Origin of the sequence: Klebsiella sp. LY (assembly GCF_004010915.1) — a bacterium.
Taxonomy (GTDB): domain Bacteria; phylum Pseudomonadota; class Gammaproteobacteria; order Enterobacterales; family Enterobacteriaceae; genus Klebsiella; species Klebsiella quasipneumoniae.
In genome coordinates this window covers 57,672-113,606 of the sequence record NZ_CP022441.1, presented here as the reverse complement: position 1 = coordinate 113,606, position 55,935 = coordinate 57,672, and the positions used below count along the sequence as shown (strand labels likewise).

Sequence of the window (55,935 nt, the reverse complement as noted above, 5' to 3'; positions counted from 1 at the left end):
TATCATCGTCAACGGAAAAAAATACGACTCAAACCATGTGATTCACTGGTGTAGTTAGCCATTCGAATGTGGCCGGTATGTAAGGAAGATGAGAATTATGACCAGTACCAACAGAGTTCGGGACGCTGAAATCTTTCGGGCCAGAACGGGGGAGTATCCGGTTGACATGTACATCAAGTGGCTGAAGGATGGCGCACTGGATTTCGATGCCGACTATCAACGTGACTATGTCTGGGGGCATGAGGAACAACAGGCTTTTTTACAGGGGCTGATATCCGGCTTTCCTCTGGGGTATGTGGCGCTGGCGAGAGCCCCCGACTGGGCGTCCCGGGATGGTGCATATATTGAGGTTGTTGACGGCAAGCAGCGACTGACAACGTTAAGGCTGTTTATCAACAACAAAATTTCACTGGCGCTCGCAGGGGGGCCGGTTTTCTGGCAGGACCTAACTCGTGGTGAGCAACTCGCCTTTGGTGCCCCCACGTTAACCGCCGTGGTGCTTGATGACGCCACGCCACAAGACCGTCTTGACTATTTTATTGCAGTTAACTTCACCGGCATGCCACAAAGCGAGGAGCATAAACACAGGGTTCTCGCACTCAAAGGAAATATTCAGTAACGATCAGTCAACTTGTCAGTTAACGAGAGCATGATGAGTCAGTTGCTGGTTTGCACCAACCCTTTCAGGATGTATATCGGGAGGTCTGTTAAGTGGATCAGAATCAGGTTTTAGACGCAATCAATAATGACGATGTTACAGCACATGAATTGTTGAGCGAAGCAATGCCAAACGCCGCCTCCCGTTTTTACCGGACGGCAAAAAATCTCTCCAGACTCCTGGATGAAATTCACGAGCATTTCCCGGATGCATCGTATTATGCCGCATCCGGCACGTTATGCTTACTGCTGGGGGAGAGCCATAGCAAGTCTGACGTGGCGCAGCAGGAGCTTTTAGCCCATGCAGCTCCTGGCTTGAGGGTTGAAGGGGGGGACTGGTAGTGGAGAATACTTTCGGTAAAGAGTGACTGGTAAACGTCATTGTGGGGGATATTAGTTGGCCGATTATTTTGTCAGTAGCCGTAAATCCTGAATACCGTTACTATCCGTAAATCGGCAGTCTTTCCTTGAACGTTGAGCCGTATATTAGCATTAATACCTAAAACCCCCTCCGGCTATTCGCCGGAAAATCAGATACTGGGAAAGGGAGGAAGAAAGTGATGCTTATGAATTTTTTCCATGAAGGTGGTTAGTATGCGTAAATCCGTTTCATTTGCAGTGGTTACTTTTTTTACTGGTATCAACCTCGTTATAAACCCGTTCCTGGAGGAACCTGCATTATGGGGGGCGCTCCTTGCAGGCATTTTCATTCTGATAAACATTGTGGCGGAAAAAATGCATCTTTGGAGTGGCGTTGCGTGGATTATAGCCGCTGGCATAATTCTCGCCATGATGATTAATGGTTACGTTCTAGGCGATAAATTCAAATATCTTATCTGCGTTTTCTCTTTCTTGTCTTCTGCCTGGTATTCCGTTGTAGAGTTTAGGAAGAAAAAAGCAGCGCAGGCTTCATAATATAAGGGTTTATGCGCGAGCAGATTAATATACTTTTCGCGAAATCTAACCTGATTTTTTGTGTTTAACCAGAAAGTAAAGGCTGAATTATGGTAACTGAAAAGGAACTAATTGCATTTGACCTACTACAGAACTTCGGCGAACGATGGAAATACCGATATTCAGCTGGCGCTAAATATATATTTGCCAGCAGTAAGGCTCGGGCAATTGAAGGTGCTACAGAAGCATTCAGGAAAGCTAGACCGGGTGAGCTTTTAACACGTGAGGAACGCTATGAGAAAGCAAACCAAGATGATATCGAACAGTCGGATAATCGGTGGAAACACCTTAACCTTGACGATCTGCAAGCGCTTTTCTCACGAATGGGAGGTGATATTAAGTCGCTACAGGGGGCCTCTCTACGTGAGTTCACCGGGAACGGCGGTCGGCGTACGTCAAGTGCGGTTGCGGCTCAGGGGGCACGGGATACAGCACTAATGTGTATGCGACTTGAGCGCTACATACAATGGCGGCGGGAAAAATAGACTTTCTTGGCTCCATATCCCTGCATCAGCTGCAATACTGTGATAATTTTACGTCATCAACGTCTCGGAAATTCAGGTAGGCCGTATGAACGCTATTTTTTCTGATCTCCCAGTCAAAGACGGTAAATCCGGCTCGTGGACATTGGATACTTTCACTATCACCGAAAATGACGCAGAACGTCTTGCTATTCGTGCCGACTTTTCAGGCAATCAGGATGAATTTATTCCAGCGGGAGAGTATCGTCGTCTCTCATACAACAGTGATGTCGTGATGTCCAACACACCGATGGAAATACGGACCTGCATGGATTTCATCGAGCGGGCGACAGGCCACGTGCTTATCAATGGACTGGGCCTTGGAATGGTGCTTAATGCAGTATTAATGAAAGCAGACGTCACGCACGTTACTGTTATTGAGAAAGAGCAGGACGTGATCAACCTTGTCGCCGCGAGCTTTGCGGACGATAAACGCGTAGAAATTATCTGTGCAGATGCGATGACTTTCGTTCCACCAGCAGAGGTCACCTATGATGTATGCTGGCACGACATATGGCCTCAGTTCTCAATGGGGAATCTTGATGAAATGGAAATGTTGGAAAGAAAGTACCTTTATCGTTGCCAGTGGCAGGGTTCCTGGGGTAAGGAACAATGCGAGAAAGAGTTAATTAATTTTATCCAGATTGAGGGTGAAATTGAAAAATGGCTGCAAAGGGTTTAATGAAAATAAATCGTCGTATATAACACCGGCATGACCCTGTTTTTACTCAGAAGTTATGGTGTGGTATATTTAGGTGTTATTGTTGTTTTTTCTGGCTTAATTCGAATTAATGGATTTTCTGGTAACCCCCATATAAATCAACCTCCGCCTTTGTTGTTTAAATGGGGTTGCATACGCAATTAAATAATGTATCCTGGAGTTCGGGTTATCTGTGGTTTTCGTACGTAAATTGCGCACCACTACAAGGTAATATATCTGCTCACTTTATTATGGGGTTTATTATGAGCGCACAAGATTCTTTGGAAATACTTCTCGCCTGGCTTGAGGATAATGTTGAAATGGAAACAGATATCATCTTTGCTGATGATATTGACTCCGCAGCCATGATACCCGCAGTCCAGGCTGCTATCGCTGGTTTAAAATTTGATATATTTAACGATGAAGTGAGAAACCTGTTAAAGGTTAAACATAAGCAGGTTGTTAAAGACGCTCTGGACGCAAGCTCAGACTTTCTGGATACGGATTGCGTCATGGACCGACTGGGTATTTCATACAGTGATGCAGAACTCCGGACTTCCGGTGCTCTGGAGCTGCATAACGCTCTTCTCGGATGGGCATCAGAATGACCGAAATAGCCCAATGCCCGGCAGTTAAGCAAATTAACTTTTATATACTGGAGGCCTCACCGGAGTTGCTGGTGGATCGCCGGGTATATCTTGAAGTTGTGCTGCTGAAAATCTGGCGAAGCCGACTTGAGACAATCCGGTCCTGGAATTGTGTTTCTGATGAAGATCGCATTCTGGCTGAAGCATATCAACGTGGCATAGATTTTCTGACGAAAACAGTCAGGCTCGTCACCCTGGATTGATTCTTTAACTCAACTGTGATGCAGAGGACGGAACATGTCTGAGAGCAAAGCCTTCAGGCCCGATGGCGGTGGAATGAGCTTAGGGCGCATTCAGGAAATTGCCGATAACCCGTATTGTGATGAAGAAAAACGGTGGCTGGCTCAAACGTTTCTGGCAAGAGCCAGTCAAAAACCAGCTGCATATGTGGATGCTGTTAATCTGCGCCAACTCCAGAGGGGGGAAGTGGAATCAGCGGTAATTTTTACCAATATGGAATGTACCGCCCTATATCTCAATCCACCTGCCATTCTTAACGGCGTCGATACAGCACAGGTGACGAGAAGTGCAGACCTGCTCGATTTAGAGCTACGCATTGCAGAAGCAAAAAAAATGGGTCTCGACACGACCTCGGTTGAACAGAAGTACCACGAGTTAATTGAAGAGATTCGATCGAACAGGCATCATTCCGGGAACGAACGTTGACCTGCTCAGTATGGTTATGGTTTGCAGTCAGATAAAGTAACTTTTAAATATAAAACACCATAAATAAAACGGTTAAAAAGGTGGTCGAATGAAAACCAACGAACAATTACTCAGTGCACTGATTGCTGCACTGGAATGGATTGATGCAGTTCCTTCGGATACGGTTCTGCCTGCTATGCCAGGATTTGACCGCGACGAAGTGAACGAGTTGATCGCAAACGCCCGCAAAGAGCTGCAATCAAAGGTGAGCTAAACAGATGAGCCGTACCGTGCATAGCAGGAGACTTGTACCTGCTATGTTTCCGGCGACGTGGTACTGAACCTGAAAAGTAACTTTTCCATCGACGTTCGGGGGCCTTTTTTTGAACAGGAATCAACATGACGGGTCAAGCGTCTACGATTTTCACAATCAGATAAAAATGGTTTCTTCCTTCCCCCACAAGCTTTGCCACCATTCCCAGCGCCGCTTTTGTCAAAAAGTTACTTTTGAAAGCACTGACTCAGCACCTAAAAAAGTTACTTTTCTGCCCTTGTAAACGTGTCCGATCGTCTTTTCCACCCTCAAATAAAAGTAACTTTTGACAATTTATGCCAAAAACCAATGAAACACGCATCTTTCCTATGCCCCTTCATTTCTCGTATCTCATTCAAAATGCTCCAGAAATTATGAAATACGGGAAACCACTGCAAAAATTTTCTTCCTCTAAACACTAAAATCCGCCTCCTGGTTCCCTTGTCACAAAGAAATCATGTGTAGAATTTTTGCCGTGAACAAAAAAAAGTAACTTTTTTCACGCCAAAGTGAAAATAGGGGCTTGATGGAGCGTTTTGAAAATGTATCCTGGGTCTAACAACGGCAATGACCGTTAAACCACATACAACAGGAAGAGGAAAATTCAATGACTACTGCAACTCTGGCAACTCCAGCTAAAACCAAAAACGAAAATGTTTCTCTGCGTACCTTCTTAGAAAAAAACGGTATCGGTGGTCGTCTGGGCAATGGTCTTGTTATGGACCCGACGCATCTGAACATCATCCCTGGCTTTAACACCCGTACTGCTGGCCTGGGTGAGGCTTACTGGGAACTCCCGGAAGTTAAGGACCACCTGGCGCGTCTGGCGCAGCAATATGCCGATAGCCCACTGGAAATGGCCGCTATGGTTGTCCAGGTTCGTGATGGCCAGGTTGTCATTCGTCAGGGACACTGCCGTCACCGTGCAATCCCTCTGGCTAATAAAATTCGCGAAGAACGTGGAGAAGGCCCGGTAGATAAAATCCGTGTTGACGAGTTTCGTGGCTCGGATGGTAAAGCAGAGCTCTTTAACCTTAAAGGTAACGATCAACTGCCGGTTTCTATCGTTGCGCAGGCAGAATCACTGTACCGCCTGCACAACGATAGCGAAGAGCCTATGAGCATTGAGGAACTTGCCGAAGCCCGGAAAGTCTCCGTTACCCATGTTCGTAAATTGCTCAAAGTTCACACCGCCCCGGAAGCGTTAAAAGGTCTGGTCGTAAAAGGTGTTGTCGCATATTACGCTGCTCTCGACGTGATGGAAAAACATCCTGATAACTGTGTTGCTATTATTCAGGAAGCGTATGATAAGTTTGGCAAAGCCACTGACAAAACCATTGGGCAGGTCCTTCTTGCTCAGCGTGCAGGTGAAAACGGCACCAGCGGTGAATCTGATGGCAACGTGACAACCATTACAGCGACTGATGCAGGTAACGCATCTAATAGCACTGCTGGCGCTGCTGCTGGTGCAGTTGATGGCTCTGCAGGGAATGAGGCTGGTGTTGCTGGTGGTGGCTCGGAAGAAGGGGCAGGGAGTGACAATACCGAACCGACGCCGACTCCGGCCCCGAAACGCGAACCTAAACAAAATTTCAAAACTCAGCTGTCGGTATTCGACGTGCTGCCGAAAAAAATCTCAAAAGAGATCGTCGATAACTCGCTGGAAGTTATCAACCGTATCGTTGTTGATGCGAAAGAAATTCCGTTTATGGAAGACGGTGCGGAAGTTCTCACTAAAGCTCAATATCAACTGACTCTAACCTATGAAGAGTTCGTGCAACTGACAGCAGCCAAAGACAGCTACGATAAACATCTGGAAAAAATCCAGAAAAAAAACACAGAGCAGTAAGGTAATAACCGGCTTTGTTGAATAAATCAGATTTCGGGTAAGTCTCCCCCGTAGCGGGTTGTGTTTTCAGGCAATACGCACGCTTTCAGGCATACCTGCTTTCGTCATTTTGTTCAGCGCTCGTACCAGGGCCATAGCCTCCGCAACCTGACCATCGTAGTCACGCAGCGTCAGTGAACCCCCGAACAGCTGTTTTACCCGGTACATCGCCGTTTCCGCTATCGAGCGACGGTTGTAATCTGTTGTCCATTTCCACCGTGCATTGCTTCCGCTCAGCCGCTGATTAGCAACGGCACGGTTACGGTCTGCATATTCACCGGGCCAGTAACCCGCACCTTTTCGGGGAGGGATAAGCGCGCTGATTTTCTTACGCCGCAGTTCATCGTGACAGAGCCGGGTGTCGTAAGCCCCGTCTGCCGCGGCTGCCCTGATTTTTCTGTGAGTCTGCCGGATAAGACCCGGGAAGGCTTCTGAGTCCGTGACGTTATTCAGCGACAGGTCTGCACAGATGATTTCATGTGTGTTGCTGTCAACTGCCAGATGCAACTTTCGCCATATACGACGGCGTTCTTTGCCGTGTTTTTTGACTTTCCATTCGCCTTCACCAAAGACCTTCAGCCCGGTGGAATCAATCACCAGATGCGCGATTTCACCTCGGGTGAACGTTTTGAAACTGACATTAACCGACTTTGCCCGCTTACTGACACTGGTGTAATCCGGGCAGCGCAACGGAACATTCATCAGTGTAAAAATGGAATCAATAAAACCCTGTGCAGCCCGCAGGGTCAGCCTGAACACGCGTTTAATGACCAGAACGGTGGTGATGGCGAGATCAGAATAGCGCTGAGGTCTTCCCCGTGATGAAGGCGTTGCCGACTCATACCAGGCCTGAATAGCTTCATCATCCAGCCAGAAAGTTATGGAGCCACGGTTGATGAGGGCTTTATTGTAGGTGGGCCAGTTGGTGATTTTGAACTTTTGCTTTGCCACGGAACGGTCTGCGTTGTCGGGAAGATGCGTGATCTGATCCTTCAACTCAGCAAAAGTTCGATTTATTCAACAAAGCCGTAATAACCGTAACCGGGGAGATATCCCCGGCTAACATCCTGTTTATTTCATTTCGAATACATTACCGGCTTGTTTTCAGATAAGCCAGGGGACATACATAAAATGAATTTTATTAAGCTTATTATTTTATTTGCCGTTGTGGCTTTGCTGGTTTATGGATTCAGCGGTTTATCAGGAAAAGATTCCGTCGCCTTTACATTTCTGAGCTTTGGTTTTTCAGCTGTTATAGCTGCATTTTTCTGGATAATGATTGTGTTGCTGGTGGCTCTGTATTTGTTTGCTTCAAGCTCAATCAGTATTTATCCAAAAATGCTTTTCCTGGAAGGTACACTTTTTGGCTGGTGGTATTTTGTTTTCAATTTTCTTATACCAGACGGACAGTCTCTAACCTTGCTGGGCGTAAATATCTATAACCTTGGGGGTTATTTTATATACGGAACGACCGTGCTTATTGGTATCGGTATTGTGATGATGATGTTCCGGCGGTCAACTAATCAGGTTGATAAGGTGAAAAAGCATGGCTGATTTCGCTTCAACAAAACAAAATTCATCGTTCGAGCTTTGGTTTGAACAACTCCAGATTTTGGCTGAACTGAATGGTGATGTCGCTGGAGAAAAGGCTGACTGGGTACAGGCCTATGAAGCGGGAATGGCTGTTGATTCTGCGTACTATGAAGCCTTTGGTGACAGTGATGACTGACACGAACAATCAGGAAAGAAACGGTTCAAAATTTCTGTTTGGTGTGACTTCTACCGACCGCATTATTCAGACTGAGCAAGGCGATGGATTCATTAATTCATGTATCGCAGCTCACGGGATTATCACCAAAATTATTTTGACGAGCTATCGTGCTGCTGGTGCTCTTACGGAGATGGTTCTCTTTAATGAGCAAGGTGCTACCTTCGTTATTACCATTGAGTCAGGGGTGTTTACACCTTCTGGATTCGTGCTAACTGATGAAGATATCCAGATAGCACACAAGCAGATCACATTATCCGACACAACAGACATATTAATCCTGGCAACGAGGATGGCTAGACGTGCAGGGCTTAAGCCCGTTTTTCCTGAACAATCGGAATTTAGTTCGATTTTAGAATTTACAGTCAATTAACGCACATTTATTAAGGTGAAAATATGAGTTCTGATGGTGTTGAATTGTCTTCTATATCCGATGGTGTTGAGTTGTCTTCTATATGGGAGGCGGGTTCCTGGTTTCCCGTTCGTGAGTTTGGCATTCTGTTATTAGTCATGCTGTTCCTGATGATTGTTTTTGGTATTTTTAGGAAAGATTTTTCCCATTTAAAACCACTGCTCACATTGTTTGTTTTGTTAATTGCTCTTGGCGGGACGATACTCTTTATGACCTTATTCTTTTCTGCCAAAAACAAAAATGAAGCTGAATGGCGAGACTGGGCAAAAGACCACTGTAAAATTGTTGCTAAAAAAGATGGGTCAACAACTACTGGTGTCGGTATATCCCTGAAAGGGCAGGCTGGCCTGTTTATTGGCGGAGAGCCAGGGCAGACCGGTTACAGTTGCGATGATGGCGTGACTTACTGGAAAAATGAGTAAGACCAACCATTGCGATATCCTTTTTACGTTCTATTTATAATCTGTTTGCGATAAATATCTATTTACTATTTCAGCTACCTGTAAGGAAATTTTATATGATGCAACATAATTCTTTACCTGAACTGGTTCAGGCGAATGTGGATGGCTACAGCCGTAGTATCAATAGTTTTTTGCAGCAAACTAAGGTGATGCCTCTGGCTTTCATCATTGGCGAATCTGGATCCGGTAAAACTTGTCTGGCTAATCTCGCATTACCAGGGGCTTTATATCCCACTGCGCGGGAAATCGCAGAATGTGACAATATCTCTGAAGACTTTTCAGGGGCTGACATAGTCATTGATGATATTGAGCTGTTTGACGCAGATAAAATCCACGAATGCATTCTGGCGGTTCGTGCATCAGGACATAAAATCATAATCACCGCCAATCCTGCAGAACATACTTTGTGTACAGGTCTCTTTAGTCGTCTACCTGTGCCTACTCGGTGTTTTTTTGCGAGGTTGCATGATCGCCATACTCTTCAGGAGATGAAGAGAGAAAAAGACTCCCTGAATATCCCGGCTACTGGTTCGAATTTTTCAGCCTAACTTAAACCCCGGCTTCGCAGTTTGGCTGGTATGTCCCCCGCTAGCGGGGGTTATCGGCAGTAATTTGATGCCCTCATTTGCACCTGAAGTATGTCCCCTGGATGCGGGGGTTATCGGATGCTGAGCCAGCTTAAACTGTGTGTCTGTCCCCCGTTGGCGGGGGTTATAGAGCAGTTGGTCTTTTCGGAATTGATTGTTTTCGGTGCGGGCCCCGTAAACGGGGGGATGGACGATAGCGAAAGCTCTCCTTGATTCCTCTCTTGTGTGCCCACAATCTCGCGGGGGGTGATGCGAATGAATTTTGGCGAGCAGGGGGCGCATCCCTGATTTCGTCTAATGGATTAAATCAAATAGTAGCGTGTCCCTAGAAATTTCTTCTCCTGCATTCATGAGGAAGCAACTCAATATTAGAATATTTTCTCAAGGAAAGTTACTTTTCTGTCGTATAGACGTTTGCACAAATTTCAACTCAATAACCTAATATCCTAGATAGCTCCACTGTATTATGCCTGGTTCCAAGGGGTTACATACGAGTTATCTGGTCGTTTTAATCTAAAGTTGTTGTACGGAAATTCTCCATGGCGCTCTACTATCCATATTTCGTTGAGCACCTCTTTGCGCTCTGAGTTCGGATTAACGATGAATGCTTGTACGGTATCATCTTCCTGATCGATGACAATGCATCCCGACCGAATGTCATCGTCAGATGAGGTAGGACAATCTTTATTCCCATATACTTCTGCAACACTTCCGTGATCGTTAATTTTCCAACCAGGAGAAATAGCTATGGATGGTAACTTAAATGCTCCCTCTAAGAAAATCTGCTTTATATAAATATCAACTGAGTCTTTAACTTGATCGCAACCAGTAAGCAATAAGCCTGACATTATTGTTAGAGTGATAAGTTTCATTTTCATTTGCGATGTCCTCCTTTTTTTAAATTTATCACCTGTCGAAGATTTAATCATTATTTTATGAGTCACAAATGTGAATTAAAGGGCTTATGCAATCAAAATGGAGTGTTCGGTCAGATTCAACAGTTGATATCAGATGGTAGACGCCTTGATGCTTGTGTTTGGGTTTGCTCAGATGAAAAACAGCCAGTAATTATGGATTTACGAATGACGTCGCTAACCTGTTACCTGATGGGCTGGGAACCGCCTGAAACATAATTTATACTGTTTATTTATACAGTTATATTTTGTGGCGAGGTTAGTTATATGTTATTGGTTCCTAAAGAAAATCTGGTGAAACTTAACATTCCACTGTTTCTTGAGTTATGCCCCGCTGGTTTTCCAAGCCCGGCCCAAGACTATACCTCCAGTGAGTTAGACCTGAACGATTATTGCATAAGGCATCCCTCTGCAACCTATTTTGTCAGGGCACAGGGGAACAGCATGCAGGATGTGGGGATGCGGGATGGAGATTTGCTGGTGGTCGACCGTTCACTACGCCCTCAGAACCGAGACATTGTGATTGCCGAAGTGGACGGGGGCTTCACAGTTAAACAGCTCCAGACTACTCCGAAGCTGGCCCTTCTGCCCATGAATAATGCCTATTCGCCTATTTACCCTAATCCTGATGAACTTACTATTTTCGGAGTGGTGACACATTGGGTTCACCGTGCCAGGGGTAATATCTGATGTATGCACTGGCTGATGTAAACAGCTTTTATGCAAGCTGCGAAAAGGTCTTTCGCCCAGACCTTCGGGATAAGCCTTTGATTGTTTTGAGTAATAATGACGGCTGCGTAATCGCTAGGTCAATTGATTATGTGGAATTGCAAGTAACACTGTGATGCAGATGAAGCGAACTTCATCTGACTATAATGTTGATATCGTTTTCCGCAACAATCAGCATCACAGCAGGTAAACCTTCCACACTCATTTTTTGATGTAACTTTTTGATTAAATTATCATCTTCATTACTGGCTTTCGCTGAAAATCCTTGAGGATGGGAGTGCCATTCACCAACATAATCGACAACACGAGCGGTCAGCTGCTGAACCCGTTCTAATGCTTCCTTTTGTCCCTCTTCTCCTCGGACAAAGAAGGCTGGTGAGGATTTACTGTCGATAGGTTCTGGGAACACATCAACCAGAATAATAGTCTTGTTCTTAAAATCAGTTATGCCCACAATAGCGCCCCCGGTTTCATTCGGTAGGGCCTGTAAACGGGTATGTCTCAGTTTTTGTTCTAAGCCTTGATCGTATCTAACAATCCATTCGCCAGCAATTACAGATACCACAGGGTAAAGCTCAATTTCATGAGCGCTCACTGCACCTGAATTTTCATCAGACACCCAGATACATAATCGAGCATCATCCTTAAGGACGGTCTGCCGTAGTTGGCGCGACAGGATACCAGCATGAACGTGAATACATTCGTTAGACATACGTACAGAAATATCCCTACATCCACCACCGACCCAACGATCACCATAATTGTGCTGTAGGTGAGTGTTTCCCCACTCGCTGCTCAAAATTGCCCGGTAGTATTGCCCCTCAATTGCATCAATTCGGCACTGTCTGTCTGTATCCTCTATTAACATCACGCTGGCCTTGCCTGATGGTGTCAGAAACAGACTAACTGTTCTGGGTATATCATCTTTTAACGCTAGGGTCCTAGGCACCTCAAAGGTGGTACTGACATCCACAACTAAGTGAGCCTCATTCACAGCTCTGGCAATATCATGATCGTCATCAAGAATACTTTTATTGATCGCTCCGGGGAGAGGTTCATGTGGATAAATACTACCTGCGAGGTGCCGAAGAATATCAGTTTTAGGGTATCCAATATGATCATCAACCCCAATATGGCGGGGCAGATTATGTGGAAGGAGTTTGTCAGGATCGATAAATGTCCAGTGTCCCCAGCCGATTCGTATCCAGATATCAGCTAATGTGCCGCCAAGAGCCCCAACGCCAGCCAGAACACCATAGAAAGATGCATTATCAGAATCAACAGCAGAAATGTCTCTTGCTCGTGCAGCATTCATAGCAGAACGTATTTCGACAGGTAACAGTGGTAACTGTTGCCATTGTGTACCTCTTACGCCACCAAGTAGTCGGAAACGGTGCTGTATTCCCCGCTCATTCCTGGGGGCAAGTATGTCTAATACGCTGGCAAGTTCGTAGAGTGAGCGTTCCACGATATAGCCCATAACATCAGTACGTTCTGTTTTACCATCCCTTAAACGAGGAACCCATAGCAGAATTAGCAAACCTTCCTTTTCACCAGAGCTAGGGCGAAGACCTGTATCAGGTATAGCATCATAAACAGCATCAGCGAGTGGCTGGAGAAGTTCACTTCCCCAGGATTGAAGCTGCTCTTCCAGTTTTTTCAGATTGTCAGGATATGAAGCAACTAATGAGGCTTCAACTGGTGGGACGGCAATGGTTAATAAGCGAAATGGTCTGATGCCCTGATTAGAATGTTCAGGTACAGCCCTTAAAATTATCGGCTTACCATTGCTGACCATCTGGAGGCTGAGTTTATGAGCTGCGGCATGATTATAATCAAGATAATTCGCTGGTAAAATAAGTTGATAGGGGCTCATATAAAAAAGTTGCTCAAGAGGTTGGTCTTCTCGATGCAAACGTTGTTCAGCTGATTCTCTGAGCCACCAAAATATTCGCTCAATAAATCTTTCAGGTGTCCAGTTGCGTTCGACGGCGTTCCAAGATACATCATAAAGGCAAAGAATTTTTGGAGAGTCTGGTACACCTGCATGTTGATGAGATAAAACAGGAAAATCTTTACGCAATGCATGAACTAGGATCGGGATAGTGAACTTAGGGTTTATCTCAATAGCTAATCGTTCTTTACGACGAATGCCGGCCTTATTGCCAGAAGTTACTGTACCATCAGCAACATCAATGACTAGGTATTCCGAGCGGTCATTGTTTTGCTCAGATAAACGTAATTCTCGAACAGTTATATAGGGATGCTGTTCGCATGCTGTAAGCAATGAGATTGTTTGCGGATATAGGCTATCACGCCCCGATGAATCGAGGCGTTTACCCAATTCGAAATATTCGATCATTGGTTTATTACACCTGCCCGGGGTGCGGCTGCCGTAGCAGCGCTTGTCGCAGCAGAAACTGCACCAACAATAGCGGGAATCAATTTTCCATCTCGTGCCACTTCAAACTCAAGAACAGTTTTATCTTTAAGGTCGCCCGTGCAACTGAACCAACCATCAACATTATCCAGAATATCATCGTACTCACGTTTAGCTCGAATACACGGAGGATCATAATCGTCATCAAGTATCTGTTTGCTGCTGGAAACTATTGTCGCTCCAGAACGCGCTTGCCCTAAAGCATTACGGGCCGCATCGCAAACCAGAGCATCTTCTCCCCATTGTGACCAGCTATAATAGGAAAGTGAATGCCACGAACAATGATGTGGTGTGAGGAGAAGATCATACTCCAGCACCTCAGGATTGCTTTTGTAACGATTCCATAATCGCTCCCAGATGAGAACTTCTGCATCCCCACCGAGTAAAAAGTGCATAGGATTACGAGAATATGCGGAAGGCAGTATTTTCATATTCATAATGATACTGGATTCATTTTTAGAAAGGGCTTCTTCCAGATTTTCATCATCTTCATGTGGTGCGGGTGCCAGAAGCTGTGCAGAGAAAACGTCTGAAACTTGCCCGTCAATTCTGGTGAATGTATCACCAGCTTTAATAAGAATGGCACTCAGATCATCCGTTTTACCGTTAATATCTTCACCCATGATAAGAATGCGATTACCGCTAAATGCGTAACCATGTTCCCGCCAGTATTTTACACGGCGCCGAGCTTCCGTATTAAATGCCTGAGCATCTTCGCAAAGTGTGTGATTTTTCGAACGACGTCGAAAAATCAATGGTGATGACCACAACTCTCGGATGATTATGCGTTTTTCTGAACGTTTCAGATGGTCATCTGGATAGTCTTCAGGACGGCCCAGCCAAAAATGTTTACGTAGCCCCCCACAATGGTCCTGATCCGGATGACTCAGCATAAAGACGTCAACAAAAGGGCGATCGTTATTATCGTACTTCAATCTGTTACGTAGCGCCGAGGCAACATCAGGTGTGTCATCTTTGGGGTCATCAGCAGCAGAACGGATATGTACATCAGTCAGAATGGATGTACCCGGGGTATCAGCCAAACGCACCAGTGTCATATCACCGTTGCCGACCTGGAAAAAAGTAACTTTTGCTGCCATCGACATCTCCTTCAGGGATACGAAAGATTGAGGTTAAGAACATCTGTTGCTAAGATACATCTAGTAATTATTCGAGTCTAGTAACTATACGTATATTTTTTAGACTCAAATTGTAAGCACAGGAAATGATTGATAAATGATTGATAAAATGGTGCGAACTGGTCATTGGGGCCAAGAGAGACGACTTGAATTCATCGATTTTCGCCTACTGTGGGAAGGTCGACTTAACCGTGCAGATATCACTACATTTTTCAGAATTTCTGTGCCGCAGGCTTCATTAGATTTGGCTAAATATCAAGAGATTGCACCAAGAAACATGGTGTATGATCGAACTCAGAAGGCTTATGTAACTACCCCAGATTTCAAACCTGTTTTTTCAAGTTTTGACAGTAATCATTACCTGAATGAACTATTAGGGCGAGAAAATGGAATAGTGGATCCTTGTGATAGTTTCATTGGATGGGCCCCTCCGGTTGCCAGCCTTCCTCTTCCGGCTAGGAAAGTACAACCTGAAATATTGATTGATTTAATCCGGGCCATGCAAAGAGAACAGGCTTTGGTTGTTGATTATCGTTCGATGACTAATGAACCAGCGGTTCGTATGTTATACCCAACTGCATTTGCACATGATGGTCATCGGTGGCATATTCGCGCCTATTGTTTTAAATCTGCAATGTTTAAAGATTTTGTCCTTGGCAGATTCTTTAATATTATTGAATTTGTTTCCCCACCGACATCAATTCCACAAGATGTTGACTGGAATACATTTATTGATGTGGTGATAGGTCCAAATCCTAACTACGATACGAATAGACGGCTATCTATTGAGCATGATTACCAAATGGTGCATGGCGAGGCGAAAATTCGGATACGTCAAGCACAATTATATTATCTTAACCGTCGGTTAAATTTGGATGTGAAAATCGATTCTTCAATAGATGATAAGCAGCAAATCATCATGCTAAGAATAGAAAAACCTGAAGATTCTATAGGATAAAGTTAACATGAATGTAACTGGTATTAATAAAAACAATAAGGAATGGATGATTGCGATAATAATCACCTACCTTTTTATTCTGTTATGTCTGGCAACATACGCTATTGGGGCTATGTCTCTGGGGTGGTTGCCTGCACCTTACGCACCATTAAGGGTGCCACTGATGTGTGGCACCATTGCCTATATTGGTGGTTGTTTATATTGTTTTCGTGCAATTTACATCAATAAATGCATTAGAAAACAATGGGATCCAGATTGGCATGTATGGTATTTCATCCGCCCACTTACCAGTACAATTGCAGGTGCAATCAGTTACTTATTTCTTAAAGCAGGATTGTTAGTTCTGGAATCTAGCTCCAATGCAGGGTCCAGTGAAATGGGTTTCTTTGCATTGGCGTTTATTGCAGGCTTTAATGTCGATAAGTTTGTCGCGAAAATTGAGGAAGTTGCAAAGGCCGTGTGGGGGATTGAAAAAACAAGAAGTGCAACTAATCATGAGGTAAAAGACTTAGATAAAAAAGAATAACTTGGATATTCAAATTAACCGGGATATTTTTTCGCTATTTTATCTTTTTTGCTTGTCTGGTGTTTCAATGTTTTTTAATTTCTCTAATAATTTGTCTATCGCACCAATATCATTATTTACTGCTGCCTGTTCATCATCCGTCAACGGGATCTCCTGCATCATTTTGAGTAAATTCTGACGCCCCTCTATATATTGCGCTTCTGATGATGATTTAGGCAGGTAGAACGAACATTTTGCACAAGCCATACGGTGTGGGCACTGTTCAAAAAAGTCATAACTACACAATCCGTGCCCAAGGTCATAATATCGCCATGGTTCTCCTTTCTGCATTTGTCCGGACGAAATTGCATCCTGATCGATCAGCACCGAAACCATACGACGGTTTCGCTCAAAGTATCCTGCTTTAGACAGAGACCCTGCCAGTTTTGTCGGTGTGATATCGATATAATGCTGTGTCGAACTGGGAGAGGAATGTCCGAGCCAGCGCTGTAACTCAAATAATCCTAGTGGTTCCCGGGCATTAAACAGCTGGCTGGCTATAGTTGCCCGCGCTCTGTGGCTAGTGATAGTCCCCCTGATATCTTCGTTTGGAACACCAGCTTTCCGACAAAGCATCGGAATTAAGGATTTATTAATATAACTCTGGCTAATCCGAGCAGCTTTATGCATAAAAAGATAACTGACAAGTTCACCCGTTTTTAAATCAAGTTGGTCTGGTTGTATATTTCGTTCTTTTTCCCAGCAATCAATGTATTCCCCTACGATTGGATCAACAGGTTTGGTGAAGGCCGTGCTGGTTTTGTTCACGGGGACATCCAGCAAACATATCCGAGAGCCGCCCTGATGTTCATCATTTTGCCAGCGTATACAGCCTGTTCGCATCCGCAAAATTTCATCACGACGCAACCCACCAAACAGCCAGAGAACACATAATGCACGAACCATAGAAAATGGGTAGCGATAGTAAAGTTGTTCACCATAATGCAGATCCTGCTCCTGCAGGTTCAACCCTGCCCAGACAAGTTTACTCCATATATCATCAGCAACGACTCTTGGTGCAGGGCCAATACTGGCCCGGATAGCGCGGGGTAAACGGAACGTTCTGACAGGATCAAATCGGACGATAATAAGCCCCCATTCCTGAAGGTCTCGAAAAAAAACTCTGATAGCCTGTAAAATCCCCGCCCGTGCAGAGGCTGTCATTAACTGGCCTATTCGATTCTGATACATATGGCGCGGTTCAGACCACTGGCCTATTTTCATTTGACACACTGCAGCTACGTATTCAAGTGCGATGTCCCGGCTCCAGTCTGCAGGAGAATGTATATCAGGGTGAGTGGCTTTCAGCCAGCGCCCACACTGCAGGATGCGGTACCATGTACTGAGTTCAGATGATGGTGCTTTAATAGCGGTTTTACGCCAGCGTTCACACCATCGCAACCATTCTTCCGGAACGTTACTGGTTGCACGATATTCCCCGTGAGGCCGTCTGCGCTCAAGAATACGATGGTCAATGCCCGCGGGGAACAGCCCCATCGCAGCAAATATCCTTGACAAGGTGGCCGCAGAGCGACGCATATAAACAGGCCCGTAAGTTATTACTCGCTTAAGTGTTTCCAGTTCCAATTTTTCAGGATCAACCTGCCGCTGACAAAGCATAGACAGCAGTAGCGCATTACGAATGTTATTGTCAGCAGCGACAAAGCCGAGGCGCTGCATGTTCTCCTGAAGCTTGTTTACCGCCGCCTCTGTCGCCGGGCGGCCAAAAACTTTGACAGAAAGCCGATAATGATAAAAGCAGCCAGCCGCCTCAAGTCGATTAAATCCGCACAGTAACCAAGCAATCGCGAGGATATACTGTCGACAATTACCACAGCTGCCATATTTTTTGCGAAATACCTCTTCACTGCTGCACAGCACTTCGAGCCAGTCGTCCTGGGTCCATGACCAGTAGTTTTTTTCCAGCCGGTGCATTTCCAGAATGATGTCATGAATTGCAGAATTGGTTGTTGTGGATGCGGCATTCATCCACTTTAATGCTGCTCTGAGTGGAATTATCAGGCGAGAAAGCCTTTGTCTTACACAGTTCGACCAGTTTTGTTTATGACGTCCAACAACATACTGAGCCAGGTTTATCAAAGTATCTCGTTCAATCGGCTGTAATTTGGGAGAACAATCCCAGTCAGGATCAGGTTGCCATTCTTCGTAGTCAAAAGGGGCTGGCGCATCATATTCAGTTTTCATTGCCATCCGTATTGTCCCCCTTTAAATTGTGTAACCGATGTTCATGTATCGACGCCATACCTGCGTTAAATTTTTCCGTAAGATCACGCGCACTAAGATGGATATAAAGTAACGTTGACTGGATACTCTGATGGCCGGCAAACGTAGCGATCTCATGAATATCCCAGTCAGCTCTGGCGAGATCGGTCAGACATAGATGTCTGAAGGTATGCGTACTCAATTGGGGTAGCCCCGCCTGCATTGCCAACGACCTTACGATCTTGGACCAGGTCCACCGGGTTATTGGCGCAGTTCTGTTGCGACAGGAATAAGAAAGAAACAGTGGGCCACGGGAAGTATTTAATTGTCGCCGTTCTGCTAACCAGAGGAAATATAACTCTCCGGTTACGACAGAATAGGGCACAACCCGACCTCGCTTAGTTTTTGTCGTTTCAGCCCGAACTGTTAGCAAGCGACGAGAAGGGTCAATATCGCCGGTAGCAACGGAGCACAACTCTTCCCGGCGCAGGGCACAGTCGTACGCAAGAGATAGCATAAAAGGGGTTCGAGGTTCAATCGTGTAAAAAACCACGTTAAGGCAATAATTCATTGTTTGAATTGAAATTTAATGGCCTCAACTCTCCCTTCAGAATATTTTCCGGCAGCGTGAACGTATAATGTCCCAGCATGTTGATATGACCGTACATCAGTGGCGACAGGCGTGAGATATGCTCGTCTTCCGGGATCTCACCAGCGCTGCGCAAATGTGATAGCGCTTCCTGCATATAAAGCGTGTTCCACAATACAACTGCGTTAGTGACAAGCCCCAGCGCACCCAGTTGATCCTCCTGCCCCTCACGGTAACGTTTTCTAATCTCACCACGTTGGCCGTAACAGATCGCCCTTGCCACGGCGTGACGGCCTTCTCCCCGGTTAAGCTGAGTCAGTATCCTGCGACGATATTCTTCATCATCAATGTAGTTGAGGAGGTACAGCGTCTTGTTGACCCGTCCCACCTCCATAATCGCCTGCGCCAGCCCTGACGGACGGGAACTTTTTAAAAGCGAGCCCACAAGTTCTGAGGCGTGGACTGTACCCAGCTTCAGAGAACCGGAAACCCTCATCATTTCATCCCATTGGGTTTCTATCTTTGACAGTTCAACGCATCCCCGCGCCAGCTCATCCAGTACCCCGTAGTTCGCATTTTTATCTGCACGCCAAAATACCGCCTCACCGGCATCTGCCAGGCGGGGCGAAAACTGGTAGCCCAGCAGCCAGAACAGGCCAAAGATAATGTCGCTGGACCCTCCAGTGTCCGTCATAATCTCCACCGGATTCAGCCCCGTCTGCTGCTCCAGAAGCCCTTCCAGCACAAAGATAGAGTCACGCAACGTACCGGGGATAACGATGCCGTGAAAGCCGGAATACTGGTCAGAAACAAAATTGTACCAGGTGATCCCACGCCCTGAGCCAAAGTATTTTCTGTTAGGGCCAGAGTTCAGCGTTTTTACAGGAGTGACAAAGCGCATCCCATCTGCAGAAGCCACTTCTCCGCCGCCCCAGCGCTCAGACAGTTCCAGCGTGGACTGAAAATCGACCAACCGGGCATTAGCGCTGACCAGCGTTTCAGCCCGAATGTAGTTTTGTTTTACCCAGCTCAGACGGTGGCGGGTCAGTGCCGGAATACTGTGTTTGATCAGCGGTTCATGTCCGATATTGCAGGCTTCAGCGAGCAGTACGGCACACAGGCTGATGTTAAGATCCTGAGCACGGGCTTCAGACTCACTCACATGAGTGAATTCGCGGGTAAAACCAGTCCGGGCGTCAATTTCAAGCAGCAGCTCTGTCAGATCAACAGGGGGGACCAGCTGCCTGACGCGGCTGTTCAGAAGAATCAGCGGCTGCGGTTCTTCCAGTTTTTCCAGACTGCTGATGGTCAGGGACGGATATTTACCCTGATGACAGATGCTCACGGCAGCATTCAGCTCAAAGCGTGAGGCCACCGTTTTCCAGGTTTCGTCCAGTTCGGTTGCCAGCTGTTTAACGGCATTTCCACCATCGGTGGGGTGTCCAAGCGCCCGGCATACGGCGATCCGCTGAGCCTGCCATTCTTTCCCCTGAAGAAACTTCTGACGCGGATCGCCCCAGCGATCGCTGTTCTCCAGCCAGATATCGCGGCGACGCAGCGAATCCTGAAGGCGTTCCAGCAGGCACAATGAGTATCCTGCACGCTGTATCCGGCCTTCGGAGTCGTACACCAGACGTTTCCAGGGACCTGTAATGATCTGCTCAGGCGCATTCTCCAGGAGGCGTTTTTTCGAACCACTCAGTTCGGCCAGGTAATGTATGGCCGATAGCGTATTTTCGCCGGCAGGGGCAGACTGAAAATGTAAATCACGCAGCATCGCTGGCAGAAAGCGCTTAACCCGTCCATATTGCTCGACCATTTCATCCTGGAAATTTGTGTCCTGCGGGCGGGCAAGCTCATTGACTTTACCTACGGATTCCGCCAGCCGGTTCTTTGGTACGTGGCTGAAAATAGTCTGACGCAGCGCTGCGTCATCCATTTTATCATCCAGTAAAAGCGTACATGCATGTGCCAGAAGTAGCGCCGCGCGATCAAGATCTTTGAGCGTTCTGAGCCGTTTTTTCTGCCCGGTTTGCTTCGCTGAACGCGTGATATTGAGGATCAGCAGATCCAGAACATCGACAGCCTCATCGAGTGCCAAAATTTCCTGTGCTTTAACAAACGCGGTCAGGATGGCCAGCCGCCGTTCCTCCGGCATTCTGGCGATATATTTTACCGAAGCCATGCCAGCATAACGAGCCAGGTTGCGGAGTTGAATTGCAGGCAGCCCGGCAAAATTCAGCCGGGAAAACTCCAGGCTGCGCAGGCGTGTGTAGCGCTGAAGTGCGTCAGTAAAGGCCGGACCACTGACGTTGACGGGCCCTTTTCGTATCTGCTCCATCACGGAAACCCGCTGTCCTTCCGGTATGACAAGCAGACCGGCCAGTTGCTCAGTCTGCCAGCTGTCAGGTAATGCAGCCAGTCTGCGCCACAAACGCCTGCTTGCCCGCTCACGAATTTCGCCAATGAGCCTCGTCAGCGCTGAGGCTGCGGGCAACAATACTTTATTCTGGAGCAACCATGCCGTGGCAAAATCGAACATCAGACCGGGGCGCTCGTTACTGAGCCATGTGCGGATATAAAGCAGACGTTTCAGTCTGAACGACCAGGGGAAATCGCCAAAATCATGGTAGTCAGAGTGTTGCCTGATCAGCCTTTGATGCTCCCAACGGGTATTCTCTCTCTGGGCGTATCGGGCCATGATCTCAGGGCGATGAATGTTCAGCTGTAATGCAACGTAATTTCGGACGCCGGGAGGTATTTGCAAGGGATCGGTCTGGAAGGTTCCCAGAAAACGGGCCGTGGTTAGCTGAAGGGCAATCCCAAATCGGTTATGTTTCCCCCGGCGCTGATTAATAAAAAGGCACTGTTGCAAAGTTAGCGATGAGGCAGCCTTTTGTCTTATTCAAAGGCCTTACATTTCAAAAACTCTGCTTACCAGGCGCATTTCGCCCAGGGGATCACCATAATAAAATGCTGAGGCCTGGCCTTTGCGTAGTGCACGCATCACCTCAATACCTTTGATGGTGGCGTAAGCCGTCTTCATGGATTTAAATCCCAGCGTGGCGCCGATTATCCGTTTCAGTTTGCCATGATCGCATTCAATCACGTTGTTCCGGTACTTAATCTGTCGGTGTTCAACGTCAGACGGGCACCGGCCTTCGCGTTTGAGCAGAGCAAGCGCGCGACCATAGGCGGGCGCTTTATCCGTGTTGATGAATCGCGGGATCTGCCACTTCTTCACGTTGTTGAGGATTTTACCCAGAAACCGGTATGCAGCTTTGCTGTTACGACGGGAGGAGAGATAAAAATCGACAGTGCGGCCCCGGCTGTCGACGGCCCGGTACAGATACGCCCAGCGGCCATTGACCTTCACGTAGGTTTCATCCATGTGCCACGGGCAAAGATCGGAAGGGTTACGCCAGTACCAGCGCAGCCGTTTTTCCATTTCAGGCGCATAACGCTGAACCCAGCGGTAAATCGTGGAGTGATCGACATTCACTCCGCGTTCAGCCAGCATCTCCTGCAGCTCACGGTAACTGATGCCGTATTTGCAGTACCAGCGTACGGCCCACAGAATGATGTCACGCTGAAAATGCCGGCCTTTGAATGGGTTCATGTGCAGCTCCATCAGCAAAAGGGGATGATAAGTTTATCACCACCGACTATTTGCAACAGTGCCCTCAAAAATAGTTCTTGAAATTCTATTCTTGATTCCATACACTCTCAACGAGTTTCGATAAGAAAGGATGCCCATGCGACCGTCTGTTGTGCTTGACATGAAGCGAAACGCAGTGCGTGAAGTGGTAGGCCGTTTCCGCACCGCGAACCCACGCGTTTTCGGTTCGGTGCTGCATGGCACCGACCGCGATGGCAGCGACATCGATCTGCTGGTCGATGCGCTGCCTGGTGCAACACTGTTTGATCTGGGCGGCCTGCAAGACGAGTTGGAATCGCTGCTCGGCCTCCACGTCGATCTGCTGACCCCCGGCGACCTGCCGCCGAAATTCCGGGCCAAGGTGCTCGCGGAGGCGCAGCCGGTATGAGCGAGAACCATCGACTACCCGACTACCTCGACCACATCCAGCAGGCCGCAGCCGATGCCTGCGGCTTCGTGGAGGGCTTGGCCAAGGAGGACTTTCTTGAGGACAAGCGCACCCAGCAGGCCGTCATCATGAGCCTCATCATCATCGGCGAGGCCGTCACGAAGGTGATGGATCGCTATGCCGAGTTCGCCCAGGCGCACGGGCAAGTGCCGTGGCGCAATATGCGCGGCATGCGCAACCGCATCGCCCACGGCTACTTCGACATCAACCTCGATGTGGTGTGGGACACCGTGCAGGCAGCACTACCTGAGTTGCTCAAGCAACTGCCCGCCGTGCGTCAGGATGCTGACGACGAAGACTGCAACGACTATGGGATGGAACCATGACGGAATCATGAAAGCCATCAGCGAGCGGCTGGAGCAACGCGAGAAGCAGGGCCTCGTTATCGCTTGTATCGCCGACATCTTCTCCGCGTAGGCCCTTGGCTCTGGCGTGTAAAAGAGTTTCCGTATACGTATGAAATGGAGGTTGTCACTATGTCTATTGCAGCAAGAATATTTGCGATTTCGGAGTTTGCCCGCCCATCTGATGGCGAGCCTATTCGATCGGTGGTGCTTGAAACTGAAGAGTCCACAATCGTTGTTTGGCATGTTCGTCCAGGGCAAGAAATTGCCGCTCACGTTCATCCCCACGGTCAAGACACTTGGACTGTTCTTTCTGGTTCTGCCGGTTACTACCAAGGAAGCGGTGTGGTTACCAAGCTCCAGGCCGGAGAAATTGCCGTAGCGAAACCTGGGCAGGTTCACGGAGCCATGAACACCGACTCGAAGGAATCCTTCATTTTCGTTTCCGTCGTGGCTCCAGGCAATGCTGGCTTTGCCTTGGCTGAAAAATGATTGACCGGGCGCGAGACAAGCCATGTTGATCGGCTATGCGCGCGTCTCGACGCAGGATCAGAATCTTGAACTGCAACGCGAAGCCTTGACCAAGGCTGGATGCCAGAAGGTCTTTGAGGACAAGGTGAGCGGCACGCGGGCCGACCGTCCAGGCTTGGCCAAGACGCTCGAAATGCTGCGCGAGGGTGACACCCTGGTGGTTTGGAAGCTGGATCGCCTGGGGCGCAGCGTCAAACAATTGGTCGATCTGGTCGGCGAACTGCACAAGCAGGGCGCCCAGTTCAAGAGCCTGACTGACGCCATCGACACCGGAACGCCCTCTGGCCGGTTCTTCTTCCACGTCATGGCCAGCCTCGCCGAAATGGAACGAGAGCTGATCGTCGAGCGTACCCGCGCCGGATTGGATGTCGCTCGTCAGCTTGGCCGCAAGGGCGGTCGCAAGCCCAAGATGACCGGGAGCAAGATCGAGTCAGCCAAGAAGCTGCTGGCCAGCGGTGTGCCACCCAAGGACGTTGCCAAGAACCTCGGCGTGTCCGTTCCTACGCTGTATCGCTGGGTTCCAGCATCGACGCACGCTTAGCGTACGATTTTTAATGAGATGGTCACTCCCTCCTTCCCGGTACTATGCTGAGGACAGGCTTTCATTCGGAGAACTATCATGGAAAACATTGCGCTCATTGGTATCGATCTGGGTAAAAACTCTTTCCATATTCATTGCCAGGATCGTCGCGGGAAGGCTGTTTACCGTAAAAAATTTACCCGGCCAAAGTTGATCGAATTTTTGGCGACATGCCCCGCTACAACCATCGCAATGGAAGCCTGTGGCGGTTCTCACTTTATGGCACGCAAGTTGGAAGAGTTGGGGCATTCCCCAAAGCTGATATCACCACAATTTGTCCGCCCGTTCGTTAAAAGCAATAAAAACGACTTTGTCGACGCCGAAGCTATTTGTGAAGCTGCATCGCGTCCGTCTATGCGTTTTGTGCAGCCCAGAACGGAATCTCAGCAGGCAATGCGGGCTCTGCATCGTGTCCGTGAATCCCTGGTTCAGGATAAGGTAAAAACAACCAATCAAATGCATGCTTTTCTGCTGGAATTTGGCATTAGCGTTCCCCGAGGAGCTGCCGTTATTAGCCGACTGAGTACCATTCTTGAGGATAATAGTTTGCCTCTTTACCTCAGCCAGTTATTGCTGAAATTACAACAGCATTATCACTATCTTGTTGAGCAGATTAAAGATTTGGAATCCCAGTTGAAACGAAAGTTGGACGAAGATGAGGTTGGACAGCGCTTGCTGAGCATTCCCTGCGTCGGAACACTGACAGCGAGTACTATTTCAACTGAGATTGGCGACGGGAAGCAGTACGCCAGCAGCCGTGACTTTGCGGCGGCAACAGGGCTTGTACCTCGGCAGTACAGCACGGGAGGTAGGACGACATTGCTGGGAATTAGTAAGCGAGGTAATAAAAAGATCCGAACTTTGTTGGTTCAATGTGCCAGGGTATTCATACAAAAACTGGAACACCAGTCTGGCAAATTGGCCGATTGGGTCAGGGATTTACTGTGCCGGAAAAGCAACTTTGTCGTCACTTGTGCTCTGGCAAACAAGCTGGCCAGAATAGCCTGGGCCCTAACGGCACGACAGCAAACTTATGTAGCATAACGGCAGAAATACACCGGTTTAAAGAATTACTGATCTGGTTTTGCGAATACTGATATTGATGATACTAACGGCCCACCGGCCTGTTGAGGAACCTGTAAAACGGAAAGGCTCATTGAAGCCGTATATTTTCTGGAGGTTCATCAGGCGCGGAACTCATCAAGGCGCGGGAATAAAATCCCATTCAGACGCCGGATAGATTCAAGCAAGCCAACTTGTCGTCAAAATCGGTGTTGCAAAAACGGGAGTGACCATAGATTCCGTTTTCTGAGACGACCCCCTTATGGCAGCACTTTAAATTGAGTCTCATACAGTATCTGTTTTCTTTCTCTTCATCTCTCATGACCTGCTGCCCACTTACAGACTCCAGGGTAAAGCAAAAAATTCTCCACCGGTGAGCAGAGTATATTGCATATGCCAGTTTATGAGTGTATATATAGCATATGCCAATAAGGAGCCTTCATGCCAAGACCCAGAATTCCCCGTAACATCTGTGGCCGCCCTGCGGATACCTGTTTTAAGCCCAATGCGCGACCGATGAGCCAGCTTGAACATGTTCATTTAAAAGAAGATGAGTTTGAAGCGTTACGGCTGGTCGATTTACTGGGCATGCAACAGCAGGAAGCGGCTGTTGCAATGGGGGTTTCAAGGCAGACACTGGCCAATGTCCTGAAAGCAGCCCGTTTTAAGGTTGTGGACTGTCTCACTCAGGGCAAGGCCTTAATAATGCACTCTGAAAGGGAAGGAGTTACACAAGATGATCACAGCCATTCCAGTGAATGACGACCGGGTAGCAAATCATTTTACCAAAGCGAGTCACCTTGTCCTGGTGGATGAGCGCGGTGTGGAGCTCAGCCGGACAGAAAATCCCGCGCTGGGCGCAGATTGTTCAGGTAAACGGAAGCTGGTTGACCTGCTGGTTCAACAGCAAGTCAGCCGCGTTGTGGTCCGTAACATCGGGGAACGGATGCTGGGTAAATTACTGGGGCATCAGATCGCGGTGTACCAGACTGACTGTGGTCGTCGTTTGTTCACTGAACTGTGTGATCCGGATACCCGTGTTCTGACTGAACTGAATAAGCCGGAGCAGGGACGCCAGTCCTTTCATCATGAGGCGAAAGGGAAAAAATGCTGTCACTCTGACGGGAACACAGCAGAAAATGCGTGCCAGGGTGGGCGTCAGGGCACTGTTGCAAATAGCCGGTGGTGATAAACTTATCATCCCCTTTTGCTGATGGAGCTGCACATGAACCCATTCAAAGGCCGGCATTTTCAGCGTGACATCATTCTGTGGGCCGTACGCTGGTACTGCAAATACGGCATCAGTTACCGTGAGCTGCAGGAGATGCTGGCTGAACGCGGAGTGAATGTCGATCACTCCACGATTTACCGCTGGGTTCAGCGTTATGCGCCTGAAATGGAAAAACGGCTGCGCTGGTACTGGCGTAACCCTTCCGATCTTTGCCCGTGGCACATGGATGAAACCTACGTGAAGGTCAATGGCCGCTGGGCGTATCTGTACCGGGCCGTCGACAGCCGGGGCCGCACTGTCGATTTTTATCTCTCCTCCCGTCGTAACAGCAAAGCTGCATACCGGTTTCTGGGTAAAATCCTCAACAACGTGAAGAAGTGGCAGATCCCGCGATTCATCAACACGGATAAAGCGCCCGCCTATGGTCGCGCGCTTGCTCTGCTCAAACGCGAAGGCCGGTGCCCGTCTGACGTTGAACACCGACAGATTAAGTACCGGAACAACGTGATTGAATGCGATCATGGCAAACTGAAACGGATAATCGGCGCCACGCTGGGATTTAAATCCATGAAGACGGCTTACGCCACCATCAAAGGTATTGAGGTGATGCGTGCACTACGCAAAGGCCAGGCCTCAGCATTTTATTATGGTGATCCCCTGGGCGAAATGCGCCTGGTAAGCAGAGTTTTTGAAATGTAAGGCCTTTGAATAAGACAAAAGGCTGCCTCATCGCTAACTTTGCAACAGTGCCACCCTGAATATAAAATGCAGTGTGTGAACGGGAGCCTGTAATGAAAAACTTAGCAACCTGGCTTCTGGCCGCAGCATTTACGACAGCCGCCCTGCCCGCCTTTGCGGTGGAACCATCCGTTCAGGTTGGCTACTCGCCTGAAGGAAGCGCCCGCGTTCTCGTCCTGAGCGCCATTGACTCCGCAAAAACCTCGATACGGATGATGGCTTATTCTTTTACCGCCCCGGATATTATGAAAGCACTGGTAGCAGCCAAAAAACGGGGAGTTGATGTGAAAATCGTAATTGATGAAAGGGGCAATACGGGGCGCGCCAGCATTGCGGCCATGAACTACATAGCGAACAGCGGCATCCCTTTGCGTACTGACAGTGATTTCCCTATCCAGCATGACAAGGTGATCATCGTGGATAATGTGACCGTTGAAACTGGCAGCTTTAATTTCACCAAAGCGGCCGAAACGAAAAACTCGGAGAATGCGGTGGTGATCTGGAACATGCCTAAGCTCGCTGAATCATTCCTCGAACACTGGCAAGACCGCTGGAATCGGGGGAGAGACTACCGTTCCAGCTACTGAATACTGACCGCCAAAAGGCGGTTTTTTTGTTCAAAGAAACTGATCTCAGTATCGCGCCCGGGGCAGCTGGCCAACGTCGCCGGCATCGCGCCGGCAAAAATCGAAAAACAGAAATATCAGCAAGATAGCTTAAACAGGTGTCGGGAAATTTCGTTGAGATATTTTGAAGGAATCACAGTGTAAGCAGGCGCTTTTTCAGGGAGGCGCGTTCTTGCGGGTTGCGTCCCTTGTGATTGGCGATGCGATCCGCCGTGGCGGCCTGGCGCTTGACGGGCCAGTAGGAGCGGCCATCCTTGCCCATCGACCAGACGCTGCTGGCCTGGTTTTCCAGCAGGGGCAGATGGGCGCTCAGGGCTTCGGGCGACGCGCTGGTCAGCGCCGTGCGCTCACGGGGGCACTGTTGCAAATAGTCGGTGGTGATAAACTTATCATCCCCTTTTGCTGATGGAGCTGCACATGAACCCATTCAAAGGCCGGCATTTTCAGCGTGACATCATTCTGTGGGCCGTACGCTGGTACTGCAAATACGGCATCAGTTACCGTGAGCTGCAGGAGATGCTGGCTGAACGCGGAGTGAATGTCGATCACTCCACGATTTACCGCTGGGTTCAGCGTTATGCGCCTGAAATGGAAAAACGGCTGCGCTGGTACTGGCGTAACCCTTCCGATCTTTGCCCGTGGCACATGGATGAAACCTACGTGAAGGTCAATGGCCGCTGGGCGTATCTGTACCGGGCCGTCGACAGCCGGGGCCGCACTGTCGATTTTTATCTCTCCTCCCGTCGTAACAGCAAAGCTGCATACCGGTTTCTGGGTAAAATCCTCAACAACGTGAAGAAGTGGCAGATCCCGCGATTCATCAACACGGATAAAGCGCCCGCCTATGGTCGCGCGCTTGCTCTGCTCAAACGCGAAGGCCGGTGCCCGTCTGACGTTGAACACCGACAGATTAAGTACCGGAACAACGTGATTGAATGCGATCATGGCAAACTGAAACGGATAATCGGCGCCACGCTGGGATTTAAATCCATGAAGACGGCTTACGCCACCATCAAAGGTATTGAGGTGATGCGTGCACTACGCAAAGGCCAGGCCTCAGCATTTTATTATGGTGATCCCCTGGGCGAAATGCGCCTGGTAAGCAGAGTTTTTGAAATGTAAGGCCTTTGAATAAGACAAAAGGCTGCCTCATCGCTAACTTTGCAACAGTGCCTTCTACGGCACGTTTGAAGGCGCGCTGAAAGGTCTGGTCATACATGTGATGGCGACGCACGACACCGCTCCGTGGATCGGTCGAATGCGTGTGCTGCGCAAAAACCCAGAACCACGGCCAGGAATGCCCGGCGCGCGGATACTTCCGCTCAAGGGCGTCGGGAAGCGCAACGCCGCTGCGGCCCTCGGCCTGGTCCTTCAGCCACCATGCCCGTGCACGCGACAGCTGCTCGCGCAGGCTGGGTGCCAAGCTCTCGGGTAACATCAAGGCCCGATCCTTGGAGCCCTTGCCCTCCCGCACGATGATCGTGCCGTGATCGAAATCCAGATCCTTGACCCGCAGTTGCAAACCCTCACTGATCCGCATGCCCGTTCCATACAGAAGCTGGGCGAACAAACGATGCTCGCCTTCCAGAAAACCGAGGATGCGAACCACTTCATCCGGGGTCAGCACCACCGGCAAGCGCCGCGACGGCCGAGGTCTTCCGATCTCCTGAAGCCAGGGCAGATCCGTGCACAGCACCTTGCCGTAGAAGAACAGCAAGGCCGCCAATGCCTGACGATGCGTGGAGACCGAAACCTTGCGCTCGTTCGCCAGCCAGGACAGAAATGCCTCGACTTCGCTGCTGCCCAAGGTTGCCGGGTGACGCACACCGTGGAAACGGATGAAGGCACGAACCCAGTGGACATAAGCCTGTTCGGTTGGTAAGCTGTAATGCAAGTAGCGTATGCGCTCACGCAACTGGTCCAGAACCTTGACCGAACGCAGCGGTGGTAACGGCGCAGTGGCGGTTTTCATGGCTTGTTATGACTGTTTTTTTGTACAGTCTATGCCTCGGGCATCCAAGCAGCAAGCGCGTTACGCCGTGGGTCGATGTTTGATGTTATGGAGCAGCAACGATGTTACGCAGCAGGGCAGTCGCCCTAAAACAAAGTTAGAGGTAGTTAAAAATGAGAACTTTATTGATTTTATGTTTATTCGGCACTTTAAATACCGCGTTTGCGGAAGAAGCCCAGCCAGATTTAAAAATTGAAAAAATAGAAGAAGGGATCTATCTTCATACATCTTTTCAAGAGTACAAGGGATTCGGCATCGTTAAAAAACAAGGCTTAGTAGTTCTTGACAATCACAAGGCATATCTCATCGACACTCCAGCTTCCGCAGGAGATACTGAAAAGCTAGTAAACTGGCTCGAAAAAAATGATTTCACTGTCAATGGAAGCATTTCAACACATTTCCACGACGACAGTACTGCTGGGATAGAGTGGCTTAATACAAAGTCCATCCCCACATATGCATCTAAATTGACAAATGAATTGCTAAATAAAAATGGCAAAACTCAAGCCAAGCACTCTTTTGATAAAGAGAGCTTTTGGTTGGTCAAAAATAAAATTGAAATTTTTTATCCAGGCCCAGGACACACTCAAGATAACGAAGTTGTCTGGATACCTAATAAAAAAATCCTATTCGGGGGCTGTTTTATAAAACCGAATGGCCTTGGCAATCTAAGTGACGCAAATTTGGAAGCTTGGCCAGGCTCCGCAAAAAAAATGATATCAAAATACAGTAAGGCAAAACTTGTTATCCCAAGCCACAGTGAAATCGGAGACGCATCACTATTGAAACTCACATGGGAACAGGCCATTAAAGGTTTAAATGAAAGCAAATCAAAACCGCCGCTCATTAATTAACCCCCCCAAGGTCATTACGAAAACTCTGAGTGCCTCTAACAATGCGCTAAACACCGCTCGCTTCGCTCACTGGACTCGCAAAAGCTGCGCTTTTGCTCGCCTGTTAGCTTAATCGTTATGCAGCCAAATCCCAACAATTAAGGGTCTTAAAATGGTAAAAGATTGGATTCCCATCTCTCATGATAATTACAAGCAGGTGCAAGGACCGTTCTATCATGGAACCAAAGCCAATTTGGCGATTGGTGACTTGCTAACCACAGGGTTCATCTCTCATTTCGAGGACGGTCGTATTCTTAAGCACATCTACTTTTCAGCCTTGATGGAGCCAGCAGTTTGGGGAGCTGAACTTGCTATGTCACTGTCTGGCCTCGAGGGTCGCGGCTACATATACATAGTTGAGCCAACAGGACCGTTCGAAGACGATCCGAATCTTACGAACAAAAGATTTCCCGGTAATCCAACACAGTCCTATAGAACCTGCGAACCCTTGAGAATTGTTGGCGTTGTTGAAGACTGGGAGGGGCATCCTGTTGAATTAATAAGGGGAATGTTGGATTCGTTGGAGGACTTAAAGCGCCGTGGTTTACACGTCATTGAAGACTAGTCCTTTGCATAACAAAGCCATCAAACCGGACGCCAGAGATTCCGCGCCTGTTGCGCATGGCTTCGCCATTTTATGCGCAATAGGCGCGCCACCCTGTCGCCGTTTATGGCGGCGTTAGACGGCAAAGTCACAGACCGCGGGATCTCTTATGACCAACTACTTTGATAGCCCCTTCAAAGGCAAGCTGCTTTCTGAGCAAGTGAAGAACCCCAATATCAAAGTTGGGCGGTACAGCTATTACTCTGGCTACTATCATGGGCACTCATTCGATGACTGCGCACGGTATCTGTTTCCGGACCGTGATGACGTTGATAAGTTGATCATCGGTAGTTTCTGCTCTATCGGGAGTGGGGCTTCCTTTATCATGGCTGGCAATCAGGGGCATCGGTACGACTGGGCATCATCTTTCCCGTTCTTTTATATGCAGGAAGAACCTGCATTCTCAAGCGCACTCGATGCCTTCCAAAAAGCAGGTAATACTGTCATTGGCAATGACGTTTGGATCGGCTCTGAGGCAATGGTCATGCCCGGAATCAAGATCGGGCACGGTGCGGTGATAGGCAGCCGCTCGTTGGTGACAAAAGATGTGGAGCCTTACGCTATCGTTGGCGGCAATCCCGCTAAGAAGATTAAGAAACGCTTCACCGATGAGGAAATTTCATTGCTTCTGGAGATGGAGTGGTGGAATTGGTCACTGGAGAAGATCAAAGCGGCAATGCCCATGCTGTGCTCGTCTAATATTGTTGGCCTGCACAAGTATTGGCTCGAGTTTGCCGTCTAACAATTCAATCAAGCCGATGCCGCTTCGCGGCACGGCTTATTTCAGGCGTTAAACATCATGAGGGAAGCGGTGATCGCCGAAGTATCGACTCAACTATCAGAGGTAGTTGGCGTCATCGAGCGCCATCTCGAACCGACGTTGCTGGCCGTACATTTGTACGGCTCCGCAGTGGATGGCGGCCTGAAGCCACACAGTGATATTGATTTGCTGGTTACGGTGACCGTAAGGCTTGATGAAACAACGCGGCGAGCTTTGATCAACGACCTTTTGGAAACTTCGGCTTCCCCTGGAGAGAGCGAGATTCTCCGCGCTGTAGAAGTCACCATTGTTGTGCACGACGACATCATCCCGTGGCGTTATCCGGCTAAGCGCGAGCTGCAATTTGGAGAATGGCAGCGCAATGACATTCTTGCGGGTATCTTCGAGCCAGCCATGATCGACATTGATCTAGCTATCCTGCTTACAAAAGCAAGAGAACATAGCGTTGCCTTGGTAGGTCCGGCAGCGGAGGAATTCTTTGACCCGGTTCCTGAACAGGATCTATTCGAGGCGCTGAGGGAAACCTTGAAGCTATGGAACTCGCAGCCCGACTGGGCCGGCGATGAGCGAAATGTAGTGCTTACGTTGTCCCGCATTTGGTACAGCGCAATAACCGGCAAAATCGCGCCGAAGGATGTCGCTGCCGACTGGGCAATAAAACGCCTACCTGCCCAGTATCAGCCCGTCTTACTTGAAGCTAAGCAAGCTTATCTGGGACAAAAAGAAGATCACTTGGCCTCACGCGCAGATCACTTGGAAGAATTTATTCGCTTTGTGAAAGGCGAGATCATCAAGTCAGTTGGTAAATGATGTCTAACAATTCGTTCAAGCCGACCGCGCTACGCGCGGCGGCTTAACTCCGGCGTTAGATGCACTAAGCACATAATTGCTCACAGCCAAACTATCAGGTCAAGTCTGCTTTTATTATTTTTAAGCGTGCATAATAAGCCCTACACAAATTGGGAGATATATCATGAAAGGCTGGCTTTTTCTTGTTATCGCAATAGTTGGCGAAGTAATCGCAACATCCGCATTAAAATCTAGCGAGGGCTTTACTAAGCTTGCCCCTTCCGCCGTTGTCATAATCGGTTATGGCATCGCATTTTATTTTCTTTCTCTGGTTCTGAAATCCATCCCTGTCGGTGTTGCTTATGCAGTCTGGTCGGGACTCGGCGTCGTCATAATTACAGCCATTGCCTGGTTGCTTCATGGGCAAAAGCTTGATGCGTGGGGCTTTGTAGGTATGGGGCTCATAATTGCTGCCTTTTTGCTCGCCCGATCCCCATCGTGGAAGTCGCTGCGGAGGCCGACGCCATGGTGACGGTGTTCGGCATTCTGAATCTCACCGAGGACTCCTTCTTCGATGAGAGCCGGCGGCTAGACCCCGCCGGCGCTGTCACCGCGGCGATCGAAATGCTGCGAGTCGGATCAGACGTCGTGGATGTCGGACCGGCCGCCAGCCATCCGGACGCGAGGCCTGTATCGCCGGCCGATGAGATCAGACGTATTGCGCCGCTCTTAGACGCCCTGTCCGATCAGATGCACCGTGTTTCAATCGACAGCTTCCAACCGGAAACCCAGCGCTATGCGCTCAAGCGCGGCGTGGGCTACCTGAACGATATCCAAGGATTTCCTGACCCTGCGCTCTATCCCGATATTGCTGAGGCGGACTGCAGGCTGGTGGTTATGCACTCAGCGCAGCGGGATGGCATCGCCACCCGCACCGGTCACCTTCGACCCGAAGACGCGCTCGACGAGATTGTGCGGTTCTTCGAGGCGCGGGTTTCCGCCTTGCGACGGAGCGGGGTCGCTGCCGACCGGCTCATCCTCGATCCGGGGATGGGATTTTTCTTGAGCCCCGCACCGGAAACATCGCTGCACGTGCTGTCGAACCTTCAAAAGCTGAAGTCGGCGTTGGGGCTTCCGCTATTGGTCTCGGTGTCGCGGAAATCCTTCTTGGGCGCCACCGTTGGCCTTCCTGTAAAGGATCTGGGTCCAGCGAGCCTTGCGGCGGAACTTCACGCGATCGGCAATGGCGCTGACTACGTCCGCACCCACGCGCCTGGAGATCTGCGAAGCGCAATCACCTTCTCGGAAACCCTCGCGAAATTTCGCAGTCGCGACGCCAGAGACCGAGGGTTAGATCATGCCTAGCATTCACCTTCCGGCCGCCCGCTAAATATCTCCTTTTGGGTTGTTAATAAAACATCCAATAAGTTGACTGTGCGTGAAAAAGAAAGTTTTGTGTGATGGCGTTGAAGATCGCACCGTTAAGCTCTTATGTGGGATGGTGCAGAGCTCGACGACTACCGATAAAACGCAACCGCCGCAAACAGACAAGAAAAAGCCCCAACTGATAACAGTTGGGGCTTCAGTATTGTGATTGGTGGAGCAATAGCACCCTGAACCCAAAACCTTCTCGCTCAACCGGTAGTGGCTGATAACAACTCGTGAGGGCTATTGCGGGTTAAGCATTTAGCGATGTCTAGGGCCAGACTGGACGTCTGAACGCAAGCCGCTGATACTGTACATAACCACAGTATCAGCGGAGGATACCCATGTCGCTGGCAAGGAACGCCACGGCGAGTCAATCGCCCACTCAAACAAACGGTTACGAACGCCACCAACCCGACCAGACGCTGCTCTACCAGCTGGTTGAGCAGCACTACCCAGCCTTCAAAGCCTCACTCGAAGCCCAAGGTCAACACCTGCCTCGCTACATCCAACAAGAATTCAACGACCTCCTCCAATGTGGCCGTCTGGAGTATGGTTTCATGCGGGTTCGCTGCGAGGATTGTCATCACGAGCGTCTGGTCGCCTTCAGCTGTAAACGACGCGGCTTTTGCCCTAGCTGCGGTGCCCGCCGGATGGCCGAGAGTGCGGCGCTGCTGATAGACGAAGTCTTCCCCAAGGAGCCCATTCGCCAGTGGGTGCTCAGCTTTCCTTTCCAGCTACGCTTTTTGCTGGCTCGCCATCCCCAGCTGATGGGCCAGGTCTTGAGTATCGTCTATCGTACACTCTCAACTCATCTGATCAAAAAAGCCGGTTACACCAAAGCCTCTGCACAAACTGGCTCAGTGACTCTTATCCAACGCTTTGGCTCCGCGCTAAATCTCAATGTCCACTACCACATGCTGTTTCTCGATGGTGTCTATGCCGAAGATGACTATGGCAAGCAACGCTTCCATCGTGTCAAGGCACCCACTTACGATGAGCTGAATACGCTCGCTCACACCCTCAGCCATCGCATCGCTCGCTGCATGGAAAAGCGTGGGATTTTGGAGCGTGATGCCGAGAATACGTGGTTGACACTGGAAGAGGGCGAAGACGATACGCTGACTCAATTACATGGTGCTTCGGTTACGTATCGCATTGCCGTCGGCCCCCAGCAAGGGCGCAAAGTCTTCACCCTGCAAACCTTGCCAGGGCGTGAGGATAAAGCCGACTCAAGCAGTCGAGTAGCCAACCATGCTGGTTTCTCGCTACACGCCGGTGTGATGGCCGAAGCGCATCAGCGGGATAAGCTTGAGCGCTTGTGTCGCTACATTAGTCGGCCAGCGGTTTCAGAAAAACGTCTGGCATTAACCGCCAATGGGCAGGTGCGTTACGAGCTCAAAACTCCGTACCGCAATGGCACCACCCATGTGATCTTCGAGCCGCTGGACTTCATCGCCAAACTCGCTGCGTTGGTACCTAAGCCGCGAGTCAACCTCACACGCTTCCACGGCGTCTTTGCACCGAACAGCAAACACCGAGTTCAAGTAACACCCGCCAAGCGGGGCAAGAAGCCCGACAAATCGGAAGGTCTCGATACTAACTGGCGTGACAAGAGTCCTGCAGAGCGCCACCGCGCCATGACCTGGATGCAACGCCTCAAGCGAGTCTTCAATATTGATATTGAAGTCTGCGAACACTGCGGCGGTCACGTCAAAGTGATTGCCAGCATCGAAGATCCGAAGGTCATTGAGCAGATTCTCAAGCATCTGAAACAGAAAACAGCCAAGGCGAATGCCGCCAAGCAGCGTGAGCTGCCACCAGAACGAGCGCCGCCACTGACTCCCAGCCTGTTCGATCCATCACAGAGTCGTCTCTTTGACTGACGACCCCAAATCCAACACTGCTCAACACTGCCAACTTTTAAACGGGGCGGTGGGGCAGTTTGTATCTCTCGAGCTATCAGGCTAGAGATTTTACCGCCAAATCGAACCTTATTAGAGCGGTTTAGGCTGGACCGGCAGTTAAAATTGGGGCTTGAGCGGTAAACGAGTGAGGGAATTTCAGGTAAGATACTTCGGATGAGGAGCAAAAAGGTGGTTTATACTTCCTATACCCCCATTAAAGTACATGGAAAGGTATATAGACTCTTCTCTAGTACAATCAGCTGCACAGGAAATTCAAATAACCAACTATCTAGTTAATTCAGTGTCTAGTGTGTCTAAGGAAGAAATGGATAGGCTACTTATGGAGTTACGGATTAATGACTAAACAAGTTATATTTGCAGTAGCAGAAAACGGGGCATTTGGCCACCAAGGGGGCCTACCTTGGCCCCGTCACTCTGAGGACCTAGCGTGGTTCTATAAACTAACTCAACGTACAGACTTAGTAATGGGGGCAGCAACGTATACGACGCTACCTATATATCCGTCAGAAGCTAGAAACTTCATTGTGGTGAGTAATACGGTAGTTAGCAACAATCCTTTCGTACATGTAATTAAGCGCAAAGATTTCTATAAGTTCTATACTAGTACAGGTAGGAACTTAACAGTAATAGGCGGGAAATCTCTAATTACATTAGATGTCTTAAAGGGGGCAGAAAAAATATATATGACTACCTTTAAAGGGTCTCCAGTTGCCGATACCTTCCTAGACGAAGAAGAACTTACTTACGTTAGAGGTCTGGAAAATAAAACAACCATATTCAAAGACGAAGCAGCACATATGGAGTTATACTATGCGTAACTATAGGGAACTACTACAAGAGATACAAACGTCTGGTAATACGTCAAAAGACCGTACTGGGGTAGGTACAACCTCTATTTGGGGAGCAATGCTAAAGTTCGACCTACAGAAAGGCTTCCCCACCACTACATGTAAAGGCCTAGCATGGAAGGCCGTAGTAGGTGAGCTATTGTGGTTTTTAGAGGGGTCTACTAATGTTGATAGATTAAGAGAACTAACCCATGGAGCGGGAAGCACAAAACGAACTATTTGGGATGATAATTACGAAAACCAAGGTAAGGCATTGGGTTACTCCGGTGGGGAGCTTGGTCCGATTTATGGTAGTCAATGGAGGGACTTTAGTGGGGTAGACCAGCTACAGAGTATAGTCGAAGGGCTGCAACTGGATTTAGTATCTGGAGTGTTTGGCAGACGTCACCTAATGAGTGCGTGGAACCCTGCAGCACTACATTTAATGACATTACCCCCGTGCCATGTGCTTTACCAGTGTAAGCTTCGCGTAAGTAGCGGAGTTACGTACCTAGATGCTATGTGGTACCAGCGTTCGATCGACTCATATTTAGGCCTGCCCTTTAACATAACAAGTTACGCGTTATTAACGCATATTCTAGCAAGTATTTGTGGGGTAGAGCCTGGGGTTTTAGTTTTCTCCGGTGCTGATGTACATATATACAATAACTGATAATCCTGATATGAATAAATTGCAGTTTCATTTGATGCTCGATGAGTTTTTCTGATAGTTAGTCTTTGTAGAGACACAAACCTGAAATTCCGGACACCGCGCTTGGCACTGTTGCAAATAGTCGGTGGTGATAAACTTATCATCCCCTTTTGCTGATGGAGCTGCACATGAACCCATTCAAAGGCCGGCATTTTCAGCGTGACATCATTCTGTGGGCCGTACGCTGGTACTGCAAATACGGCATCAGTTACCGTGAGCTGCAGGAGATGCTGGCTGAACGCGGAGTGAATGTCGATCACTCCACGATTTACCGCTGGGTTCAGCGTTATGCGCCTGAAATGGAAAAACGGCTGCGCTGGTACTGGCGTAACCCTTCCGATCTTTGCCCGTGGCACATGGATGAAACCTACGTGAAGGTCAATGGCCGCTGGGCGTATCTGTACCGGGCCGTCGACAGCCGGGGCCGCACTGTCGATTTTTATCTCTCCTCCCGTCGTAACAGCAAAGCTGCATACCGGTTTCTGGGTAAAATCCTCAACAACGTGAAGAAGTGGCAGATCCCGCGATTCATCAACACGGATAAAGCGCCCGCCTATGGTCGCGCGCTTGCTCTGCTCAAACGCGAAGGCCGGTGCCCGTCTGACGTTGAACACCGACAGATTAAGTACCGGAACAACGTGATTGAATGCGATCATGGCAAACTGAAACGGATAATCAACGCCACGCTGGGATTTAAATCCATGAAGACGGCTTACGCCACCATCAAAGGTATTGAGGTGATGCGTGCACTACGCAAAGGCCAGGCCTCAGCATTTTATTATGGTGATCCCCTGGGCGAAATGCGCCTGGTAAGCAGAGTTTTTGAAATGTAAGGCCTTTGAATAAGACAAAAGGCTGCCTCATCGCTAACTTTGCAACAGTGCCGTATTTGCAGTACCAGCGTACGGCCCACAGAATGATGTCACGCTGAAAATGCCGGCCTTTGAATGGGTTCATGTGCAGCTCCATCAGCAAAAGGGGATGATAAGTTTATCACCACCGACTATTTGCAACAGTGCCGATAAAAATATATCATCATGAACAATAAAACTGTCTGCTTACATAAACAGTAATACAAGGGGTGTTATGAGCCATATTCAACGGGAAACGTCTTGCTCGAGGCCGCGATTAAATTCCAACCTGGATGCTGATTTATATGGGTATAGATGGGCTCGCGATAATGTCGGGCAATCAGGTGCGACAATCTATCGATTGTATGGGAAGCCCAATGCGCCAGAGTTGTTTCTGAAACATGGCAAAGGTAGCGTTGCCAATGATGTTACAGATGAGATGGTCAGACTAAACTGGCTGACGGCATTTATGCCTCTTCCGACCATCAAGCATTTTATCCGTACTCCTGATGATGCATGGTTACTCACCACTGCGATCCCCGGGAAAACAGCATTCCAGGTATTAGAAGAATATCCTGATTCAGGTGAAAATATTGTTGATGCGCTGGCAGTGTTCCTGCGCCGGTTGCATTCGATTCCTGTTTGTAATTGTCCTTTTAACAGCGATCGCGTATTTCGTCTCGCTCAGGCGCAATCACGAATGAATAACGGTTTGGTTGATGCTAGTGATTTTGATGACGAGCGTAATGGCTGGCCTGTTGAACAAGTCTGGAAAGAAATGCATAAGCTTTTGCCATTCTCACCGGATTCAGTCGTCACTCATGGTGATTTCTCACTTGATAACCTTATTTTTGACGAGGGGAAATTAATAGGTTGTATTGATGTTGGACGAGTCGGAATCGCAGACCGATACCAGGATCTTGCCATCCTATGGAACTGCCTCGGTGAGTTTTCTCCTTCATTACAGAAACGGCTTTTTCAAAAATATGGTATTGATAATCCTGATATGAATAAATTGCAGTTTCATTTGATGCTCGATGAGTTTTTCTGATAGTTAGTCTTTGTAGAGACACAAACCTGAAATTCCGGACACCGCGCTTGGCACTGTTGCAAATAGTCGGTGGTGATAAACTTATCATCCCCTTTTGCTGATGGAGCTGCACATGAACCCATTCAAAGGCCGGCATTTTCAGCGTGACATCATTCTGTGGGCCGTACGCTGGTACTGCAAATACGGCATCAGTTACCGTGAGCTGCAGGAGATGCTGGCTGAACGCGGAGTGAATGTCGATCACTCCACGATTTACCGCTGGGTTCAGCGTTATGCGCCTGAAATGGAAAAACGGCTGCGCTGGTACTGGCGTAACCCTTCCGATCTTTGCCCGTGGCACATGGATGAAACCTACGTGAAGGTCAATGGCCGCTGGGCGTATCTGTACCGGGCCGTCGACAGCCGGGGCCGCACTGTCGATTTTTATCTCTCCTCCCGTCGTAACAGCAAAGCTGCATACCGGTTTCTGGGTAAAATCCTCAACAACGTGAAGAAGTGGCAGATCCCGCGATTCATCAACACGGATAAAGCGCCCGCCTATGGTCGCGCGCTTGCTCTGCTCAAACGCGAAGGCCGGTGCCCGTCTGACGTTGAACACCGACAGATTAAGTACCGGAACAACGTGATTGAATGCGATCATGGCAAACTGAAACGGATAATCGGCGCCACGCTGGGATTTAAATCCATGAAGACGGCTTACGCCACCATCAAAGGTATTGAGGTGATGCGTGCACTACGCAAAGGCCAGGCCTCAGCATTTTATTATGGTGATCCCCTGGGCGAAATGCGCCTGGTAAGCAGAGTTTTTGAAATGTAAGGCCTTTGAATAAGACAAAAGGCTGCCTCATCGCTAACTTTGCAACAGTGCCGAAGCAGATTATGCGTTCTCATAATGCGATACACCCGCTTTGCATTAACCACAGGCAGGCCGTCCCGCTCCGACTCCCGTCGCAGCAGCGCCCACACACGGCGATAACCATACGTCGGCAGGTCAGCCACCGCCATGTTTATCCGGGACAATACGGTGGTATCGTCAGAACGGGGCTGCCGTCTGCGATCCTGTCAGTCAGATGGCCGGTGAACCCGAATGCTCAACTGCGCACGCGACACGCCAAGACTTCTGCAAACGTCGCTTATTCGTCGTTCCCAGGCAACGAGGGCGCATGCGCAATCCATTTTTTTGCCCGGCCGAACTCCACGGCCTCTTTGAGTATCTCGGCTTCCATCGTCTTTTTGCCCAGAAGGCGCTGGAGTTCGCGAATTTGCTTATTGGCGGCAGCGAGTTCGGAGGCCGGCACCACTTCCTCGCCCGATGCAACAGCCGTCAGTGAACCGTCTTAATATTGCTTGCGCCATTTGAATATCTGGTTTGCATTGATGCCATGCAGGCGCGCGACATGAGACACGGTCATACCGGGCTCCATAGTCTGCTGAATAATGGCAATTTTTTCCTGCGGTGTACGACGCCGACGCCGCTCAGGTCCTGATAACACTCCAACCATCTTATCGTTCTGACTGGTATTAAACATAGTTCCAAGACTACCTCTTATTTTAAGAGAGTCGAAGTGTCTGGTGATCTATGGGGCCAGTCTAGCCCTCTTCCAAGTGTAGGGAGATATAGTCAAAGTTTGCTTCTCCGCCGATGAGTCCGCCCTGCGTCGGATAGTCCGATTTTTTACCGGCGAAGCACGGCTCTCCTAACCCTATCTAAAGCGAATAACTTTTTTCAACAGGGCCGCGTGCCAATGCAAGAGCGATAGGCGCTCTACGCGCCAATTTGACCACTTAAAACAGGTAAATTGAGGGGTTGTAATGTGTTGATGTAACAGGCTTTTATTTTAATGTCTTGGCATATGTATAATGGTAGTCTAGCCCTCCTTTCAACAAGGAGTACTCATGGAAACCTACAATCATACATATCGGCACCACAACTTTTCACATAAAGACTTAAGTGATCTCACCTTCACCGCTTGCACATTCATTCGCAGCGACTTTCGACGTGCTAACTTGCGTGATACGACATTCGTCAACTGCAAGTTCATTGAACAGGGTGATATCGAAGGCTGCCACTTTGATGTCGCAGATCTTCGTGATGCAAGTTTCCAACAATGCCAACTTGCGATGGCAAACTTCAGTAATGCCAATTGCTACGGTATAGAGTTCCGTGCGTGTGATTTAAAAGGTGCCAACTTTTCCCGAACAAACTTTGCCCATCAAGTGAGTAATCGTATGTACTTTTGCTCAGCATTTATTTCTGGATGTAATCTTTCCTATGCCAATATGGAGAGGGTTTGTTTAGAAAAATGTGAGTTGTTTGAAAATCGCTGGATAGGAACGAACCTAGCGGGTGCATCACTGAAAGAGTCAGACTTAAGTCGAGGTGTTTTTTCCGAAGATGTCTGGGGGCAATTTAGCCTACAGGGTGCCAATTTATGCCACGCCGAACTCGACGGTTTAGATCCCCGCAAAGTCGATACATCAGGTATCAAAATTGCAGCCTGGCAGCAAGAACTGATTCTCGAAGCACTGGGTATTGTTGTTTATCCTGACTAATTGCTTTGATGTGTGATTTTAAACGCTCAAATTTATAAAACGAATAATATTGTCAACCTTGCAATAATAGACATAGGGACAACCATGTATAAATTTTTACCCTCAGGCGTCTTCACAATAGAGCCATATAGCAGTGGGTCACTTAGTGGGCTTAATTTTTCCATTAAAGATAATATTAATATTGCTCAGTATAAAACATCATATGGTAGCCCATCTTGGCAAGTAAACATAAGGCTGCCATTTATAAGGCACTGTTGCAAAAATGTGGAGGTGATAGGGGTACTACGCCGGAACCCCAGATTTTTCCGTCCGTTCAAATTATCCACGGTTGAACAGCTTGATCCCGTCCGCCCGCAGTTGACCAACAGGGGAAATATGCCTGTACAAAGTTTGCCGGGTTATCCCAAGTTCCTGGCATAGCGTACTGACCTTTGTTTCTGATTGTCCCATTGATGCCATTGCCAGTCGCAGTTTGACTGGCGTCATTTTATAAGGTCGGCCGCCGTTCCGCCCACGGGCTCTTGCTGATGCCAGACCTGCAGTCGTTCTTTCAGCAATCAGTTCGCGCTCAAACTCCGCCAGTGCGGCAAAGATACCGAAGACAAGCTTGCCAGCGGCCGTTGTTGTGTCGATAGTCGCCCCGTGACCGGTCAGCACTTTCAGACCGGTCCCCCTCGCGGTCAGGTCGTGCACTGTATTAATGAGATGACGAAGATCACGACCGAGGCGGTCCAGCTTCCATACGACCAGCGTGTCTCCGGGTCGTAGTGCTTTCAGACAGGCTGTAAGTCCAGGACGCTCTTCTCGTTTGCCCGATGCCCGGTCCTCATAAAAATGTGCGGCATCAACACCTGCGGCGATCAGTGCATCACGTTGTAAATCATTCGTCTGCGAACCATCCGCTTTTGACATCCGAATATATCCGATGAACATATTTCCTCTGTCACATATACGTTCGATTATGTGACATTCTGATTTGGGTACCATAATCTGTCAACGGTAGTCACATTACCCGTAATTTAAATTATGACACGTAAAGGTTCTATGTTAATGATAATGTGACAAGCGCGTTTAAATAGGCATAAGGATCAGAGATGCCTACTAAAAATAAGCTCCTCAGTATTCTTTCGGACGCCGAGCAGGAAGCGCTCTATGGTCTACCTGATTTCGATGATGCACAGCGGCTGGAGTTTCTGGCGCTGAATGAATATGAACTGGCGCTGGCCTGCAGTCGCCGGGGGCTTCACGCTCAAATTTATTGCATCATCCAGATCGGAGAGCATGAAAAACCTCGGGGCAGCCATCGAATGATGCCATCTACAGGGGTTAAAATAACCACCATCATTTCATAACAATACCTGCTGACTATGAAGATCTACGTCATCAAAATAGCAGTTCATGGAGTCAGTCCGATGGTCTGGCGTCGGCTGAGAATTGCTGCCGACACGTCACTGGCCGCGCTTCACTTCATTTTCCAGATAGTGCAGGGCTGGGGGGACGACCATCTCCATCAATTTCACATTTATGGCAAAGATTACGGTATCTCCTACGAAGGAGGCATCGGTTTTGTCGATAATCCGTTCCGGGTCGTGATTGATGATTTTGCTTTTGATGCTGGCGATCGCTTTACCTATGAATACAATTTCTTTGAGCACTGGCTTCATGACATTCGTGTTGAGGCCATTTATGAAAACTCTACGCTGAAAGCGCCGTTTTGTATAAGCGGCCATGGTATGCCCGGAGCCACAGCTGCGGATGAGTTCGATAAAACCCTGGCGTTTCTTGAAGCTATCGTTAATGCGGATGATGAAACAACGGTCGGCGAGATCCGCCCTTTTGCTGACGACCTGGATGCTGTCAGGTTCAACCGCCACAAAATCAACCGGCAACTGAGCAGGCTCGACCTTGCATCTCCGGTACTGGAGCCTGAAGTTATCTGGCTGGGCCGTCGTCGCTGACTGATGTCTATAAAGGTATACGTTTTCAGCATGCCTCTCAGATCCCCGAAAAAATGTCTATAAACCTCCCTAAATCAGTGTTTATGGATTATTCTTTAAATCTCTATGATGTTTAAAGACCTTCCGGAGGTTTTGCGTGCAATATGCCTACATCAGGGTAAGCTCGGCCGATCAGAATACGGCCCGTCAGGAAGAGGCATTGTCAAAGGCGGGTTTTCAGCCTGATAAAATTTGTGTTGAGCATGCCAGCGCGAAGGACACAAACCGCCCGGGGTTACAGGAACTCCTGGGGCAATTACGCCCTGGTGATACGCTTCTGGTTCATTCCATCGATCGCCTTTGCCGGAATATGTCGGATATGTGCGCTGTCACCACCCGGCTTCGTGACCAGGGCGTTACCCTTATTTTTCTGAAAGAGCAGCTGACGTTCAGCGCCGGCACAAACAATCCGATGCAGGAACTGCAGCTGCACATGATGTCGGCATTCAGCCAGTTTGAACGAGCCTTACTGAAGGAAAGGCAGGCCGACGGCATCGCCGCGAAAAAAGCACGGGGTGAAAAAACAGGGCGCCCCGGCGCCGATATCAAAAAGATCCAGGAAATTGACGCACTCAGAAGCAGAGGGGTCAGGCTCAGGATCGCCTGCGACCATGCGGGCCTTGGCGTTTCCACATATTATAAGCTTCGTCACCAGATGAACAACCAGTAGCCGGGAGATAGTCATCCACCACAGCAGGAGGCAATGATGCAACTGACGCTCCAGATAGTCATCACCGATGAATCAGGCTCCAGTCGAACGGAGGAACTGATGACAATCCAGAAATCAGGGGAGACCCGGAACGACATCGGATTATCGGTGTCAGAATCCAAGCTGTTGCTGAATACGGTCCAGCAGTCGGTGGTCCAGCTGCAGGCAGACGAATATACTCAACACCATATCCGGTGCCCTCACTGCCTTGCTGCGCGCAGAATCAAAGGCAAACAGAAAATACGGTACCGGACGCTGTTTGGCGTTATTCCGGTATCCGGGCTTCGGGTGTACCGGTGCCGTTGTGAAGAGAGTGATACAAAGACAGTCAGTTTGCTCAGCGACTGGGCCGGCGATTATTCTCACCCGGCACTGAAATATATTGAAACCCGCTGGGCCTCGATGATCTCCTATGAAATGACGACTCGTCTGCTGAAAGATATTCTGCCGGTGGGCCACAGCCTGAATGCCTCAACGGTGAGGAATCATTTATGCCAGGTGGCGCAGCGTCTTGACGCTGAGGCTGAAGCTCATTCAGGTTTTCTTTCCGGCTGCCCCCGCGACTGGGGGAACCTGCCCAGGCCAGGAAAACCGCTTGTGGTGGGTATAGATGGTGGTTATGTTCGCGATCGGGATGACAAAAAGCGTAATTTTGAAATTATTGCCGGGAAGTCTTTTTCCGTTGGTGCGCCTGCTGACACCCGCCGCTTCGGTTTTGTTCAGAAGGATGACTGTCATCCGGAACGCAGGCTCATGACCCACCTTTCAGCGCAGGGAATGCAGGCCAACCAGCAGATATTTTTTCTGTCCGACGGCGCGGATAATCTCAGGGACCTCCAGTTCGGTATGTACCCTGAGTCAACGCATGTGCTGGACTGGTTTCATATCACCATGAGGCTGACGGTGCTCATGCAATATGCCCGGGGACTGCTGGTATCAGATCCAGAGGCGGGGAGTAAAGTTCTGGCACTGCTGGAAAGCATTAAACGATATCTCTGGCATGGCAATGTTGTCGCTGCGCTGGAACATATTGATAATTGCGTTATGTATTGCGATGACCCTGAACTCAGCTATCCTAGCCTGAAATCCCTGCAAAAACATCTGGATGAAATGTATACCTACATCCGGAATAATAAGATGATGATCCCAAACTACGGCGAAATGCGTCGGTACGGAGAGCCGGTATCAACCGCGTTTGTGGAATCCACGATCAATGAAGTGATCGCCAGACGAATGGCCAAAAAGCAGCAGATGCAGTGGAGCAGAAAAGGGGCTCATTATTTGTTACAGACCCGGACCGCCGTTTTGAATAACGAACTGCAGGATAAATTTGTCTGCTGGTATCCGGGTTTTCAAAGTGACGGGAAGGGACCAGCGATGGCAGCATAGCTCACGCTGCCCCAATATTTTTTATGCTCTCCAGTGATAGGGGTCTGACGCTCAGTGGAACGAAAACTCACGTTAAGCGATTGTGGCTGAGAAAAACCAAAGGATCCGGCGAGGATCCTTTGGTGTGCTGACATGACCAGTTTCTTTTGGGATATTTTTTCCCTGCATGAAGTCCTTTATGTCCTGATCATAATGCCATTAAAAATTCTATGCTATGGCTTCGCTATTTTAGACATTCCCTAAGGAAGGTGCGAACAAGTCCCTGATATGAGATCATGTTTGTCATCTGGAGCCATGGAACAGGGTTCATTATGAGTCATCAACTTACCTTCGCCGACAGTGAATTCAGCACTAAGCGCCGTCAGACCCGAAAAGAGATTTTCCTCTCCCGCATGGAGCAGATTCTGCCATGGCAGAATATGACCGCTGTCATCGAGCCGTTTTATCCCAAGGCGGGCAATGGCCGACGGCCCTATCCGCTGGAGACCATGCTGCGTATTCACTGCATGCTGCATTGGTACAACCTGGGGTCCGCTTGGAAAAAGGAAATTATCCTACGCTAAGCGCATTTTTTGCACAGATGGCTACCGACTGAACGTAACGTGTGAGTCATGATCAGAAATGTGTTAACTCTAGGAATTGACACGACTTACTGTTTGATGGGGAAATCATGTTTAGCTATGGAAGGTGCGAACAAGTCCCTGATATGAGATCATGTTTGTCATCTGGAGCCATGGAACAGGGTTCATCATGAGTCATCAACTTACCTTCGCCGACAGTGAATTCAGCAGTAAGCGCCGTCAGACCAGAAAAGAGATTTTCTTGTCCCGCATTGAGCAGATTCTGCCATGGCAAAACATGGTGGAAGTCATCGAGCCGTTTTAACCCAAGGCTGGTAATGGCCGGCGACCTTATCCGCTGGAAACCATGCTACGCATTCACTGCATGCAGCATTGGTACAACCTGAGCGATGGCGCGATGGAAGATGCTCTGTACGAAATCGCCTCCATGCGCCTGTTTGCCCGGTTATCCCTGGATAGCGCCTTGCCGGACCGCACCACCATCATGAATTTCCGCCACCTGCTGGAGCAGCATCAACTGGCCCGCCAATTGTTCAAGACCATCAATCGCTGGCTGGCCGAAGCAGGCGTCATGATGACTCGAGGCACCTTGGTCGATGCCACCATCATTGAGGCACCCAGCTCGACCAAGAACAAAGAGCAGCAACGCGATCCGGAGATGCATCAGACCAAGAAAGGCAATCAGTGGCACTTTGGCATGAAGGCCCACATTGGTGTCGATGCCAAGAGTGGCCTGACCCACAGCCTGGTCACCACCGCGGCCAACGAGCATGACCTCAATCAGCCGGGTAATCTGCTTCATGGAGAGGAGCAATTTGTCTCAGCCGATGCCGGCTACCAAGGAGCGCCACAGCGCGAGGAGCTGGCCGAGGTGGATGTGGACTGGCTGATCGCCGAGCGTCCCGGCAAGGTAAAAACCTTGAAGCAGCATCCGCGCAAGAACAAAACGGCCATCAACATCGAATACATGAAAGCCAGCATCCGTGCCAGGGTGGAGCACCCGTTTCGCATCATCAAGCGGCAGTTCGGCTTCGTGAAAGCCAGACACAAGGGGCTGCTGAAAAACGATAACCAACTGGCGATGTTATTCACCCTGGCCAACCTGTTTCGGGTGGACCAAATGATACGTCAGTGGGAGAGATCTCAGTAAAAACCGGAAATAACGCCAGAAATGGTGGAAAAAATAGCCTAAATAGGCTGATTCGATGTGTTTGCGGGAAAAAAATCGGCCCAGATCCGCGAAATTTTAATCAGCGAGTCAGCTTGGGAAGAAATGACCTGCTTATTCGCACCTTCCCTAAGGTACCAGCACTGGCTCAATGGCTACATACGGCACTTGGTTTACGATTACGATATAAAAGCTCAAGGATGATGAATTCTTTTCTTTATGATTTCGACGTTATTTGTCTCCTGCAACACCACGGGGTTGCTATAACCAGCGACGAACCCGTTGGGTATAGCGTTCCCATTCCAACCCGAAACGTTTTCGAAGCTGTACCTCTTCAACATGGATATGTAATCTGGCTACTACAAACATAAACAACGGTACAGCAAGTATCCCCACCAGGCTGCCAAAGCAGAGAGCAACGGATAACTGGAGCCCGCTCATTCCAAGGTAAATAGGGTTTCGACTCCATGCGTAACAACCGACAGTGGATTGGCCCCTATATTTCCATACACTTTTTATCACTTAACCCATGACTGGTTCGTCGCCGCAGATATTCCCGTGGGGAACGATACCCCAGTGCACTATGCGGATGCCATTCGTTGTAATGTTCGAAGGCCTCCGCAAGGTTCTTTACCGCTGTTAACCCGTCGGGCTTCGGCATGATGCTGATGTAATCACGCTTCATCGTTTTCACGAAGCTCTCCGCCATCCCGTTGCTTTCCGGGCTACGTACCGCCGTATGTTTAGGCTCCAGTCCTACCATTCTGGCGAACTGACGCGTCTGATGAGAACGGTAGGCTGAACCGTTGTCTGTCAGCCACTCAACAGGGGATGCTGGCAGGCTGTTACCGAAGCGACGTTCCACTGCACCCAGCATGACGTCCTGCACGGTTTCACTGTCATAGCCACCGGTACTGGCCGCCCAGTGCAGTGCCTCGCGATCACAACAGTCCAGCGCGAACGTGACCCGCAGTTTTTCACCGTTATCACAGCTGAACTCGAAGCCGTCAGAGCACCACCGCCGGTTACTTTCTCCAACGGCCACTTTCCCTGTATGCGCCCGCTTTGAGAGCGGTATTGTCGATTTTCGCTCAAGCAGCAGCGCATTCTGACGCATGATGCGGTATACGCGTTTGGCATTGATCACCGCCATGTCGTCAGTTTCTGATTGTCTGCGCAGCAGTGCCCATACACGACGATAACCATAGGTGGGCAGATCGTCGATAACGGTATGGATACGAGCCAGCGCTTCAGTATCATCAGGCTTGCGCTTGCACCGACGATCCTGCCAGCCCTTCGACCGACGGGCCATGGCATGCAGTTGCGCACGTGAGACCCGGAGGCAACGACTGACAAGGCTTATTCGCCATCCTCCGGCAACAAGGGCACGTGCGCTATCCACTTTTTTTGTCGGCCATATTCAACGGCTTCTTTCAGCAGCTCGTTTTCCATGGTTTTTTTGCCCAGCAGGCGCTGTAACTCTTTAATTTGCTTCATTGCAGATGCCAGCTCCGACGCGGGTACAACCTGTTCACCCGCGGCAACCGCAGTGAGACTGCCTTCCTGATATTGCTTACGCCACAGGAACAGCTGACTGGCAGCAACGCCATGCTGACGGGCGACCAGCGACACGGTCATTCCGGGCTCAAAGCTCTGCTGAACAATGGCGATTTTTTCCTGAACGCTGCGCCGTCTGCGCTTCTCTGGACCTAGAACATCAATCATTCGGACTCCAACGACTAGTCTAAAACTAGTATTAAGACTATCACTAATTTAAGTGATACCAACTGTCTGGAGGTTCATGGGGCCAGTCTAGACAGTTACCAGCTTGGTGGTTCTATCCGGATGAAGCGGATTAAGCGTCGTGCCGTTCGTGCTCATCTGCCAAGCGGTGTGCAGTATCATGGTAATACAAACACCGGTCAGCAACACGCTTAGCACTATATTCACGATGTCGAAGGTAAAACGCGGGATTGCAGTCAACACATCAGTGACGAAAAACAGCAATAAGATGAGTGGGGGCGGAAACCATACTCTCAATCGAGTCACGAAGTTACGCATTACACAGACCTATCTCTGAACTAAGCAGCCTGATGGCTGCAAAATGAAAATCCAGTCCTTGCCATTCCTATAGTGACCATGAATCTGACATTATATGCCTGATCTGAAAAGTTATTTTTTTCATAACTGTCCTTATAACGGTGCGGGGTCAGTCCACACCTCTGTTCAGGTGAACAAATTCAGCAGACCACTTCACTGTTAAACCTGTGGCGATTCAGGGTGCCATGTGTATGGCACCTCATCTCTTATTTACTTATTGACTCCGTTACCGCCTGCCAGGTTATAAAGCCACCACTCAGATTATATGTCCGGAAGCCGTGGGCCTGAAGAATACGGTATGCCACATGCCCGCGCAGGCCACTCTGGCACCCTATAAAAATCTCTTTATCTTTAGGCACTTTTTCAAGATTCTCCCGCAGGGAATCCAGTGGAATGGATAGCGCGTCAGGATATTCGCCAAATTGTTTCAGTTCGGCAGGAGAGCGAATATCAAGTAAACAATAACTGCCCGGTTCCCGTTGTAACACATCGCTGACATGACATATGGCCGTATCTCCTTTCATTACATTTGTCGCCACCATACCAGCCTGGTTAACGACGTCCCTTGCACTGTTAAAAGGTGGAGCATAAGTCAGCTCAAGATGTTCGAGATCGTTGACGGTAAGCCCCGCGCGCTGTGCGACAGACAGGACATCGATGCGTTTATCAACCCCTTTTTTCCCTGATGCCTGAGCCCCGAGAATTTTACCGGTATCGGGGCTGAACAGCAGTTTCAGACTGATCATCGTTGCCCCCGGGTAGTAACCGGCATGATCAGCGGCATGGACGTAAACCTTCTCGTATCGGGTGCCATGAACTTTCAGCTGCTTTTCATTCGCACCGACGCTGCCAATACTCAGCGAAAATACCTTACAAATGGATGTCCCCTGACTGCCATGGTAAAGGCTGTGACGATCTAGCATGTTATCAGCAGCAATGCGTCCCTGGCGGTTGGCGGGCCCTGCCAGAGGAAAATTAGCGGGTTCCTGAAAGACAAAGTCTGGGGTTTCAACGGCATCCCCCACGGCGTAGATGTCAGGGATACTGGTCTGCATACAGGCATTGACGCTTATGCCTCCCCGTTTACCCACTGCGAGCCCGGCTCCTGTGGCAAGGCTGTTCTCAGGTTTTACCCCGATGGCGAGAATAACCATGTCGGTCTGCAGAAACCCACCCTCAGACAGTGCAACGCGGAATCCCGTCTCTGTCCGCAGTACCTCGGTGAGCGCCGTTCTGAGACGCAGATCCACGCCATGACTCCGGATTTCCTGATGCAGGGCAGATGCCATTTCAGGATCAACCGGAGCCATAACCTGTTCCCCCATCTCCAGCAGGGTCACACTGATCCCCCGTTCGCTCAGAGCCTCCATCACTTCAAGTCCGATAAATCCCCCCCCGACAAGCGTGGTGTGAGCTACGTGATGTTGCTCAATCCACCCCAGGATAGTATCCATGTCAGTAAGATTTCGCAGCGTAAAGACACCCTCTTCCTGTAGCCCGGGCAAAGGAGGGACAACCGGAGCGGCGCCGGTACTGAGGAGCAGACGATCCCATTCTTCGCTATAGACCTCCCCTGAGGTCAGATTTTTAACCGTCACCGTTTTATTAACCGGATCCACTGACGTCACTTCATGACAGATACGGACGTCTATGTTAAAGCGGGATTTAAAATCCTCCGGGGTTTTCAGAATCAGTGACTGCCTTAAAGGAATTTTTCCGCCTATATGATAAGGTAATCCACAGTTGGCGAAAGAGACATCGCTTCCCCGTTCAAACACAACAATACTGACATCCTCTGATAACCGACGAGCTCTGGCTGCAGCGGATGCCCCGCCGGCAACACCACCAACAATCACTATTTTCATTACATCCTCTCTGTTCACCCGGGGCAAAAATGCCTGCCAGATATAATCGTTTCCCCGGGCCGGCAGGACGCTGCAGACCTGACGAACACGATGGCAAAATTACGATACCGTCAGTATACTAAATTATATTATATAAAAACACATAGTATGAGAAATCAGCAATGCTCATGAATGAAGACACAAAACGTCAGACAGATATGAAGAATGCGGCCCTGAGGGCAGCAGATGTCTTACGGGGACTGGCCAACAGCGACCGGTTGCTGTTGATGTGTCAGTTAAGCCTGGGGGAAGCGAATGTGGCCGGGCTGGAAGCGGCGGTCGGTATCACTCAGCCGACCCTGTCCCAGCAGCTGGGTGTAATGCGCCGCCTGAAGCTGGTCGAGACCCGACGGGCAGGTAAAATGGTATATTACCGTATTGAGGATAACCGTATCATGACGTTGTTAAATACCTTATATGATCTCTACTGCCCGCAGGCAGGCACCGGTAAAGGAAGCCATAACAACGAATAATATGATCCTGCTTTCCCCGTAAACCGTTTTATCCGTGCATCATTAACCCTGTTCAGGCTGTGAAATGCCAGACCGGAACCTGCGATACCTTAACGGGAAAACAACAGTGGTCCGGATATACCAGCCGATGATGCCCGTCACGGACTGTATTTCTCGTTCACGCATTCACTGATTAACCCACTGATTCAATGGTGTTTAATACTGTGACGGTCAGAAAAAACAGCCACAGGAACACGGATGATTCTGCACTGTCAGTAATAGCCTGTGGCTGACAAACCGTTTTTTCTGCTGCCACGGGGTGACATTATTCAAGCAGGCTACGCAACATCCAGGCAGTTTTCTCATGTAACTGGATACGTTGTGTAAGCAGATCTGCTGTGGCTTCATCATTCGCATTATTAACGAGCGGGAACAGGGAGCGTGCAGTTTTAACCACGGTCTCCTGGCCCTGGACAAGATTTTCAATCATGTTTTTTGCTGCCGGAATATCCTTATCTTCATTAACCGCTGTTAAACGTGAAAATTCATGATATGTGCCGGGCGCGAAGCATCCGAGCGAGCGTATACGTTCAGCGATATCATCAACGGCAGTGGCCAGCTCATTGTATTGATTTTCAAACATTAAATGTAAGCTGTTAAACATGGGGCCAGTTACATTCCAGTGATAGTAATGTGTTTTTATATACAGGGTATAGGTGTCAGCAAGAAGCCGGGACAGGCCGTCTGCAATCTCCACCCGGGATGATTCAGCAATACCAATATCAATGATTTGTTTACTCATAACTACCTCTTACACGGTTTCAGTGGAATATACGATATGCGATTATTCTTTCCGGTCTGAGCAAAACACGCCTCAAATTTTTATAATAACCAGGTACACCTGTCGTCTGTCACACTAGCGATGCGCCAGAGCAATATCCTGCGACGGAACAATGAATTTCGCCGTGGCACGTGCCACTGTCTGCTGTCCTTTTGTCAGCCATGCTTCAAGCAGGTAAATCCCCCTGCGTTGCCCAAGCAGTCTGGCACATACCATCAGTTTGTCTCCGGTACAAACGGGTGAAATGAATCTTACCGTCAGTTCAGCCGTCAGGGCTTGCACACCCTGCATGAACAAACAATGAGTCATTGCTGCATCCAGCAGGGTACTCGTCATTCCGCCATGTAAAAGACCCGTATACCCCTGATGCCTGTGATTGGCCGTGTAGTCCGCACATACAGAGCCATCCGGGTGCTCTGAAAACATTAAGTTCACCGTATCAGGGTTGTTGTCGCGGGAACTACAGACCATACAACAGGTATGGGCCTTTCTGGCATCAAGATAACAATTCATCTGTTTCTGCTCAGCGTCCGGTTGTACTGACGGGAGGCATCCGGAATTCAGTCAGCTGAGGGGCTCCCCCGGCATCATTACTGCCTCCTCCACACATTCCGGCTCCTGGTTTATACACAATACGGGTCTGATAAAAATCACCGCCCGTGATGAAATAAACTCATGAATGGCAACAGCGCCCGTTTCCGTGATGATGCTGACGCCCACCCTGGCACGCATTTTCTGCTGTGTTCCCGTCAGAGTGACAGCATTTTTTCCCTTTCGCCTCATGATGAAAGGACTGGCGTCCCTGCTCCGGCTTATTCAGTTCAGTCAGAACACGGGTATCCGGATCACACAGTTCAGTGAACAAACGACGACCACAGTCAGTCTGGTACACCGCGATCTGATGCCCCAGTAATTTACCCAGCATCCGTTCCCCGATGTTACGGACCACAACGCGGCTGACTTGCTGTTGAACCAGCAGGTCAACCAGCTTCCGTTTACCTGAACAATCTGCGCCCAGCGCGGGATTTTCTGTCCGGCTGAGCTCCACACCGCGCTCATCCACCAGGACAAGGTGACTCGCTTTGGTAAAATGATTTGCTACCCGGTCGTCATTCACTGGAATGGCTGTGATCATCTTGTGTAACTCCTTCCCTTTCAGAGTGCATTATTAAGGCCTTGCCCTGAGTGAGACAGTCCACAACCTTAAAACGGGCTGCTTTCAGGACATTGGCCAGTGTCTGCCTTGAAACCCCCATTGCAACAGCCGCTTCCTGCTGTTGCATGCCCAGTAAATCGACCAGCCGTAACGCTTCAAACTCATCTTCTTTTAAATGAACATGTTCAAGCTGGCTCATCGGTCGCGCATTGGGCTTAAAACAGGTATCCGCAGGGCGGCCACAGATGTTACGGGGAATTCTGGGTCTTGGCATGAAGGCTCCTTATTGGCATATGCTATATATACACTCATAAACTGGCATATGCAATATACTCTGCTCACCGGTGGAGAATTTTTTGCTTTACCCTGGAGTCTGTAAGTGGGCAGCAGGTCATGAGAGATGAAGAGAAAGAAAACAGATACTGTATGAGACTCAATTTAAAGTGCTGCCATAAGGGGGTCGTCTCAGAAAACGGAATCTATGGTCACTCCCGTTTTTGCAACACCGATTTTGACGACAAGTTGGCTTGCTTGAATCTATCCGGCGTCTGAATGGGATTTTATTCCCGCGCCTTGATGAGTTCCGCGCCTGATGAACCTCCAGAAAATATACGGCTTCAATGAGCCTTTCCGTTTTACAGGTTCCTCAACAGGCCGGTGGGCCGTTAGTATCATCAATATCAGTATTCGCAAAACCAGATCAGTAATTCTTTAAACCGGTGTATTTCTGCCGTTATGCTACATAAGTTTGCTGTCGTGCCGTTAGGGCCCAGGCTATTCTGGCCAGCTTGTTTGCCAGAGCACAAGTGACGACAAAGTTGCTTTTCCGGCACAGTAAATCCCTGACCCAATCGGCCAATTTGCCAGACTGGTGTTCCAGTTTTT

60 protein-coding genes and 10 pseudogenes (2 of these 70 running past the window's edge) are annotated in these 55,935 nt (G+C 49.0%); 49 read left to right on the top strand and 21 right to left on the bottom strand.

Annotated elements, in window-relative coordinates:
* From CE636_RS00715 to CE636_RS00670, 10 genes are all read left to right on the top strand, one after another.
* On the top strand, positions 1-58 hold the 3' portion of the coding sequence (locus CE636_RS00715) for a hypothetical protein (RefSeq protein WP_017900701.1). 575 nt of this gene lie to the left of the window's left edge; only the last 58 of its 633 coding nucleotides appear in the window; its start codon lies beyond the left edge, outside the window; its stop codon occupies positions 56-58.
* A gap of 39 nt (positions 59-97) precedes the next feature.
* Positions 98-619, top strand: coding sequence for a DUF262 domain-containing protein (locus tag CE636_RS00710; RefSeq protein WP_017900700.1), 522 nt, complete (start codon positions 98-100; stop codon positions 617-619).
* A gap of 92 nt (positions 620-711) precedes the next feature.
* Complete coding sequence (locus CE636_RS00705) at positions 712-999, top strand: hypothetical protein (RefSeq protein WP_009654227.1); 288 nt, start codon at positions 712-714, stop codon at positions 997-999.
* Positions 1,000-1,251: 252 nt separating this feature from the next.
* The gene (locus CE636_RS00700) at positions 1,252-1,572 is read left to right on the top strand and encodes a hypothetical protein (protein WP_009654204.1); all 321 of its coding nucleotides are present in this window, start codon (positions 1,252-1,254) and stop codon (positions 1,570-1,572) included.
* 609 nt (positions 1,573-2,181) lie between these two features.
* The gene (locus tag CE636_RS00690; RefSeq protein ID WP_017900697.1) at positions 2,182-2,814 is read left to right on the top strand and encodes a hypothetical protein; all 633 of its coding nucleotides are present in this window, start codon (positions 2,182-2,184) and stop codon (positions 2,812-2,814) included.
* Positions 2,815-3,095: 281 nt separating this feature from the next.
* The gene (locus tag CE636_RS00685; RefSeq protein ID WP_025999285.1) at positions 3,096-3,440 is read left to right on the top strand and encodes a DUF957 domain-containing protein; all 345 of its coding nucleotides are present in this window, start codon (positions 3,096-3,098) and stop codon (positions 3,438-3,440) included.
* Positions 3,437-3,682 carry a hypothetical protein gene (locus tag CE636_RS00680; protein ID WP_017900695.1) on the top strand — a complete coding sequence of 82 codons (246 nt, stop codon included), beginning with the start codon at positions 3,437-3,439 and terminating at the stop codon, positions 3,680-3,682. Before CE636_RS00685 ends, CE636_RS00680 begins: the two co-directional genes overlap by 4 nt.
* 34 nt (positions 3,683-3,716) lie before the next feature.
* Positions 3,717-4,145: a hypothetical protein gene (locus CE636_RS00675; protein ID WP_017900694.1), complete on the top strand. Its 429-nt coding sequence runs from the start codon at positions 3,717-3,719 to the stop codon at positions 4,143-4,145.
* A gap of 88 nt (positions 4,146-4,233) precedes the next feature.
* Positions 4,234-4,398, top strand: coding sequence for a hypothetical protein (locus CE636_RS28380; RefSeq protein WP_014839972.1), 165 nt, complete (start codon positions 4,234-4,236; stop codon positions 4,396-4,398).
* A 646-nt stretch (positions 4,399-5,044) separates the two neighbouring features.
* Positions 5,045-6,286 (top strand): hypothetical protein, encoded by a 1,242-nt coding sequence (locus CE636_RS00670; RefSeq protein ID WP_017900693.1) that lies wholly within the window; start codon positions 5,045-5,047, stop codon positions 6,284-6,286.
* Positions 6,287-6,352: 66 nt separating this feature from the next.
* Here the strand turns inward: CE636_RS00670 and CE636_RS00665 are convergent, their stop codons facing one another.
* Entirely contained in the window at positions 6,353-7,321 is a 969-nt protein-coding gene (locus CE636_RS00665; protein WP_072096747.1) for an IS5 family transposase, read from the bottom strand.
* A gap of 135 nt (positions 7,322-7,456) precedes the next feature.
* On the opposite strand from CE636_RS00665, the gene CE636_RS00660 reads away from it, so the two are divergent.
* The 5 genes from CE636_RS00660 (at position 7,457) to CE636_RS00640 (ending at position 9,514) form a co-directional block, all read left to right on the top strand.
* Positions 7,457-7,879, top strand: coding sequence for a hypothetical protein (locus CE636_RS00660; protein ID WP_009654205.1), 423 nt, complete (start codon positions 7,457-7,459; stop codon positions 7,877-7,879).
* Positions 7,872-8,054 carry a hypothetical protein gene (locus tag CE636_RS00655; protein WP_009654202.1) on the top strand — a complete coding sequence of 61 codons (183 nt, stop codon included), beginning with the start codon at positions 7,872-7,874 and terminating at the stop codon, positions 8,052-8,054. The genes CE636_RS00660 and CE636_RS00655 overlap by 8 nt, the downstream gene beginning before the upstream one ends.
* Positions 8,047-8,466, top strand: coding sequence for a hypothetical protein (locus CE636_RS00650; RefSeq protein WP_017900692.1), 420 nt, complete (start codon positions 8,047-8,049; stop codon positions 8,464-8,466). The genes CE636_RS00655 and CE636_RS00650 overlap by 8 nt, the downstream gene beginning before the upstream one ends.
* A gap of 23 nt (positions 8,467-8,489) precedes the next feature.
* The gene (locus CE636_RS00645; RefSeq protein ID WP_017900691.1) at positions 8,490-8,927 is read left to right on the top strand and encodes a hypothetical protein; all 438 of its coding nucleotides are present in this window, start codon (positions 8,490-8,492) and stop codon (positions 8,925-8,927) included.
* A 95-nt stretch (positions 8,928-9,022) separates the two neighbouring features.
* Positions 9,023-9,514 (top strand): hypothetical protein, encoded by a 492-nt coding sequence (locus CE636_RS00640; RefSeq protein WP_017900690.1) that lies wholly within the window; start codon positions 9,023-9,025, stop codon positions 9,512-9,514.
* A 503-nt stretch (positions 9,515-10,017) separates the two neighbouring features.
* Here the strand turns inward: CE636_RS00640 and CE636_RS00635 are convergent.
* Positions 10,018-10,431, bottom strand: a complete 414-nt coding sequence (locus CE636_RS00635) for a hypothetical protein (protein ID WP_017900689.1) — start codon at positions 10,429-10,431, stop codon at positions 10,018-10,020.
* 303 nt (positions 10,432-10,734) lie between these two features.
* On the opposite strand from CE636_RS00635, the gene umuD reads away from it, so the two are divergent.
* Positions 10,735-11,157, top strand: coding sequence for a translesion error-prone DNA polymerase V autoproteolytic subunit (umuD, locus tag CE636_RS00630; RefSeq protein WP_014839973.1), 423 nt, complete (start codon positions 10,735-10,737; stop codon positions 11,155-11,157).
* Positions 11,157-11,285, top strand: a pseudogene (locus tag CE636_RS00625) (DNA polymerase V subunit UmuC); the annotation flags it as partial. The gene umuD and the pseudogene CE636_RS00625, both read left to right, overlap by 1 nt.
* A 44-nt stretch (positions 11,286-11,329) precedes the next feature.
* On the opposite strand, the gene CE636_RS00620 reads toward CE636_RS00625, so the two are convergent.
* Positions 11,330-13,558 (bottom strand): Mov34/MPN/PAD-1 family protein, encoded by a 2,229-nt coding sequence (locus CE636_RS00620; RefSeq protein WP_014839974.1) that lies wholly within the window; start codon positions 13,556-13,558, stop codon positions 11,330-11,332.
* On the bottom strand, positions 13,555-14,736 hold the full coding sequence (locus CE636_RS00615) for a hypothetical protein (protein ID WP_017900685.1): 1,182 nt from the start codon (positions 14,734-14,736) through the stop codon (positions 13,555-13,557). Before CE636_RS00615 ends, CE636_RS00620 begins: the two co-directional genes overlap by 4 nt.
* A gap of 136 nt (positions 14,737-14,872) precedes the next feature.
* Here CE636_RS00615 and CE636_RS00610 point away from each other — a divergent pair, with 136 nt between their 5' ends.
* Both CE636_RS00610 and CE636_RS00605 read left to right on the top strand, forming a co-directional pair.
* Complete coding sequence (locus CE636_RS00610) at positions 14,873-15,733, top strand: WYL domain-containing protein (RefSeq protein ID WP_017900684.1); 861 nt, start codon at positions 14,873-14,875, stop codon at positions 15,731-15,733.
* A 7-nt stretch (positions 15,734-15,740) separates the two neighbouring features.
* Positions 15,741-16,259, top strand: coding sequence for a hypothetical protein (locus CE636_RS00605; protein WP_014839975.1), 519 nt, complete (start codon positions 15,741-15,743; stop codon positions 16,257-16,259).
* Positions 16,260-16,298: 39 nt separating this feature from the next.
* On the opposite strand, the gene CE636_RS29275 is transcribed toward CE636_RS00605, so the two are convergent.
* From CE636_RS29275 to CE636_RS00585, 4 genes and pseudogenes are all read right to left on the bottom strand, one after another.
* Positions 16,299-18,509: a tyrosine-type recombinase/integrase gene (locus tag CE636_RS29275; RefSeq protein WP_032447056.1), complete on the bottom strand. Its 2,211-nt coding sequence runs from the start codon at positions 18,507-18,509 to the stop codon at positions 16,299-16,301.
* Positions 18,493-19,050, bottom strand: a pseudogene (locus tag CE636_RS00595) (tyrosine-type recombinase/integrase); the annotation flags it as partial. The gene CE636_RS29275 and the pseudogene CE636_RS00595, both read right to left, overlap by 17 nt.
* 25 nt (positions 19,051-19,075) lie before the next feature.
* Positions 19,076-21,970, bottom strand: a pseudogene (locus tag CE636_RS00590) (Tn3 family transposase); the annotation flags it as partial.
* A 54-nt stretch (positions 21,971-22,024) separates the two neighbouring features.
* Positions 22,025-22,729: an IS6-like element IS26 family transposase gene (locus CE636_RS00585; protein WP_001067855.1), complete on the bottom strand. Its 705-nt coding sequence runs from the start codon at positions 22,727-22,729 to the stop codon at positions 22,025-22,027.
* Positions 22,730-22,865: 136 nt separating this feature from the next.
* Here CE636_RS00585 and CE636_RS00580 point away from each other — a divergent pair, with 136 nt between their 5' ends.
* The 9 genes from CE636_RS00580 (at position 22,866) to CE636_RS00535 (ending at position 28,289) form a co-directional block, all read left to right on the top strand.
* Positions 22,866-23,156, top strand: a complete 291-nt coding sequence (locus CE636_RS00580; protein WP_025999361.1) for a nucleotidyltransferase family protein — start codon at positions 22,866-22,868, stop codon at positions 23,154-23,156.
* Positions 23,153-23,542 (top strand): DUF86 domain-containing protein, encoded by a 390-nt coding sequence (locus tag CE636_RS00575; protein ID WP_017901438.1) that lies wholly within the window; start codon positions 23,153-23,155, stop codon positions 23,540-23,542. Before CE636_RS00580 ends, CE636_RS00575 begins: the two co-directional genes overlap by 4 nt.
* A gap of 150 nt (positions 23,543-23,692) precedes the next feature.
* Complete coding sequence (locus CE636_RS00570; RefSeq protein WP_017901436.1) at positions 23,693-24,052, top strand: cupin domain-containing protein; 360 nt, start codon at positions 23,693-23,695, stop codon at positions 24,050-24,052.
* A 22-nt stretch (positions 24,053-24,074) separates the two neighbouring features.
* On the top strand, positions 24,075-24,632 hold the full coding sequence (locus CE636_RS00565) for a recombinase family protein (RefSeq protein ID WP_017901435.1): 558 nt from the start codon (positions 24,075-24,077) through the stop codon (positions 24,630-24,632).
* 78 nt (positions 24,633-24,710) lie between these two features.
* Positions 24,711-25,715 carry an IS110-like element IS4321 family transposase gene (locus CE636_RS00560; RefSeq protein WP_000427623.1) on the top strand — a complete coding sequence of 335 codons (1,005 nt, stop codon included), beginning with the start codon at positions 24,711-24,713 and terminating at the stop codon, positions 25,713-25,715.
* A gap of 459 nt (positions 25,716-26,174) precedes the next feature.
* Positions 26,175-26,495, top strand: coding sequence for a DUF134 domain-containing protein (locus CE636_RS00555; protein WP_001137910.1), 321 nt, complete (start codon positions 26,175-26,177; stop codon positions 26,493-26,495).
* Positions 26,470-26,922, top strand: a complete 453-nt coding sequence (locus CE636_RS00550; RefSeq protein ID WP_127837801.1) for a NifB/NifX family molybdenum-iron cluster-binding protein — start codon at positions 26,470-26,472, stop codon at positions 26,920-26,922. The genes CE636_RS00555 and CE636_RS00550 overlap by 26 nt, the downstream gene beginning before the upstream one ends.
* A 36-nt stretch (positions 26,923-26,958) precedes the next feature.
* Complete coding sequence (locus tag CE636_RS00545; RefSeq protein ID WP_001067855.1) at positions 26,959-27,663, top strand: IS6-like element IS26 family transposase; 705 nt, start codon at positions 26,959-26,961, stop codon at positions 27,661-27,663.
* 92 nt (positions 27,664-27,755) lie between these two features.
* Positions 27,756-28,289 carry a phospholipase D family protein gene (locus CE636_RS00535; protein ID WP_000792636.1) on the top strand — a complete coding sequence of 178 codons (534 nt, stop codon included), beginning with the start codon at positions 27,756-27,758 and terminating at the stop codon, positions 28,287-28,289.
* Between the two features lie 172 nt (positions 28,290-28,461).
* On the opposite strand, the gene CE636_RS00530 is transcribed toward CE636_RS00535, so the two are convergent.
* Positions 28,462-28,755, bottom strand: coding sequence for a hypothetical protein (locus tag CE636_RS00530; protein WP_017899874.1), 294 nt, complete (start codon positions 28,753-28,755; stop codon positions 28,462-28,464).
* Here CE636_RS00530 and CE636_RS00525 point away from each other — a divergent pair.
* A complete protein-coding gene (locus CE636_RS00525) occupies positions 28,746-29,450 on the top strand; it encodes an IS6-like element IS26 family transposase (RefSeq protein WP_001067855.1) in 705 nt (234 codons plus the stop codon). The genes CE636_RS00530 and CE636_RS00525 overlap by 10 nt on opposite strands.
* A 52-nt stretch (positions 29,451-29,502) precedes the next feature.
* On the opposite strand, the pseudogene intI1 reads toward CE636_RS00525, so the two are convergent.
* A pseudogene (intI1, locus tag CE636_RS00520) lies at positions 29,503-30,300 on the bottom strand (class 1 integron integrase IntI1); the annotation flags it as partial.
* 152 nt (positions 30,301-30,452) lie between these two features.
* Between intI1 and CE636_RS00515 the strand changes: the two are divergent.
* From CE636_RS00515 to CE636_RS00470, 10 genes and pseudogenes are all read left to right on the top strand, one after another.
* Positions 30,453-31,193 (top strand): subclass B1 metallo-beta-lactamase SIM-1, encoded by a 741-nt coding sequence (locus tag CE636_RS00515; protein ID WP_017901052.1) that lies wholly within the window; start codon positions 30,453-30,455, stop codon positions 31,191-31,193.
* A 151-nt stretch (positions 31,194-31,344) separates the two neighbouring features.
* Positions 31,345-31,797, top strand: coding sequence for an NAD(+)--rifampin ADP-ribosyltransferase Arr-3 (locus CE636_RS00510; protein ID WP_001749986.1), 453 nt, complete (start codon positions 31,345-31,347; stop codon positions 31,795-31,797).
* A gap of 148 nt (positions 31,798-31,945) precedes the next feature.
* Entirely contained in the window at positions 31,946-32,578 is a 633-nt protein-coding gene (locus CE636_RS00505; RefSeq protein ID WP_000186237.1) for a type B-3 chloramphenicol O-acetyltransferase CatB3, read from the top strand.
* Positions 32,579-32,635: 57 nt separating this feature from the next.
* Positions 32,636-33,474: pseudogene (locus tag CE636_RS00500) on the top strand (AadA family aminoglycoside 3''-O-nucleotidyltransferase).
* A 116-nt stretch (positions 33,475-33,590) separates the two neighbouring features.
* The gene (locus CE636_RS00495) at positions 33,591-33,938 is read left to right on the top strand and encodes a quaternary ammonium compound efflux SMR transporter QacE delta 1 (protein WP_000679427.1); all 348 of its coding nucleotides are present in this window, start codon (positions 33,591-33,593) and stop codon (positions 33,936-33,938) included.
* The gene (sul1, locus tag CE636_RS00490) at positions 33,932-34,771 is read left to right on the top strand and encodes a sulfonamide-resistant dihydropteroate synthase Sul1 (protein ID WP_000259031.1); all 840 of its coding nucleotides are present in this window, start codon (positions 33,932-33,934) and stop codon (positions 34,769-34,771) included. The genes CE636_RS00495 and sul1 overlap by 7 nt, the downstream gene beginning before the upstream one ends.
* Positions 34,772-35,175: 404 nt before the next feature.
* A complete protein-coding gene (locus CE636_RS00485) occupies positions 35,176-36,717 on the top strand; it encodes an IS91-like element ISCR1 family transposase (protein ID WP_000050481.1) in 1,542 nt (513 codons plus the stop codon).
* Between the two features lie 377 nt (positions 36,718-37,094).
* A complete protein-coding gene (locus CE636_RS00480) occupies positions 37,095-37,577 on the top strand; it encodes a dihydrofolate reductase (RefSeq protein ID WP_017901403.1) in 483 nt (160 codons plus the stop codon).
* Positions 37,570-38,259 (top strand): thymidylate synthase, encoded by a 690-nt coding sequence (gene thyA, locus CE636_RS29620; RefSeq protein ID WP_017901402.1) that lies wholly within the window; start codon positions 37,570-37,572, stop codon positions 38,257-38,259. The genes CE636_RS00480 and thyA overlap by 8 nt, the downstream gene beginning before the upstream one ends.
* Positions 38,260-38,426: 167 nt before the next feature.
* On the top strand, positions 38,427-39,131 hold the full coding sequence (locus CE636_RS00470) for an IS6-like element IS26 family transposase (protein WP_001067858.1): 705 nt from the start codon (positions 38,427-38,429) through the stop codon (positions 39,129-39,131).
* A 49-nt stretch (positions 39,132-39,180) separates the two neighbouring features.
* On the opposite strand, the pseudogene CE636_RS00465 reads toward CE636_RS00470, so the two are convergent.
* Positions 39,181-39,255: pseudogene (locus CE636_RS00465) on the bottom strand (IS6 family transposase); the annotation flags it as partial.
* Between the two features lie 129 nt (positions 39,256-39,384).
* Between CE636_RS00465 and CE636_RS00460 the strand changes: the two are divergent.
* A complete protein-coding gene (locus CE636_RS00460; RefSeq protein ID WP_000018326.1) occupies positions 39,385-40,200 on the top strand; it encodes an aminoglycoside O-phosphotransferase APH(3')-Ia in 816 nt (271 codons plus the stop codon).
* Positions 40,201-40,312: 112 nt separating this feature from the next.
* Complete coding sequence (locus CE636_RS00455) at positions 40,313-41,017, top strand: IS6-like element IS26 family transposase (protein WP_001067855.1); 705 nt, start codon at positions 40,313-40,315, stop codon at positions 41,015-41,017.
* A 53-nt stretch (positions 41,018-41,070) separates the two neighbouring features.
* On the opposite strand, the pseudogene CE636_RS00450 reads toward CE636_RS00455, so the two are convergent.
* Positions 41,071-41,702: pseudogene (locus CE636_RS00450) on the bottom strand (transposase); the annotation flags it as partial.
* 394 nt (positions 41,703-42,096) lie between these two features.
* Here CE636_RS00450 and CE636_RS00445 point away from each other — a divergent pair.
* The gene (locus CE636_RS00445; RefSeq protein WP_001516695.1) at positions 42,097-42,753 is read left to right on the top strand and encodes a quinolone resistance pentapeptide repeat protein QnrS1; all 657 of its coding nucleotides are present in this window, start codon (positions 42,097-42,099) and stop codon (positions 42,751-42,753) included.
* A 318-nt stretch (positions 42,754-43,071) separates the two neighbouring features.
* Here the strand turns inward: CE636_RS00445 and CE636_RS00440 are convergent, their stop codons facing one another.
* Positions 43,072-43,686 carry a recombinase family protein gene (locus CE636_RS00440; protein ID WP_014839983.1) on the bottom strand — a complete coding sequence of 205 codons (615 nt, stop codon included), beginning with the start codon at positions 43,684-43,686 and terminating at the stop codon, positions 43,072-43,074.
* A gap of 161 nt (positions 43,687-43,847) precedes the next feature.
* Between CE636_RS00440 and CE636_RS00435 the strand changes: the two are divergent.
* From CE636_RS00435 to CE636_RS00410, 6 genes and pseudogenes are all read left to right on the top strand, one after another.
* Positions 43,848-44,030 (top strand): annotated as a pseudogene (locus CE636_RS00435) (DUF4158 domain-containing protein); the annotation flags it as partial.
* A 90-nt stretch (positions 44,031-44,120) separates the two neighbouring features.
* Positions 44,121-44,711 (top strand): plasmid pRiA4b ORF-3 family protein, encoded by a 591-nt coding sequence (locus tag CE636_RS00430; RefSeq protein ID WP_012477564.1) that lies wholly within the window; start codon positions 44,121-44,123, stop codon positions 44,709-44,711.
* Positions 44,712-44,847: 136 nt separating this feature from the next.
* Positions 44,848-45,420 (top strand): recombinase family protein, encoded by a 573-nt coding sequence (locus CE636_RS00425; RefSeq protein ID WP_001493762.1) that lies wholly within the window; start codon positions 44,848-44,850, stop codon positions 45,418-45,420.
* Between the two features lie 36 nt (positions 45,421-45,456).
* Positions 45,457-46,848 (top strand): ISKra4-like element ISKpn19 family transposase, encoded by a 1,392-nt coding sequence (locus CE636_RS00420; protein WP_014839878.1) that lies wholly within the window; start codon positions 45,457-45,459, stop codon positions 46,846-46,848.
* Between the two features lie 311 nt (positions 46,849-47,159).
* A pseudogene (locus tag CE636_RS00415) lies at positions 47,160-47,375 on the top strand (IS5/IS1182 family transposase); the annotation flags it as partial.
* 223 nt (positions 47,376-47,598) lie between these two features.
* A pseudogene (locus CE636_RS00410) lies at positions 47,599-48,579 on the top strand (IS5 family transposase).
* Between the two features lie 279 nt (positions 48,580-48,858).
* Here the strand turns inward: CE636_RS00410 and CE636_RS00405 are convergent.
* The 3 genes from CE636_RS00405 to CE636_RS00390 all read right to left on the bottom strand — a co-directional run bounded on the left by CE636_RS00405 (position 48,859) and on the right by CE636_RS00390 (position 52,562).
* A complete protein-coding gene (locus tag CE636_RS00405) occupies positions 48,859-49,038 on the bottom strand; it encodes a hypothetical protein (RefSeq protein ID WP_247753504.1) in 180 nt (59 codons plus the stop codon).
* 55 nt (positions 49,039-49,093) lie between these two features.
* Positions 49,094-50,322 (bottom strand): IS3 family transposase gene (locus CE636_RS00400; protein WP_085955504.1). Its coding sequence is split into 2 segments (ribosomal slippage): positions 49,094-50,007 and positions 50,007-50,322, totalling 1,230 coding nucleotides; the frame shifts between segments, so codons are not numbered across the junction.
* 581 nt (positions 50,323-50,903) lie between these two features.
* On the bottom strand, positions 50,904-52,562 hold the full coding sequence (locus CE636_RS00390; RefSeq protein WP_017901300.1) for an FAD-dependent oxidoreductase: 1,659 nt from the start codon (positions 52,560-52,562) through the stop codon (positions 50,904-50,906).
* A 161-nt stretch (positions 52,563-52,723) separates the two neighbouring features.
* Between CE636_RS00390 and CE636_RS00385 the strand changes: the two genes are divergently transcribed.
* On the top strand, positions 52,724-53,074 hold the full coding sequence (locus CE636_RS00385) for an ArsR/SmtB family transcription factor (RefSeq protein ID WP_000928911.1): 351 nt from the start codon (positions 52,724-52,726) through the stop codon (positions 53,072-53,074).
* Positions 53,075-53,378: 304 nt separating this feature from the next.
* On the opposite strand, the gene CE636_RS00380 is transcribed toward CE636_RS00385, so the two are convergent.
* From CE636_RS00380 to CE636_RS00360, 5 genes are all read right to left on the bottom strand, one after another.
* Complete coding sequence (locus tag CE636_RS00380) at positions 53,379-53,855, bottom strand: Dps family protein (protein WP_000043177.1); 477 nt, start codon at positions 53,853-53,855, stop codon at positions 53,379-53,381.
* Between the two features lie 114 nt (positions 53,856-53,969).
* Positions 53,970-54,407, bottom strand: coding sequence for a PaaI family thioesterase (locus tag CE636_RS00375; RefSeq protein ID WP_016241611.1), 438 nt, complete (start codon positions 54,405-54,407; stop codon positions 53,970-53,972).
* 160 nt (positions 54,408-54,567) lie between these two features.
* Positions 54,568-55,029 (bottom strand): NifB/NifX family molybdenum-iron cluster-binding protein, encoded by a 462-nt coding sequence (locus CE636_RS00370; protein ID WP_000626969.1) that lies wholly within the window; start codon positions 55,027-55,029, stop codon positions 54,568-54,570.
* Positions 55,004-55,324: a DUF134 domain-containing protein gene (locus CE636_RS00365; protein WP_001137910.1), complete on the bottom strand. Its 321-nt coding sequence runs from the start codon at positions 55,322-55,324 to the stop codon at positions 55,004-55,006. Before CE636_RS00365 ends, CE636_RS00370 begins: the two co-directional genes overlap by 26 nt.
* A gap of 459 nt (positions 55,325-55,783) precedes the next feature.
* Positions 55,784-55,935, bottom strand: partial view of an IS110-like element IS4321 family transposase gene (locus CE636_RS00360; protein WP_000427623.1) — the final stretch only. It continues 853 nt past the right edge of the window; the window shows 152 of its 1,005 coding nt (coding positions 854-1,005); its start codon lies beyond the right edge, outside the window — the gene reads right to left on this strand; the stop codon is at positions 55,784-55,786.

Bases quoted from the DNA above. Each gene is read 5' to 3' on its own strand.
- CE636_RS00430 (WP_012477564.1), top strand. From the start codon at position 44,121: ATGAAGATCTACGTCATCAAAATAGCAGTTCATGGAGTCAGTCCGATG.
- CE636_RS00510 (WP_001749986.1), top strand. From the start codon at position 31,345: ATGGTAAAAGATTGGATTCCCATCTCTCATGATAATTACAAGCAGGTG.
- CE636_RS00575 (WP_017901438.1), top strand. From the start codon at position 23,153: ATGAGCGAGAACCATCGACTACCCGACTACCTCGACCACATCCAGCAG.
- CE636_RS00635 (WP_017900689.1), bottom strand. From the start codon at position 10,431: ATGAAAATGAAACTTATCACTCTAACAATAATGTCAGGCTTATTGCTT.
- CE636_RS00605 (WP_014839975.1), top strand. From the start codon at position 15,741: ATGAATGTAACTGGTATTAATAAAAACAATAAGGAATGGATGATTGCG.
- CE636_RS00480 (WP_017901403.1), top strand. From the start codon at position 37,095: ATGACTAAACAAGTTATATTTGCAGTAGCAGAAAACGGGGCATTTGGC.
- CE636_RS00365 (WP_001137910.1), bottom strand. From the start codon at position 55,324: ATGCCAAGACCCAGAATTCCCCGTAACATCTGTGGCCGCCCTGCGGAT.
- CE636_RS00455 (WP_001067855.1), top strand. From the start codon at position 40,313: ATGAACCCATTCAAAGGCCGGCATTTTCAGCGTGACATCATTCTGTGG.
- CE636_RS00535 (WP_000792636.1), top strand. From the start codon at position 27,756: ATGAAAAACTTAGCAACCTGGCTTCTGGCCGCAGCATTTACGACAGCC.
- CE636_RS00660 (WP_009654205.1), top strand. From the start codon at position 7,457: ATGAATTTTATTAAGCTTATTATTTTATTTGCCGTTGTGGCTTTGCTG.
- CE636_RS00700 (WP_009654204.1), top strand. From the start codon at position 1,252: ATGCGTAAATCCGTTTCATTTGCAGTGGTTACTTTTTTTACTGGTATC.
- CE636_RS00380 (WP_000043177.1), bottom strand. From the start codon at position 53,855: ATGAGTAAACAAATCATTGATATTGGTATTGCTGAATCATCCCGGGTG.
- CE636_RS00385 (WP_000928911.1), top strand. From the start codon at position 52,724: ATGCTCATGAATGAAGACACAAAACGTCAGACAGATATGAAGAATGCG.
- CE636_RS00560 (WP_000427623.1), top strand. From the start codon at position 24,711: ATGGAAAACATTGCGCTCATTGGTATCGATCTGGGTAAAAACTCTTTC.
- CE636_RS00680 (WP_017900695.1), top strand. From the start codon at position 3,437: ATGACCGAAATAGCCCAATGCCCGGCAGTTAAGCAAATTAACTTTTAT.
- CE636_RS00655 (WP_009654202.1), top strand. From the start codon at position 7,872: ATGGCTGATTTCGCTTCAACAAAACAAAATTCATCGTTCGAGCTTTGG.
- thyA (WP_017901402.1), top strand. From the start codon at position 37,570: ATGCGTAACTATAGGGAACTACTACAAGAGATACAAACGTCTGGTAAT.
- CE636_RS00445 (WP_001516695.1), top strand. From the start codon at position 42,097: ATGGAAACCTACAATCATACATATCGGCACCACAACTTTTCACATAAA.
- CE636_RS00370 (WP_000626969.1), bottom strand. From the start codon at position 55,029: ATGATCACAGCCATTCCAGTGAATGACGACCGGGTAGCAAATCATTTT.
- CE636_RS00645 (WP_017900691.1), top strand. From the start codon at position 8,490: ATGAGTTCTGATGGTGTTGAATTGTCTTCTATATCCGATGGTGTTGAG.
- sul1 (WP_000259031.1), top strand. From the start codon at position 33,932: ATGGTGACGGTGTTCGGCATTCTGAATCTCACCGAGGACTCCTTCTTC.
- CE636_RS00505 (WP_000186237.1), top strand. From the start codon at position 31,946: ATGACCAACTACTTTGATAGCCCCTTCAAAGGCAAGCTGCTTTCTGAG.
- CE636_RS00615 (WP_017900685.1), bottom strand. From the start codon at position 14,736: ATGGCAGCAAAAGTTACTTTTTTCCAGGTCGGCAACGGTGATATGACA.
- CE636_RS00675 (WP_017900694.1), top strand. From the start codon at position 3,717: ATGTCTGAGAGCAAAGCCTTCAGGCCCGATGGCGGTGGAATGAGCTTA.
- CE636_RS00580 (WP_025999361.1), top strand. From the start codon at position 22,866: ATGCGACCGTCTGTTGTGCTTGACATGAAGCGAAACGCAGTGCGTGAA.
- CE636_RS00525 (WP_001067855.1), top strand. From the start codon at position 28,746: ATGAACCCATTCAAAGGCCGGCATTTTCAGCGTGACATCATTCTGTGG.
- CE636_RS00555 (WP_001137910.1), top strand. From the start codon at position 26,175: ATGCCAAGACCCAGAATTCCCCGTAACATCTGTGGCCGCCCTGCGGAT.
- CE636_RS00710 (WP_017900700.1), top strand. From the start codon at position 98: ATGACCAGTACCAACAGAGTTCGGGACGCTGAAATCTTTCGGGCCAGA.
- CE636_RS00545 (WP_001067855.1), top strand. From the start codon at position 26,959: ATGAACCCATTCAAAGGCCGGCATTTTCAGCGTGACATCATTCTGTGG.
- CE636_RS00620 (WP_014839974.1), bottom strand. From the start codon at position 13,558: ATGATCGAATATTTCGAATTGGGTAAACGCCTCGATTCATCGGGGCGT.
- CE636_RS00405 (WP_247753504.1), bottom strand. From the start codon at position 49,038: ATGAGCGGGCTCCAGTTATCCGTTGCTCTCTGCTTTGGCAGCCTGGTG.
- CE636_RS00685 (WP_025999285.1), top strand. From the start codon at position 3,096: ATGAGCGCACAAGATTCTTTGGAAATACTTCTCGCCTGGCTTGAGGAT.
- CE636_RS00565 (WP_017901435.1), top strand. From the start codon at position 24,075: ATGTTGATCGGCTATGCGCGCGTCTCGACGCAGGATCAGAATCTTGAA.
- CE636_RS00530 (WP_017899874.1), bottom strand. From the start codon at position 28,755: ATGGGTTCATGTGCAGCTCCATCAGCAAAAGGGGATGATAAGTTTATC.
- CE636_RS00515 (WP_017901052.1), top strand. From the start codon at position 30,453: ATGAGAACTTTATTGATTTTATGTTTATTCGGCACTTTAAATACCGCG.
- CE636_RS00640 (WP_017900690.1), top strand. From the start codon at position 9,023: ATGATGCAACATAATTCTTTACCTGAACTGGTTCAGGCGAATGTGGAT.
- CE636_RS00610 (WP_017900684.1), top strand. From the start codon at position 14,873: ATGATTGATAAAATGGTGCGAACTGGTCATTGGGGCCAAGAGAGACGA.
- CE636_RS28380 (WP_014839972.1), top strand. From the start codon at position 4,234: ATGAAAACCAACGAACAATTACTCAGTGCACTGATTGCTGCACTGGAA.
- CE636_RS00650 (WP_017900692.1), top strand. From the start codon at position 8,047: ATGACTGACACGAACAATCAGGAAAGAAACGGTTCAAAATTTCTGTTT.
- CE636_RS00585 (WP_001067855.1), bottom strand. From the start codon at position 22,729: ATGAACCCATTCAAAGGCCGGCATTTTCAGCGTGACATCATTCTGTGG.
- umuD (WP_014839973.1), top strand. From the start codon at position 10,735: ATGTTATTGGTTCCTAAAGAAAATCTGGTGAAACTTAACATTCCACTG.
- CE636_RS29275 (WP_032447056.1), bottom strand. From the start codon at position 18,509: ATGGCAATGAAAACTGAATATGATGCGCCAGCCCCTTTTGACTACGAA.
- CE636_RS00495 (WP_000679427.1), top strand. From the start codon at position 33,591: ATGAAAGGCTGGCTTTTTCTTGTTATCGCAATAGTTGGCGAAGTAATC.
- CE636_RS00485 (WP_000050481.1), top strand. From the start codon at position 35,176: ATGTCGCTGGCAAGGAACGCCACGGCGAGTCAATCGCCCACTCAAACA.
- CE636_RS00375 (WP_016241611.1), bottom strand. From the start codon at position 54,407: ATGAATTGTTATCTTGATGCCAGAAAGGCCCATACCTGTTGTATGGTC.
- CE636_RS00460 (WP_000018326.1), top strand. From the start codon at position 39,385: ATGAGCCATATTCAACGGGAAACGTCTTGCTCGAGGCCGCGATTAAAT.
- CE636_RS00550 (WP_127837801.1), top strand. From the start codon at position 26,470: ATGATCACAGCCATTCCAGTGAATGACGACCGGGTAGCAAATCATTTT.
- CE636_RS00690 (WP_017900697.1), top strand. From the start codon at position 2,182: ATGAACGCTATTTTTTCTGATCTCCCAGTCAAAGACGGTAAATCCGGC.
- CE636_RS00420 (WP_014839878.1), top strand. From the start codon at position 45,457: ATGCAACTGACGCTCCAGATAGTCATCACCGATGAATCAGGCTCCAGT.
- CE636_RS00570 (WP_017901436.1), top strand. From the start codon at position 23,693: ATGTCTATTGCAGCAAGAATATTTGCGATTTCGGAGTTTGCCCGCCCA.
- CE636_RS00470 (WP_001067858.1), top strand. From the start codon at position 38,427: ATGAACCCATTCAAAGGCCGGCATTTTCAGCGTGACATCATTCTGTGG.
- CE636_RS00440 (WP_014839983.1), bottom strand. From the start codon at position 43,686: ATGTTCATCGGATATATTCGGATGTCAAAAGCGGATGGTTCGCAGACG.
- CE636_RS00390 (WP_017901300.1), bottom strand. From the start codon at position 52,562: ATGAAAATAGTGATTGTTGGTGGTGTTGCCGGCGGGGCATCCGCTGCA.
- CE636_RS00670 (WP_017900693.1), top strand. From the start codon at position 5,045: ATGACTACTGCAACTCTGGCAACTCCAGCTAAAACCAAAAACGAAAAT.